Genomic DNA, 54,062 nt, shown 5'->3' with positions numbered 1-54,062 from the left:
GAATATGCAGGAAAATAAGTGTTCTTGATATCAAAATTACAATATTTGTTTTTTGCCTGCGCCGTCGGAGGCCTATTTCTTATGCCTAAATTTCGGTAGTAATTCACTAATTCTTACTTATATTGATTATTTAGTTGTTAATTTTTTTTAATATCATTTTTCATAGCGTACTTTACACTATCTCAATTTTTATTTTTTAATTCTCTACAAATGAATGATGATAAATCATTAGGCTTCCTGCCTAATATCCATGTTAAAATATTTGAATTACCAACAAATCCATGTTCATTGTAATATTTATATGGCTTTTTTACACTTTATCACCCAAAAGTTCATTGGATGATTATCTATATTTTCTTTATGTATATCATCCATATCTGCAAAATCTATAAGTCCATAATCTTTAAAATCCTTTTCTATTGACTCAGCATCATAAAAAAATAGCTTTATACCATTTGGCATTTCATAATAATTTTCAGCAAGTTTTGTACCTCTACCGTACAGTGGTGCTTTTGGGGAAACAGATGCAAAAACCATATATCCACCTGGTTTTAATTGATTATAGCAATCATTAATAAACTTCTTTCTTCCTTTTTCATCTAGTAAATGAATAAGTGCAAAGCTAAATATGCCGTCATATAACTTATTTTCAAAAGGCATTTCTGATACTGATCCATGATAAATTTTATTCTCAAATCCATGATTCCTTGCTATACTAATGGCTGTTTTAGAAATTTCAATTCCTGTAACATTCATATTATTATCAATAAACGGCTTTGCATTTCTCCCATATCCAATACCTGGTATCAAAACATCTTTTATATTATGTTTCGCAAAATAATCCGCTACAGCAACAGCAATAGTAGATGGAGTAAATCCCCACATTGCTTGATTTTCCGAAAACATTGTTTCCCAAAGTTCTGACATATAAACACTTCCTTTAATAATTTTATCTTTAGATTCGTATTTTATTTTGTTATTAATATATAAATAATAAGAATAAAATTATTATAGTCCACTTATTAAGTACTATTCAATTATAGGTATTAATTAAAAACATAGCAAAATCAAAGAAATCATGTTAAAGTCTTAATTGGACTTTAATATGATTTGTTATCTTATATATAAACAGTTTAATAAATATCAAAATAATCATCATTCATTTTTATCTTACCAGCACAGTACTTTAAGTACAAATAACCATCTATTACCACAGACATAATTACCCCCACTGCTCCTAAAGTCATCCATATCATTTTATACATACCTACTTTACCAAAAGCAGAAAAACAGAGAAATGCACCTACAGGCATAGCGACACGTGATATCTCTGCTATATCAGCTGAATTAGCATCTAAATCTGTATCATTTATTTCATGTATAAAATACCAAGATAATGCTATTTTATAATGATATATAGGAAATACTAGCGCTAGAGCTTTCAAATATGAATTTATATCATATCCCACTACCTCGCTCATAAGAGGATAAATCAATCCCATTGACATTGTGCCTACTATAATAAGCATAATCACATTTGTATTTCGACTCAATTCAATTTTTTTAATACACTCTTTAATTTTTTTCATATAGCTTTTATCCTTTCAGTTATTAAAATATTAAAAGTTAGAAGTTTCAATCAAAAGTCCTGTATTTAATTCTTTTAAGTAATTTAATATTACAGGTATTAATCTTGCTCTTAACATAATGTAAGTTAAAACATCCTCATATTTAGTTCTCCTTTAATATATATCATACTTTAATGTACGCATATTGTCCTTTTACCTGTGTTATAGTACTAAAAATCTTATTTATCATAATAATCTAAATTTATAATTATCATTAATATATTACTATGATTAATAAACCTTGTTGTAATTTTCTTTTTGATAAACTGCCCTTTAGGTGAAACTTTTTCAAGAAATAAACAAAGACACCTATAAAGTTTATTTATTAATAACATTCTTTATACGTGTCTTTATAATAATATTCTTTAATTTTACATTAACTTGCGAAAGTAATTTTATTTTTTCCTGTTGTTTTAGATGTATATAATCTGTTATCAGCTACTTCAAGTACTCTTTCTTTTTCTACAGCACTATCAGCAACTCCCATACTTATTGTAACTTTTATATCATTATCCCAGATTAGATTTTCTATTCTTTTTCTTACATCCTCAGCCATATTTATAATAAAATTTTTATCTCTTGGATTTACTATTACAACAAATTCTTCTCCACCATATCTAAATATGCTTCCATTCCTTCCAATGACTTCTTTTGAAACTTGAGCAACTCTTTTTAAAACTTCATCTCCAGTTAAATGACCATAAGTATCATTAATTTTTTTAAAATTATCTATATCAAAAACAAAAATATAAAAATTTTTATTTTTTTCTAGTAGCTTATTAAGCACCTCATCAAAATACCTTCTATTATTAATATTAGTTAAACTATCTGTTATATTTTTATATCGTAACTCTCTGTTTTTCATAATTACAATTACTATGACTATAGTCAATAGTAACATTACAATGCACCCTTTTATATAATTGTATATTTTTTCTTTATTCATCCTTCTTAGAGCAAGTTCATTTTCATACTTTGCAACAGTATATTCCGAATAATTTTTGTTGACTAGTAATGACTCTTCATATTTAACCTGTAAAAGCTTAGCTTCATATTCACTAACTTCTTTATATCTTTTTTCCTCATTGTATATCTTCTGCATTTTTTGTAAAACGTATATTTTCAAATCTTTATCAGTTAAATTATTCAATATTTCAGTATATTTATTTAAAGCATAGTCAACATTGCCCTTAAGATACTCCAAGTAAGCTTCGTATGCAGACTCATACAGATCAATATCTGCATATCTTAATCCTAAATTTCCCGAAAAACAATTTTTACACAATTCAATATACTTTTCTGCTTCACTTAAATCCTCTTTAGATGATTTATCCTTTTCATATTTTTCCATATAATATTCTGACAATGATAAATAGTATATGATATCTGAATTATAATTCTTATTAACATCCACAATATAATTATACTTATTAATTAAATCAGGCACTTCATTAAGTTTATCATCAACAAGATAAATCTCTATAAGTTTATTTAATGCAGTTACTTTTATATCATGCCTTAATACATGATCTTTAATATCCATATCTAATACTTCTATTAATAATTCTTCTGCTCTCTCATTATCTGAAAGCTTTGCATATATTTCTGCTTCATTAAGTCGTGCTCTTGCTTTATATATATCTCCATTTTCAATATTAAATTTATTTAATATTGTCTCTATCTCCATGGATAGCTCTATTACTCTTGCATGATACCCTTTCCCCTTATAAATTGAAGCCAATGTATCTTTAATCGGTACAATCACACGTGCATCAAGTTTACTTTCATTTTTTAATATAGCTTCTGCTTTGTTCATTATATAATCAAAGCTATCATCAAAATTTATATATAATCCTAATTTAGCATTTAGTAACAAACCATACTTATTCCAATCTTTAATTGTCATACTATTTAATTCATTATCTATTTTTTCTAAAATACTATCATCCTTATGTATGTAAGTATAATAATATTCCATTAAATATTCATTATACAATTCAATGAATTTATTAGTAAACCTATTTTGTTTTTCTTGAGACATAACTGAATATTTCATACCTTCTTCTCGGTTTTTTCTAATATAACCATATTCATATGCTATCAAAAAGTAATCTTCTGCAGACAATTCTTTCCCATCATTAATTTTTTCTATATTCTTTGCATTATAACTTATTAAAAGTTCACTGTTAATCTCTTTAGAATATTCAACTTTATTATATAAACTTCGTATAAGAATATTTTTAATGGAATTTCTAATGCAATATGCACCTCCCAAAATCACAGTGCAAAGCAAAATACAGCTAATTAATAATGTATATATTTTTTTCTTATTATTTTTCACTTATTCCTCCATAATTTAGCACATAAAGATTATCCAAAAGGGTTCTTTTTGCAATTAATCATAAAATTATCTATTATCTTTATATTGCATTAATTTGATAAATAATATCAACTTTCTCATAATTCAATCACAATAAACTCTATATCACTTACCAAAATATATTTTTATACAAAATCCGACACATTTTTCACTTGTTATTTTATTTTAATATAATTATATATATATTTCAAATAAAATTTATATTTAACTTAGTATCATTAAAATGTAAAATAATATAATTTTTAACACAAAAAAAGACTATATTTTCATAAGCCTTTACTTTCAAACAAAAAATCAAATCAATTTTATCCGGCAACTGGCAAGCATAGTTCAAATATCTTTAGCCCCTATAGTTTTGCGTCACTGAATTTCTTCAGCTTTGCTATTAAATTGTATAGATTGTAAAGTACATTATATATAAGTACTAATTAATAATAGCACTTCAATTCCCTAAATAGTATTATCATCCATATTTCTATTTGCTTTTAATTTAAATCAAAAATTAACAAAAATACACCCTATTTGTATTCATATTGTAACATATTTTATTCTTATTGTAACATATTTTAAAAAATATTTACTTTTTTCGACATAAATCATATTATACATTGCCATCTAATTATTAATAAACAAAAATGCTGACTAACTACATTATTGTAGATAATCAGCATTTTCAGAAATTCTATTTTTTTATATACATAGAGCAAAAAGTGGCGCACATAAAACAGTAAGAAGTCCAGTCATAACAATTGCTAAGCTACTCATAGCTCCTTCTATTTGACCCATTTCCATAGCTTTTGATGTACCTATAGCATGAGAACATGATCCTATGGCAATTCCTTTTGCTACTGGATTCTTTATTTTACATAAATTACATACTCCTTCAGCAACCATGCTTCCAAATATACCTGTAACTATTATAACAGCAACTGATATTGTTACTATTCCTCCAATTTCTTCTGATACACTCATTCCTATAGCAGTAGTTATTGATTTTGGAATTAAAGTAACATATTCTTGGTGTCCAAGTTTTAATGCACGTGCTAATATAAATACGCATACAAAATTAGCTAATACTCCACAAATAACCCCTATACTAATTGCCTTCCAGTTCTTTTTTAGTAATTCAATCTTTTCATATAATGGGATTGCTAAGCATACTGTAGCTGGTGTAAGCAAATAACTTATATATTTTGCTCCATCATAATATTTGTCATAGTCAATATTAAAGGCTAGTAAAAAAGCAATAGTAATAGCAATTGATATTAATAATGGATTAAATATTGCTAACTTAAATTTTCTTTTTATTAATACCCCTATTCCATATGTTATAAGGCTTATAATTCCACCAAAAAAGATTGAATTTTGTATCAAGTTATCCATTCGTCTTTCCCTCTTTACCCGTTTTTATTTATCTTCATCATCTGTTTTTTTACATTCTTTACATTCACCAATAGAAATAACTTTCTGAGTAGCATGGCCAGTAACTATCATTGTAACTATTGTAGAAACAACAGTAATAATAGCTATTGGTAAAATTACTCCTTTAAGTACTCCCCATGAATTCATAAGTCCTACAGCTGCAGGAATAAACATAACTGGCATAATCTCTATAAGAAATGTTCCTGTTTCTTTTACTGAATCTATCTTTATTATCTTTGTATATAAACATATGAACATTATCACAAGTCCATAAATACAAGCTGGTATTTGTACAGGTATAATATAATTTAAAATTTCACCTATAAATGAAATCGCAAGAATAATACCCATCTGTCCCAAGTATTTCATCTTTTGTCGCTCTCCTTAATTGATATTTTTTCATTAACAAAATATAATTATATCAACACTATTTTATATATTATATATATAACTTACTAAATAATATAATAATTTTATCACTTTGGAGGTTTTTATGAGTTTAAAAGAACCTGAAAAAGGTTTATATGAAGATCCTCGTTTTCCATTTGCAATATTTACTATAAATAAAAAGGAATGTATTCCACCTCATGGCCCTGGAAACCACACCCTTCATTGGCATGAAGATTTACAATTTACACTTGTAACCAAAGGTTCTCTCTCAATGATGGTAAATAGTAAAAATTATAATTTAAAATCTGGCAATGCCATATTTATAAATAGTAGACTTTTACATATGACAAATCACATAAGCGATGATGGAGAATATGTAAGTATTAACTTTCCTACAAAAATGATTTCTATTTTAACTGGAAGCAAGCTTGAGTCTGATTTTGTTCAACCCTTTACTATGAACTACAATCTTCCTGCAATTCTTCTTACTAATGATGATGAATGGCAGAAAAATATAATATCAATGCTCACAGATTTATGTAACTTTTGTAAAGATGAAGAAGTTTACGCAAAAGATTATGAAATTGCTGTAAGACTTCAATCTATATGGTTGTACTTCATTAGAAATGTAAAAAATTATAGCTGTAACTCTAGTAAATCTTTTGTACGAAAACAAGAATATATGCAGTTAATGCTTTCATATATACATGATAATTTTATGGCTAACATTTCTCTATATGATATATCTAACTCTGCACATATAAGCCAAGCTGAATGTTCCAGATTGTTTAGAAAGGTACTTGATATAAGTCCATATGAATATCTTTTAAAATACCGTATAGAACAATCTATTGAAATGTTGAAAGAAACTAATAAATCTATTACTGAAATTGCTATATCTGTTGGATTTAACGACTGTAGCCATTTCATTCAGGTTTTCAAAAAACATACTGGATTTACTCCTAGAGGATACATAAAAAATAATTTAAAATAATTATTTATACATAATAAGGCAGAATGAAAAACTTATTATTAATAGGTTTTTCATTCTTTTTTGCATATAGAATTTTTTAATGCTATTTCTTTTATTTTTTCCATAATTTATTGTAGATTACACTTCATATGAGTATACTTTGATTTTACTATATCAAACCCTATATTTTCATATAAAGGCTTCCCAAAATCTGTAGCTTGCAACTCAACATAAGATAAATTCATATCTTTAGCATCATCAAGCATCACCTTCATAAGCTTTCCTGCTATGGCATGCTTTCTGTATTGTGACTTAGTAAATACATTTAAAACAGTACCTGTCTTTCCCGTAATAAAGCTTGGATTTGCTGGTTTTTCTACAATAAGCAAAAAAACTCATTTTTATTATTTAACTATAAATTCTATCTAATCACATATGCGCTAATTTTATGTTAGATTGAAAACTATTTTTAATAATATTATATAAATAATTATAACTAAACATGACAGAATGATGTCAGCTTTAAAATTGTATAATTATTCCATAGATTGGACATAATCTAAAAAAATAATTTCATAAATATATTTTATATAAGAAAGGATGTTTTAATTATGGAAAATAAATCATTTTGTCAATGCTGTGCTATGCCAATGGAATCAAATGAAGTCTTAGGAACAAATAAAGATGGAAGTAAAAATTCTGATTACTGTATTTACTGTTATAAAGATGGTGAATTCACTGCTCCTAACGTCACTATGGAAGAAGAAATTGAAATTTGCCTTCCTTTCATGAAAGAACAAGGATTTTCTGAAGATCAGGCTAGAAAAATGATGCAAGAAACATTTCCACATTTAAAGAGATGGGCAAAATAGTTATATAAAACAATATTCAGGAATTCTGCACTTTAGATCTGGGTATTTCTTTGTAACTTTTTCACCTATTTCAGGTATAACTTTAAAATAAGTTTCATAATTAGGTACATTCATCTTTTTAGAATATACTATACACTCTGGTAATTCCTTAATTATAGCTTGATAATTCATAAATATCTCCTCCTGTTTCCCACATAAAATAAATTCAATTCTGGATAGCTGCTCAGTACTATTAGATATTTCTGTTTCTATCTCTTTTTTTCTTTTTTCTAAAATATATTTAAAACTAGATCCACTTAAAATTGTCCTTATTTCATCAATAGATAATCCTATCTGACGAAATGACTGAATTTTATGCAATATTGTAAGCTGCTTAGTTGTATAAAATCTGTATCCTGTAAAATCATCTACAAATTCTGGTTTTAACAACCCTACAGAATCATAGTATCTCAATGTTTTAATTGTTGTTTTAGTCATTTTAGAAAATTCACCAATTCGGTACATATGCCTCACATCCTTCCTTGTAGCTTTATCTTATTACCTCCATTTAGGGGAGAGTCAATATAATTATTTATAATATTTCCAACATAAATATTATAACATTTTTTATATATAAATCTTTCTAATTCCTAAAACATACTACACTCTTCTAAATCAAAAATAAGCAGACATAAATATGCCTGCTTACCTTTATTTTTTCATAACAGAAAGTATAGAAACTGTTACAATTATTAATATTGTACCTAACCACTGTACCCAGCTGAATGTTACATTCATAAACATTATAGATAAAAATGCTGCTGATAATGGTTCTATGCATCCAAGTATACTTGCTTCATATGGTTCTATATATTTAAGACTTTCCATATAGGCTGAAAATGCTATAATAGTTCCAAATATCATTACAAAAGCTACTGCTAAAATAGATTTTGGTGTCCAATTGCCTGTACAGTTAAAAGGTGAATTAACAAAGCAAAAAGCTACTCCACCTATTAACATTGCCCACCCTACAGTACATATTGATCCATATTCTTTAATTAATTTTACTGGCTGCAAAGTATATAGTGCAGATGCAAAAGCAGTTACAATTCCCCAAAAAAGAGCTTCTTTAGAAATGGATAAACTATTCATATTTCCTTTTGTAATTATCAAAAATGTTCCGAGCATTGCCATAGTCACACATAATAGTTGCTTTAATGTTGGTAATTTTCTATTATGAATACACATATAAAAAGTAATTATTATAGGTGCTAAATATTGCAATATTGTTGCTGTAGCAGCATTTCCATGATTTATTGCTGCAAAATATGCATACTGCACTCCAAGCATTCCTAAAAGTGAAAATAATATAAGTCGTATAACACTATCTTTTCTCTTCCATATTCTTAATAAATTTTTATCTCTTTTTATTGCTGATACTATCAAAAGAAAAGCTCCTGATAAAAGCATTCTAGTGGTAACAAGCCATTCTGGTGTAAAATTCTCAGCTTGAAACAAGTATTGAGCTGTTGTTCCAGAAACACCCCAAAGCAATGTTCCAAATGTAACTAAAAATATTCCCTTTAACCTTAAAGATTTTTTCATAAGTAATTTTATCTCCCATTTATTAAATTAACCATAACTAATATTATATTTAATACTAACATTTATCAATAAATAAATTACTCATTTTTATGAATATATTAACGTAACTAACACGATAATTGCTGAAACTGAATATTGTATATTTAAAATATAAAAGTATATTATTAATCTAAAACTTTAATATTAGGTTCTATTTTCTGGAGCATTTCCATAGTCACTGCACCATGTCTTAATACTACAGGAGGATTTACTGTACAGTCTACTATTGTAGACCCTATTCCTATATTCTTTTTATCTTCTCCTATTATGTAATCTATTTTCCCATCAAAATCTTCTATACATCCTTCTATATTATCGTGGCTTGGGCCTCCACTTATATTTGCAGATGTGGCTGTAATTATAGTACCTGATAATTCAACAAGCTTTCTTGCCAGTTCATTACTTGTCATTCTTATTCCTATAGAATCTAAATTAGCACTAGTTATATTAGGTATAACATCTTTCTTTTTTAATACTAATGTTAAAGGACCTGGCCAAAACTCATCTATAAGCTTTTGTGCTACTTCGGGAACTTCTTTAACATAGCTATCTATATTCTTTGAGGCAGTAATTACTGTAATAGCCTTATTATCTGGTCGTCCTTTAGCTTTAAATATCTTTTTTACAGCCTCTTCATTTAATGCATCTGCTCCTAATCCATAAAGTGTTTCTGTAGGATATGCTATTACCCCTCCACCTTTTATGCACTCTGCTACTTCTATTAATCTTTCATCACCAAGACTTTGTATGTTATAAACTTCTGTTTTCAAGGTTTACCCCTCTTTCGTAAAATTTCTTTTCATAAATTATAATCTTTATTTTTTCTTTCAATTATAACATAAGCATTAATTTTAAATACTTATGTTATAATAATTTATCTCAAGAAATTCCCACCAAAATTTATTTTTTAATTTTACTATTTTATGCTATATCCATTATCAGAAAGAACATTTATTGCCTTTTTAAAGTTTTCTTTCTTAGTCAAAATATAATCTGTATTAAAAGTTGAAACTGCAAATATACCTATCTTATTCTCTTCTAAGTGATTTTACTGGATCTACAGTAGCAGCCTTCATAGCTGGAAGTATTCCTGCTATTATGCTTATTGTAATGCTTAAAGTTAATCCATATAATAAATACTTTCTATCTATTAAAACTAAATTAATCGAAAAAGACTTATATGTTAACTTATTAATAAATTGTGCTAATCCATATGAAATAATACATCCTAATAGTCCACTAAATAATCCTATTAGTGAAGCTTCAGATAAGAAAATTCTTCTTATATCCTTTCTTCTTGCACCAATTGATTTTAAAATTCCTATTTCCTTTGTTCTTTCCATTACACTTATATATAACACTACAAGTATCATAATTGAAGAAACTATTAAAGAAACAGCTGCAATTCCTGATAATCCATAAGTAATTATATTTATCATCTGGTTAAACATTATTGTCATCTGTTCTTCTGATGAACTTGAATAACCTAATTCCTTAATTGTATTTTTTACTTGATCTACATCTTTATCATTTGAAGCAGTAACGTAAACTATATTAGGATTTAATGTACTTTTATTTTCACTATATATTTTTTCTAAATCTTCATAATTTAAAAATACACATCTAAGCATTGAGTTTAAACTTCCATAGCTATCATATACACCACTTATAATAAAATCGTTTTTCACCTTCTTATCACCTATAAGTAGGCCTAATTTAACCTTTTTCCCTACTATTTCATTAGCATTATATCCAAGCTTATCAAGCGTTCCTCTATTAATTAATACTTCACCACTTTTAGGAAAGTCTCCACTAGTTAATCCTGTTTTTAAAAGGATAGATGATATACTTGCTATACGCATTAAGTTACATCCACCTTTATCACTTTGAATAGAGTTTGCCCCCATAGATATCTGATTATATCCTTTTTCTATTGCTGATACATTATCTAAGGACTTTAGTTTTTCTAAGTCTCCTTCTGTAAATGCTTGCCCATTATTTACTTTAGGCATATTAAATAACTGCTCATTATCATCATTAAAGCTATCATCATTATCATTCATGCTGACTTCTATAACTGATGGGTTAGAATAGCTATTCATAGCATTATTAAAATATGTCTTTATCCCATTTCCAAAAGCAAGCATAAGTATGACACTCATTATTCCTATACTGGTACCAAAGGAAATTAAAATATTTCTAAATATCTTTTCTTTCATATTTATAAGAGATAATTTTATAGCTGATATTAAACTTAAGCTTCTATTTTTTTCTTTAGATTTGCTTGAATACTTTTGTTCAGTATAATCGTTACTTGAATCTAATTTTTCTTTCTTAGTATCACCAACTATTTCACCATCTCTTATTTCTATAAGCCTGTCAGCCGATTTTGCCACCTTTTCAGAATGAGTGACCATTATTACAAGCTTATTCATCTTCACTACTTCTTTTAGAAGATTTAATATTTCATCCGTATTCTTACTATCAAGACTTCCTGTAGGTTCATCTGCTATTATTATGTCTGGATCATTTACAAGAGCCCTAGCTATAGATACTCTTTGCTTCTGACCACCTGATAATGCACTAGGCTTTTTATGTATTTCCTTTCCAAGTCCCAATCTTTCTAATATTTCCTTGCCCTTTTCAATTCTCTCTTTCTTACTTACTCTATTTAAAGTCATTGGAATAACTACATTGTCCAACACCGATAAATGGGGAATTAAATTAAAACTTTGAAATATAAATCCGACCTTATTCTTTCTATATGCATCTATTTCTTTTTTCTTAAACTTCTTTATATCCTTGTTATTTACAATCATCTGTCCAGTAAATTCTGAATCAAGCATCCCCATAATATTTAAAAGTGTTGATTTTCCACTACCAGACTCCCCTATAATTGCTGTAAGTTCTCCTTTTTGAAAAGATATATTTATATTTTTAAGCACATGATTTCTATTTTTACCTACTTTGTAATACTTATTTATATCTTTTAATTCTAAAACTCTCATATCTCTCAACCAAATTTTCCTTTGCCCAATTTTTATTACTACTTTTAAAATGCTTTCCAGAAGGTTTGGAAAAAATATAAAACAAAATATTTGCTAAAATTCCACCTGAAAAATCTATAAGTACATCCTTCACGCTAGATGTTCTGTCTTGAATAAACATCTGTAAGAATTCATCTAAAGTTGCTATTAGTAAAATTATAAATAATGAGTATATTATAATGTTTATATCATTAATCTTAAAATGCTTTAACGCACAACAAATTGCTATAGTGAGTAAAAAGAATTCAAAAGCATGAGCAATCTTTCTAACTAACAAATTTAACTCTTGTAATGAAATATGGTTTAAAATTGTCTTTCCAAATGGAGCTTTTGATATTATCATTACAATATCATTTACAACTCCCCTGCTTCTTACATTGGAAACAGAGGATACCTGACTTGAGTTAAAAAATATAAATAAAACACAAAATACACATGCAAATATAAATATTTTCCTTTTATTCATTTTTACCTCCATTTAAGTATAATAATACATTTATTATACCATTAACTTAATTGCTAAATATGACAAAATAATTAATAACACCATTATTTACCTTAATATTTTTTAAGGTAAATATAATTTTAAAAATATTTTTTATAATCATTGAATAAACACTTAACAATAAACAAAAAGCTTTGAAGCAATTCAATATTACTTCAAAGCTCTTGTATTTAGCCTAATTAAATTTCTTTCTTTATATCATCTATAATTTGTTCAACAGAAATTCCATTTTCCTTTAATAATTCTTCTACAACATATCTATCTGGGAATGATTTTTTAATACCGTAGTTTTTAACTTTCATATCTGAAGGCCCGTAGAAGCTTGCAATCTTTTGACCAAATCCACCTTCTAAGATTCCATCTTCTAAAGTGATTACCATTTTATGATTTTTCTTTAAATCATTTAGTAATTCTTCATCTAATCCAGTTATGAATTTAGGATTGATTAATGTTGCATTTATTCCCTCTTCACTTAACTTGTTTGATACAGCTTCTCCAATTTTATAGAAGTTACCAAGTCCTATTATAGCAACATCTTTACCTTCTTTTGTAACTTCAAATTTATTTAAGATGCTGTAATCTGTTGTATCTTCTTTTCCAGTTGATACGATTGGACCTGCTGGTACACGTACTGCTACGGGATGTTCTGTTTGTTCCATTGCATATTTAACCATAGCTAAATGTTCTTCTATGCTAGTTGGTGCAAGATATACAAGGTTTGGAATATTGCTCATCATTGCAATATCAAAGAAACCTAAATGGCTTTCGTCATTCATTGAATATACTGAAGCACCATAATTAAGAATTGCTGCTGGATTGTTGTTAAGACATAAATCTTGCATCAACTGGTCATATGTTCTTTGAGCAAAGGTACTTAATATACATAATACTGGTTTTGTACCATTCTTAGCCATACCAGAAACCATTGCTACTGCTTGTTCTTCAGCTATCCCAACATCTACATATTGTGTTCCTGCTTCATCTCTCCAAGGTTTTCTAAATCCAAAAGCACCTGGAGTTGCAGCATTTACAACACCTACTGTAGGATCTTTCTTAATTGCATCCATTAAGAATTCAGCAGTTTTTGAAGTGTAAGTTTCTGCTGGCATTTTACGTAAATATTCTCCCTTTTCTCTATCAAAAGGACCACCTGCATGCCACATTTCTTTGTTAATTTCTGCATGCTCATATCCCTTACCTTTTATTGTATGTATATGAACAAGTACTGGATGATCTACATCTTTAACCTTTGATAATGTATCTATAAGAGCTTCTACATTATTACCTTCTCCTACATAATAATACTCAAATCCCATAGCCTTGAAGAAGTTACAAGGTGTAGTTCCATTAGATTCACGTAAATCTCTTAAGTTCTTATAAAGTCCACCATGATTTTCTGCAATAGCCATATCATTATCATTAACTATTACAATCATGTTTGTTCCAATTTCAGCAACAGTATTTAAACCTTCAAATGCTTCTCCACCGCTTAAAGAACCATCTCCAATTACAGCAACTATATTTTCCTTGTCGCCTTTTAAATCTCTACCTTTTGCAAGACCAGATGCAAGACTTATAGATGTTGAAGTGTGACCTATGTTAAACCAGTCATGTTCACTTTCATTTGGATTAGTGTATCCTGAAACTTCATCATAAGCTTCCTTTTCCATGAAAGCTTTTCTTCTTCCTGTAATCATCTTATGAACGTAACTTTGGTGAGAAACATCAAATACGAATTTATCTATTGGTGAATTAAATACATAGTGCATTGCTATAATTAATTCAACAGTACCTAAATTAGGACCAATATGTCCACCATGTGCACTTAGCTTTTCTAATAATGTTTCACGCATTTCTGAGCTTAATGCATTTAATTCATCTAATGATAATTTTTTCAAATCTTCTGGTGAGTTTATATTTTCTAAATACATAATTAAATTCTCCTTATATTATCTTTATATGTTTCTCATAAATTTCTAATAAGTTTTGTGTAAATACTATTAAAACTCTAAGTATAACAATAAGTCAAGGCATATTTTTTCCAAATCCAAATGTAATCTTTTACTACTTTTTTATGAAAACTTATTCTGTATTCCTTACCACAATATAATTTTATAACTAACTTTCACACACAATACTTTAGATAAAATCTTATTACTATCTACTTTCTCATTACTTTCTCTATTATTATCTGTATTTGATTTACCGCCTATACTTGTATTAATTGCTTAATCTGTCATTCTTATATTCTGTGCTTGTAGCATATATGTCAGTAATATTATTAGTCTATAAGATTTTTTAAAATAAATAGTATGTTTCTAATTGCTAATTATTCAATTTTATACATTTTAATTTTCTATCATTATCGATACTTGCTACAAAATCATTATTAACTTGTATAAATGTTCCAATATATTCTATTTCCTTTCCAGTCATTAGATTTTTCACAGAACTTTTAGATTCATTATTAACTATAATTTCACTTTTATCATTAAAATATATATCAGATGCTTTTACTGGTTCTTCTAATGTTTTTGTCTTCCAATTAGAAGTGTTTTCGCTTATTTTTCCGTACAATATACTTACTACTTTATCTTCTTTTAATTGTCCCATATATATTACATCATTTTTATCTATTCCTAGTAATGACATCGGGCTGTCCACATTAAATTTAAGCTCTTCATTTGGACTTGTAATAAAGAATTTTCCATTTGATTTATCTTCATATATTAAACGATCTTCATGGGGTATTGTCTTCATATTCCCTAAATTTTCAGCTCTAATATTCACTTTATTAATATCATTATTTCTATCTATTCTATATACAGAGCCTTTTGAATCCCCCCTCCTTATGTCTACATAATAAACATTTGTAAGAACAGATGTAGCCATGTTTTCAACTTTAATATTTTTTGTATAATCACATATTTCCTGTACAAAAGCTTTAGATGAATCTGCCGGATTATATGTTTCAAGTAGAATTTCTCCATTTTCATTCATTTCTACAAATGCAATTATATTTCTATTTTCTAACCACTTATAATACATAATCTTATTTTGTGAAGGAACTTTATTAATTGCTCCATTCTTAGTATCTTCTATGCATAAGGAATTACCATCCCTATAAGCTATATATTTGCCACTATAAGATAAACTTATATTTTCAGCACTTTCCTTTACCACTGTATTTATATCAGCTACTTCCTTTGGCGCTTCCTTTACTTCAGTAACCTGAAAATCATATGAATCAATTAAGATAAACTTATCTAATGTATATAAAATTCCAAATTCACATATTAAACCAAATATAGTCCAAGCAATAATTAATTTTTTCATGGCAAGCTCTCCTCTATTTTATTTAACAATAACAGCAGTTGGGATTGTTCTTTCACCCATGCTATTTGATGGTGAATTTATAAGTTCTCCTTTATAATACATTGTTGTTGATGTTCCACCATCTAAATTAATTGCATTTACTGCTCCCAGTTTACTCATTATTTCTTGAACTTCTGTATATGATGCTCCTAATCTATTTATCTTTTTCCCATTAAGAACAAGCATAATTATTGCACCATCTTTTCTCTGACCTATTGCTGTTCTTGGTGCAAATCCTCCATCACTTTCTATTTTACTCTTCTTTCCATTTACCATAAGAACTGGTCCAAAGCTTAAAGCTTCCTTTACGCCTAATTTTTTTAGTTCATCAAGGGAATACTTTCCCACAATAAATACACCCTTTTTAGTTATACCAAACATCTCTTTCTTTTCTCCATAACTGCTATCCCACACTACTTCTCCATCACTAATTACAATTCCATCAGGATATGCACCTGTTCCTGTCCATTCAACAGAAGTTTTGTCTACAAAAGCACCTCCATTGATTGCAGCTACAGCCCCATAATGTTCAGCTATTTCAGAAGTTGTTTCACCTTCTACTTCAAGTTTAGAAGTAAGCCCAATCTTAACTCTTTTAGGATCATTTATGATCATGTAATATCCTTGATATCTTGAATTTCCATCTATTGTGTAAATTTTAATAGTATTATCATTCTTTTCTGATACATCTATTGATTTTATATCTGTTGTATCAGCTTCAGCTTCTTCAGTGTCATTTCCTCCGATAATAGAATATATTTCTTCATCCGATAAAAACCATTTTGCAAGAAACTGAAAATGCATCGATGTCATTGCAGAACCTACAAATCTTTTTTTAGCATTTTCAAATGGCCCGTATAAAATTGCAAATGGAAATATACTTGATATAAATACAAATTCAAATATGATGAATGTCATTATAATAAAAATTCTTTTAGGTTTCTTTTTTCTTCTTTTATGTTTACGCGTATTCGTCTTTATCTCCTCATTATTTATCTCATTTTTCACATCGATACTCATTACATCTTCTCTCCATTTTATGTATATAATTAAATATTTTACCATGCTTTTGGTCAAAATAATATTATTTCAGCCTTAAAAATTATTACTGATTGAAATAAAAAAATATCTTTAGCCCTATAAAATAGCCAAAGACATTCTTTACTTATATATTTTCCTTAATCATAAATTTAATACAATACATTAAATGTTAAAATGTTTATTAAATCACCTGTTTCTGCATTTACACCTACACATCTTATAAAGGCCTTATTGAAATGATAATTTTCTATTGTATTTAATATCAAATAATCATAAAATGATAATAAATAACAATACATAATATTTACTAATGATTTATGTGGGGGGACATATTTATGAAAAAAGCTGTATTTTTTGATATTGACGGTACACTTCTTGATAGTGAAAAAGGAGTATCTAAAATGACTTCTGAAGTAAAAGATGCTATTAGAGAACTTCAAAAAAATGATACTTTAGTTTTTATTGCAAGTGGACGTCCATATGCATTTTTAAATGATGATATTTTAAACTTTGGATTTGATGGATATATATTAATGAATGGTTCTTTAATATTATTAAATGATAAACTAGATGTTGATAATTATAAATCTGACACATCTTCAGATTCACTACACATGACACCTTTTTATAAAGAACCTTTTGATAAAAAATATTTAAAAAGTATAATTGAAAAGTTTGATAGTCTTAATATTGAATATATTGTGCAAGATGAAAAATATTCATATATAAAATCAGAATTTAAACATCTTCAATCTCTTTTTACTCACGTTGGAATTCCTAAAAAATATATAAAAAATGATTATAATATTGATGATATTAACGTATATAAAATAGAAATGTACTGTTATGATGATGAAGCTATAGAATTCTGCAAAAGCCTTGAAGATGATAACTTTAAATATACTTACTTTGATGGATTTAATTTATTTGAATTATATTCTCGTAAAAATACAAAAGCTTCTGCAATATTAAAGGTTTTAGAACATTTTGATATTGATGTTAATAACAGTTTTGCTTTTGGTGATAGTCATAATGATATTGAAATGCTTAATACTGTTGGATGTGGTATCGTTATGGACAATGCTATAAATGAAATAAAATCTCATGCTGATAAAGTAACTAAAGCCGTTAATGAAGACGGAGTTGCTTACGGTATTAAAAATTATATTTTAGATTAACTTATAACATTATATTTATTATAAAAAAACTATCTGTGGAAATCCTCTCCTATGGAAATGAGTTTTCACAGATAGTTATAATTTTATATAAAAGCTTTTATATGTTTCTTTATAATAAAACTACAAAAAATTTATAAATTCTATTTATAAGCAGCTTTAAGGATATCAAGAATTTCTTCAGCATTTAATTTTTTATATCCGCTACCTGTTATAATTGTAGATTCAGCTATCTTTGGAAGCATTTCTTCTGTAGCTCCAAGTTCTTTTATGCTTGTAATAATTCCACATTCATTCATGAAATCTTCCATAGCATCTATACCAGCTAAAGCAATTTCTTCTTTAGTCTTTCCAGTATCATCAACTCTCCATACTTCCTTTGCAAAACGAACAAATTTATCTAATCCGAATTTATAAATATAACGATAATATGGAAGAGAAATAGCTGCAAGCCCCATACCATGTGTACAGTCTGTATATGCTCCTAATTGATGTTCAATCATATGAACTTCCCAGTCTTGAGTTTTTCCAAGACCTAAAATTCTACATAATGCTAGTGATGCACTCCACATGATATTACTTCTTGCTTCATAGTTTTCAGGATCTTTAACTGCAACTTTTGCACTATTTATAACAGAACGTAAAACACCTTCTATCATGTAATCAGTTGTATTATCATCTTCACCTGAGAAATATGCTTCCATTAAGTGAGACATTATATCAAATATTCCACTTACCATTTGATATTGTGGTACAGTATATGTGTATTCTGGATTTAATATAGAGAATTTAGGATAAACTGGTTCAGGGAATACTCTTCCGTTCTTAACCTTTGTTTCTTCATTTGTAATAACAGAACCACCATTCATTTCTGAACCTGTACCTGCCATTGTAAGTATTGAACCTACAGCAACAATTTTATTATCTACTGGTTCATTTTTAATCCAGTATTTTTCCCATGCATCTCCTTCACAATATGCTGAAACTGATATTGCTTTTGCACAGTCTATAGTAGATCCTCCACCAACAGCTAATATTAAACCTACATTGTTTTCTTTTACAAGCTTTGCACCTTCCATAACTTTTTCATAAGTTGGGTTTGGCATTATTCCTGAAAGTTCAACTACTTTCTTTCCACTTTCATTTAATACAGCTATTATCTTGTCATATAAACCAGTTCTTTTAATTGCACCTTTACCATATGCAAGCATAATTGTATCGCCATAATTTTTAAGTTCTTCACTTAATTTTTCTAATGCACTTTTTCCAAAATGAATTTTAGTTGGATTATAATAAGTAAAATCTAAATTCATTATTTTTCTCTCCTTTGGACTGTATTTTTATAATTTATATAAAATTATTTTTAAAGCATTAATTTAAGTGCCTTGTTTACCTCAAAGCACTTATATACTACTTAGTAAATAAATATTATATTCAATTTTTTCGTATACTATACACGTCCCATAATATTCACATAATAATGTTATACCCAATTAACTCTTATTTATATTGCATTATTATGAACAGATTAATTATATAAATTATTCTCATTAATCCCTCATAAATATTTTTACTACTTATAAAAATTATATAAATTTACATTTTACCACTAATGATTATACCATCATATTTATACAAGATAAACCATACAAATATAAAACTAGAAAAAATATATTATCAATTATACTTTATTAAATAGAGTATACACTGGCTAATCTACTCAATACATAATCAACTTCAAGATTAGTAGCCACAAGAAGTCCCTCTTCATCTATGTCAAATAACTCATTGTGATGAGAAACTCCTTTATTAGGTTTTTCAATATTTTTTGTTCCTACTTGAGCATATGTTCCTGGAATTAAATTAAGATAATCTGCAAAATCATCTGCGCCTAGTTTCTTTGGATAATCCTTTAATATATTTTCTGGTCCTATAATTTTTTCTGCCACCTTCTTTAAACTGTTGCATACTTTAATATCATTTATAACAGGTGAAGCATAATCTTTAAATTCAACTTCTACCTGTGCATTATACATTTCACCTATATTTTTTGCTATATCCACAATAGATTTATTTACTCTTTCTCTTGATTCCTTTGTAAAGGCACGTGTTGTCCCTTCAAGTTCAGCTTCTCCAGCTACAGCATTATATATAGTACCTGCTTTCATTGTTCCTATTCCAACTACTACAGTATCTATTGGATCAGTATTTCTACTTACTATTCCTTGTACACTTACTACAATCTGGCTTGCAATATATAGTGCATCTATAGCAAGATGCGGTTTTGATACATGAGCACTTTTACCTTTTACTTTTATTTTAAAATAATCACATGATGCGCATATTGGCCCTTCTTTTATAGATACTTTTCCCACTGGTATGTCTGATGCTACATGAATTCCAAAAATACTATTTGCACCTTTAAGATGTCCTTCTTTTATAAATATCTTAGCCCCTTGTCCTATTTCCTCTGCCTGCTGAAAGAATAGTCTTACTTCTCCTCCTAATATTGCTTTCTTTTCATTTAATATTTTAGCAGCTCCAAGAAGACTTGCTGCATGCCCATCATGTCCACATGCATGCATAAATCCATCTCGTTTTGACTTATATTTTTCCTCCTTTAAATCATTCACCTTAAGTCCATCAATATCTGCTCTTAGTACTACAACTTCATCTCCCCTAATTTCTCCTTTTATTATTCCAAGAACCCCAGTTTCACCTACTCTTTTACATGGGATTCCTAATCTATTAAGTTCCGCCTCAATTTTTGCTGCCGTATCATATTCCTTAAGGCTTTCCTCAGGATTTTCATGAAAATGTCTTCTAAGAGACACGATATAGTCTTTTTCTCTTAATACATAATCTTTTATTGCCACTCTTACCACTCCTGCCTTTTGTGATTTTTATAAATAATCCAATCCTATTTCTAAATTACCATAAAGTTTTGTATTCATTATTTCCAAGTTGGAATATATGCTCCCTTATAAGTATCTTCAATAACCTTAGCTACTTCATCAGTTCTAAAATAATCTACAACCTTTTTATAAGTTTCATTATCCTTATCTTCGCTTCTAGCAACTATTACATTAATATATGGATTATCACTTCCTGATTTTGCACTTTCAAGATAAATTGAATCACTATTTGGATTTAATCCTGCATCTATAGCATGACCACCATTTATGATTGCCGCATCAACATCATCTAAAAGTCTTGGTGTCTGTGCTGCTTCAACTTCTATAAACTGAATATTCTTAGGATTTTCAGTTATATCCTGTAATGTTGGAGTATATCCTGCTTTTTCATCGACCTTTATAAGACCTGCACTTTCAAGAACCTTAAGTGCTCTTCCTCCATTAGTTGCATCACTTGGAATTGCTATCTTTGCACCATCACTTATTTCATTTATATCTTTTACTTTTCTAGAATATAGTCCTAATGGTGCTATAAGTGTTTCTCCTATAGCTTCAATTTTTAAATTTTTCTCCTTTACTTCATTATTTAAATATGCATAATGCTGAAATGAATTAAGATCGATTTCTTTATCATTAAGTGCTGTATTTGGCTGAGTATAATCTGCAAATTTTACAAGCTCTAATGTAATTCCTTCATCCTTTAATCTATTTATTACAGGTGTCCACTGCTCATTATTTTCACCTACTACTCCAAGCTTTATTGTTTTATTATCTTTTGATTCTGTATCACCTTTATTTGAGCATCCTGTAATGCTAAATAAAAATACTCCTGTTAATAATAAACTTACTAAACTTTTAACTTTTTTCATAATTAATTCCCCCAATTTTAATTTATATTTTTCATATCATTTTTCTCTTATTTATTATTATATTTCTGCTTTCAGAAATTCTTTTAATCCCCCATTATATTATTGCTTATTTTAATATTTCCCCTTAAATATGCCAATAGCTCTTAATTGCTAGTGAGTTGTCTTTTTTATAATAAAATCTCCAATTCCTTGAATAATATTTACAATAATAAGAAGTATTATTATAGTTACAAAAGTCACATCATTTTGGAATCTCTGATAACCATATCTTATAGCTAAGTCACCAAGACCTCCTCCACCTACAGAACCTGCCATTGCAGTAAGGCCTACAAGACTTATAAATGTTATAGTAGTCGCTCTAATTATATTAGGTATGCTTTCCTTGATATACACTCTAAAGATAATCTCTACTGGACTTGATCCCATTGACTGTGCTGCCTCAATAAGACCATTGTCCAATTCACTAAGTGCACTTTCAATCTGTCTTGTAAAAAATGGTACTGTTCCAATAACTAAAGGTACAAGTGCTCCTTTTGTTCCAACTGCTGTTCCAACTATAACTCTTGTAAGTGGAATTGCTGCTGCAAGCAAAATAATAAATGGTATAGACCTAAAAATGTTTACTACCTTATCAAGAACATTAAATATAATTTTATTTTCAAGTATATTTCCCTTCTTTGTAACTACAAGTATTATTCCTAATATAAGTCCAAATATAAATGATATTGCTCCTGAAATTCCAATCATATAAAATGTATCTACTATAGACTTTCCAAGCTCAGGAATCTTATTCACTACATTAGGCAATAATTTATTTATTAATTCTTCCATCTTTAATCACCCCAACTTCAACATTTTTGCTTTCTAAGTATTTTATTGCATTTTCAATATCTTCTTCATTTCCGCTTATTATTATGATTAAGCCTCCAAGAGGTGCATCTTGAATTATTTCAACATTTCCAAATATAATATTTGCATCTACATTGTATTTTCTAGATATTATTGAAATAAGAGCTTCTGATGTACTTTTTTCAAGATATTTAAGCTTTAAAATCCTTTCATTTTCTTTTATTTCAACTACTGCTGATTTTTCTTCAATAAGATTGTATATATTTTGAAGAGATGATGTAGTTTCTATAAAATTATTTGTTATCTCTTCTTTTGGTGATGAGAAAATTTGAAACACCTCTCCTTTTTCAACTACCTGTCCATTTTCCATTACAGCAACCTTATGGCATATTTCCTTTATTACATTCATTTCATGAGTTATTATTACTATTGTTATTCCAAGCTTTTCATTTACATGTTTTAAAAGTTTAAGTATTGCACTTGTTGTCTGAGGATCCAAAGCACTTGTTGCTTCATCACATAAAAGAACTTCTGGATCTGTTGCAAGTGCTCTTGCGATTGCAACCCTCTGCTTCTGCCCCCCGCTAAGCTGTGATGGATATGCGTTTCCCTTATCTTCAAGTTCAACAAGTTTTAAAAGTTCATTTACCTTATTATTAATTTCACTTTTACTAAGCTTTTTTCCCTTCAGGGGATATGCAATATTATCATGAACAGTTCTCGACTTCATAAGATTAAAATGCTGAAAAATCATTCCTATTTTCTTTCTTACATTTCTAAGTTCTCTTTCTTTCAACTTTGTAAGATCCTGATTATTTAATATAACCTGACCACTTGTAGGTCTTTCTAGTAAATTTATGCATCTTACAAGTGTTGATTTTCCAGCACCACTGAATCCTATTATTCCATATATTTCTCCATTCTCTATCTTTAAATTTACATCTTTTACTGCATGCACAGTTCTATTTTCACTTTCAAATGATTTACATACATCTATCAACTGAATCATGTAACTTCCCCCTTTGCTTTTGCTTATGCTCTTATATAATTGAAATTGAATTAAAATAAGCAATTCAATGTAAAGAATATTGATTGGTTTACTCATATTTAAATTTATATTAATATCCACCATAACTATTATTCACTTAAATTGAAGTCTTACTAAAATCTTGTTCAGAAGTTTTTTGACAAAATAAAAATCACTTCTCAAAATGAGAAGTGATAAAATCATCAAAAATAAAGTTAAAAAAACTCAAAAATACTCTTCTCATTTCTCAGGAATAAAATTCCTGCAGGATTTAGCACCTTAAAAAACTAAATGAAAGATTTTTCAGGTTGCTGTGCTTCATTGGGCCAGTCCCTCAGAGACTCTTAATAAGATTTACTTATTTCATATTCAATTATTGATTTTTATTATACAGTAAAATTTTTTAATGTCAATATTTTTTTAATTATTTTTTAGTTTTATTTCCCTATTTTAATTATAGTCTTGATTATATGTATATTATCACGCTACATTCAGAAATAAAAAATTTAATCTTTCATAAAATTTAAATTATTTATTTAAGTATCCTTTTATATTAGGTATATGACGTATAAATAACAGTATATTGGCTACGATTAGCGCAATTAAAACTATCTTATTTATACCTAATAACCATGACAATATAAGCATAGTAAGACCTAAAGCCAGTGATCTAATAAAAACTTCCTTTGTTACAGACTTTAATAAAAAGTAAACTGCAACTCCACTTAAAGTAGCTATTGGTGTCATTACAAAGAAAGCTCCCATAGTAGTATTAACTCCCTTACCTCCGTTAAACCCTAAAAATGGAGTGTAATCATGACCAATAATTGTAGTTAAAGCGATTAAACATAAATAAATATATCTATATTTTTCATTATCCCAGTTCATGCTTATTAAAAAAACTATAAAAACAGGAATAAGTCCCTTTGCTATATCAAGAACTTGTGTCATAACAGATGCTTTTCTACCAATGATTCTATTCATATTTGTAGAACCTATATTTCCACTACCCTCTTGAGTAATATCAATACCATAAAACTTTTTTGCAATTATGTATCCACAAGGAATTGATCCTGATAAAAAGGCAATCACAAAAGTTACAATAATAATAGCAATACTTAAAATGTTAAAAATATTAATTCCCCCTTATGTAATATTTAGCAAATATATTATATATGAATAATCTATATATTACAAATCTAGGTAAAACACACACTTATTCTATAAATTCTCTTTATAAAATCTAACTCAATTCTTTGTCCCTGCTTTCCTAATTCTTAAAAATCACCAATTAACAATACTAAGAATACATTATTATTGTTATAAATTAATTTGGAGAATAAAATGGGATATTATGTTACAGTAGAATCAAATATTCAGGTATATGTAGAAGATCTTAATGAAAAAGGCAGTGAAACAATCTTATTCCTTCATGGCTGGCCTGGTGACCATAATTTATTTGAATATCAGTTTGATTATTTTTCAAAAATGGGTTATAGATGTATAGGGCTTGATCAGAGAGGATTTGGTTTATCAGACAAACCACTTGAGGGATATGATTACGATAGATTAAGTGATGATGTAAAGTGTGTAATAGATGAACTCAAATTAGAAAATATTACTCTATTAGGCCACTCTACTGGTGGTGCAATTGCTATAAGATATATGGCAAGACATGATGAATGTGGAGTTTCAAAATTAGTACTCTGTGCAGCTGCTGCCCCTAGCCTTATAAGACGTTCTTATTTTCACCATGGCTTAAGAGAAGAAGTAGTAAAAGATATAATCGAGCAGACCTATATAGACAGACCAAAAATGCTTACAGACTTTGCTAGAATGTTTTTTTACAGGCCAACAAGCAAGCCATTCCAAGATTGGTTTTTCAGCTTAGGTCTTAAAGCAGCAGGTTGGTCAACAGCTGCCGTAGCAAATACCTGGCTTGATGAAGAAAGTTTATTTTTAGACATGAAGAAAATATCAGTTCCAACATTAATACTCCATGGAATACATGATAGAGTATGCCTCTTCCCTTTAGCAGAACAACAAAAGAAACTTATCAAAAATTCTAAATTAGTAAAAATGACAAACAGTGGTCATGGACTATTTTATGATGAACGTGAAAAATTTAATAAAGAAGTAAAATGCTTTATTGAAAACTTGTCAGATACTACAAAAAATAAATGAGAATTATTATCTTCGCAGAATATTGCGAAGATAATAATTCTCACTAACATAACTTTTTTAAGGTAATTTGTGTTATAATTATTTTGTTTAAATAATTACATTTAAAAAATGAACTTTATGCTAATGGCGTAATTATATCGTCAAAATAAATAACAGAAGGGAAATGTATTTATGAATCATATGGATAATTTTATTCAACATATTTCAATGAGACTTAGAGCATTACAACTTAATAATTGTATTAATTTAACATCACCTAAACTTAACAGAAGCATTTTAATCGAAAAATGTGAAACTGGATTTAATGTTTATGAAAATGGAGTTAATACAAAAACTTTTAAAAAGGTATTATTTCAAGAACTAACTCCTCTTTTAAGAGTTCTTATAAAAATAGAATTTTCTGCAGATCCTAGAATAAAGGTTTCAACTTTAAAATCAAAAGATGAAAAGCCTGAAGAAAAAACTGAAGCTCCTACATCAAATGATGTTGAAGAAAATTCAGAAGAATAAATTATACTTATCATATAAATAAAAAAGCATTAGAACATTAAATTCTAGTGCTTTTTTATTTATTATCAGATGTATTATTTTAACATCTATTCTTTATTGCTATAAATTTATATACTCAAATATCTTAATACTATTCAGGTTTAATATTTAGAATTACATATTCACAATTTCCTTCAGTTCTAACTGGTAGCCCCCATCCTGCCATACCTGATGAAGTTATAAGATCCAAATTATTAAGCTTTTTATGTCCATACCCAAAAGTATCCTTAACAAATGTTTTTATAAAGAATCCTCCTGGCCATATCTGTCCTGCATGAGTATGTCCTGAAAGCATTAAATCATAACCTGCATTATCAGCTTCATTAAAATCAACTGGCTGATGATCTACTAAAATATTAATTTTATTACTATCCATATTTGTTTCTACTACTAGATCATCTATTGGCTGTCTTGAATTATCTTCACTAAAAGACTTATCTATTCTACCTGTTAATGTAATTTCATCATTTACTGCAATAGAATTATCTGCAAGAATTTTTATTCCTGAATCTGTTATTGCTGTGTCTAATTCATCTTGAGTAAATTTTGGTTTTTTTGCATAAGTTGCTTTCTTTTCATGATTTCCATATACATAGAAAGTTCCATATGTACTCTTTATATTAGCTAATTGATTAAATGCTTCATACATACCCTTACGAGAAGTATTTTCATCAACAATATCTCCACCTAAAATAACCATATCAGGATTTTGAGCCTCAATATCTTCACAATATTTTTCAAGCTGCTTTTCATCCATATTCATTCCAAAGTGAAGATCTGAAATAAATGCAACTTTATATCCTTCACTTCTTATATCTTTGCCTGTATCAATTGTATAATCTGTTTCAACAACTCTATGCATATTATAATATCCATAGCTTGTCAAAATTGTCCCTATAAGAATTGGAATAATTCCACTCCTATAAATCACTTCACAAGTCTTAATTTTCTTTCCTGAAACTTTGCATATTATAAAATACAATATGTCCATAAGAATTGAGAATACTAAAACATAAATTACTTCTACTGACCAAACTCCATATAGAGCTATAGCTGAAATAACTAATGCTACTGCAAGGACTATACTTAATATTTTATTAAATTTTGAACTCTTATTTTTTAATATAAGATTTACTATTCTTCCTATAAAATAGTAGCTATAAGCCACTGCAATTCCAGCAACAAGAATAGCTGCTATAATAAGAAGAACAGTTTTAACGCCTCCACTCACCATGCTAGTTCCTCCTCTTTTGTTAATTATTTTAATATAGTTTGTCTATAATACACATTCTATCACTTAGGGGTATGGTAATGGTAATATAATATTTACATCTAACTTATTTTTATACATTTGTTCCTTATTAAACAAACACAAAATCAATTAATATTTAACTTTATTCTATATAAAAAAGTGGATGCGTCATGCTCCCTTCGGGAATATAAATTATAAATTTTATAAGTCTTAAAGCCTTGATATAAATTAAGTTTAGCATTTTAAAAATCTACAACTTCCTGTACCATAAAAAAACGCCATCAGATAATTTTACTTATCCAACAGCGCTTATTTATAATTAAGGTAATTATATAAAATTGTAGCCTAATTTAACTATTCAATTAAAATTACCCAAATATCTTACAATATTAATATTAAATCAGATATATTAATCTAAATCTGCTCCATTAGTTGCAATTACTTTCTTATACCAGTCAAATGATTTCTTCTTACTTCTCTTTAATGTTCCGTTTCCTTCGTTATCTTTATCTACATAAATAAATCCATAACGTTTCTTCATTTCACCAGTACTTGCAGATACTAAATCTATACATCCCCATGAAGTATATCCCATTAAGTCAACACCATCAATTACTACAGCATCTCTCATGGCTTTTATGTGTTCTCTTAAGTATTCAATACGGTAATCATCATTAACTTGTCCATTTTCATCTACTGTATCAACAGCTCCAAGTCCATTTTCAACAACGAATAATGGTTTTTGGTATCTGTCGTAGATTGAATTTATAGTTATTCTGAATCCAAGTGGATCTATTTGCCATCCCCATTCACTTTCAGTTAAGTAAGGATTCTTTAATGATGCAGCTGCATTTCCTTCTCTTAATTTCTTTAATAATTCTTCATCAGCACTTGTAAGTCTTGATGCATAGTATGAGAATGATACGAAATCAACAGTATTTTCTTTTAGTAACTTCTTATCTTCTTCAGTTATATTAACTTTGATTCCTTCTCTTTCAAATTTCTTAAGAGCATATGAAGGATATTCTCCTCTTGCTTGAACATCGATGAACATATAAGAATCTCTATCTCTTTCGATTGATTCCCATACATCCTTAGGATTACATGTATTTGGATAAGTATTTCCTGCTGCAAGCATACATCCAACCTTGTTTTCTGGATCAATTTCATGAGCAATCTTAGTAGCTAATGCACTAGCAACTAACTCATGATGAGCAGCTATATATTTAACTTCCTCTTCATTTTCTCCTTCTTCAAAGCAGATTCCTGCTCCCATGAATGGTAAGTGAAGTATCATGTTTATTTCATTGAATGTAAGCCAATATTTAACTAATCCCTTGTATCTTGTAAATATTGCACGACATAATCTTTCATAGAATTCTACAAGCTTACGATTTCTCCATCCGCCATATTCAGTTATAAGATGCATTGGACAGTCAAAGTGAGTTATTGTAACAAGTGGTTCAATACTATATTTTCTACATTCTTTGAATATATCTTCGTAGAATTTTAAACCTTCTTCGTTTGGTTCCAATTCATCACCTTTTGGGAAAATTCTACTCCATCCAATTGAAAGACGGTATGTCTTAAATCCCATTTCTGCAAATAAAGCTATATCTTCCTTCCATCTGTGATACATATCTATTGATTCAAGAGCTGGATAATTATGTACATCGTCAAGCTCAAACATTTTCTTTTTACCAGCCATAACTGGGAATCTATCTTCTCCATGTGGAATTACATCTACATTTGCAAGACCTCTTCCACCTTCATTATATCCACCTTCACATTGGTTTGCAGCTGTAGCTCCTCCCCATAAAAATCCTTCTGGGAATCTATTCGTATTTTTATCCATAAATTACACTCCTTATAAATTTTAGTTAAATTAAGTATCTGACATAATAATATCATGTTTTTGGGTTTTGTTGTCGTTTTCAGATGGTTTTGTAACAAGTTCTGTACTTTAGTAATTTGTTTTATAAAAAAACAAGTTGTTTTTTTTACATAATAAGACTGTGCTAAAACCTTATTTCAACACAGTCTTACAATTTATAATTTCTAATCTAATTTTTCTCCATTTGATGCAATAACCTGCTTATACCAGTTAAATGATTCTTTCTTAGATCTTGCAAGTGTTCCGTTACCTTCATTATCTTTATCTACATAGATAAATCCATAACGCTTCTTCATTTCACCAGTTCCAGCTGATATTAAGTCGATACATCCCCAAGGAGTATATCCCATTAAATCAACACCATCTTCATCTACTGCTTTAATCATTTCTTTTATATGAGCCTTTAAGTATTCAATACGATAAGTGTCATGAATCATTCCATCTTCACCAATTTCATCTACTGCACCAAATCCATTTTCAACTATGAATAGTGGAAGATGATACATATCTGTAAACCAGTTTAATGAGTATCTTAATCCTTCTGGGTCAATCTGCCATCCCCACTCAGATGCTTTTACATATTCATTTCTAACTAAATCCTGTGTTTCGTCATATTCAAAATATTCATTTCCTTCTCTATACTTAGCAGCAAATGACATATAATAACTGAATCCTATATAATCAACACATCCTTGTTTTAAATCTTCTGCATCTTGAGCAGTAAAATCTAATTCAATTCCTTTTCTTTGTAGATATTTTGTTATATGTTCTGGATATTCACCATGTACATGTACATCTGTGAAATAATAACGCTTTTGCATTGCTTTTTGAGCCATTAATATATCCTTTGGAGCACAAGTTGCTGGATAAATAGGACACATTGCAATCATACATCCAATCTTGAAATCTGGATTTATTTCATGTCCAATTTTTACTGCTCTTGCACTTGCAACAAGTTCATAGTGTGCAGCCTGATACATTATTGCTTCACGGTCTTCTCCTTCTTTATAGAAAACACCTGAGTTTGTAAATGGAGCAAAATCTGTTTTATAATTTGCTTGATTATTTATTTCATTAAAAGTCATCCAATACTTAACTTTGTCCTTATATCTTTCAAAGCACGCTCTTGCAAATCTTTCAAAGAACTCTATAAGCTTTCTATTGCGGAAACCACCATATTCAGTTACTAGATGATATGGTAGTTCAAAATGTGATAAAGTGATAACTGGTTCAATACCATATTTTAAACATTCATCAAATAAATCATCATAGAATTTTAATCCTTCTTCATTTGGTTCTAATTCATCACCATTTGGGAAAACCCTTGTCCATGCAATTGATGTTCTAAAGCACTTGAATCCCATTTCTGCCAAAAGAGCAATATCTTCTTTATAATGATGATAGAAATCAATAGCTTCATGGTTAGGATAATATTCACCCTCTAAAATTCCATCTGTAATCTTACGTTCTACTCCATTTGCTCCAGCAGTCATTACATCAGCAACACTGATTCCTTTTCCACCTTCTCTATAAGCACCTTCTAATTGGTGAGCTGCTACTGCTCCACCCCAAAGAAAATTTTCTTGTAACTTTGACATTTTAATATCCTCCTATACTATAAACCTCTTTTATATATCGTTTTCAACAATAACAAAAATAAAAGTATCTTAATTTATTATTAAGATACTTAATTCTAATTTTATTCTATTTATGAATATTTTAATAATTATTCTTGTATCATTCAATAGTTTTATAAATATTCTCGAAATATAATAATTTAGTCTACTATCTTTATCTCAAAATCCCTTCCTTGTGCATATTTCTCCAAAAGTTCTTTAGCATTATTTAATTACTTTTCTAATCCTTCATCCCCACTAAATTAGTAAATGCACATAATAATTTCTTTTGAAGCTTCTCTAATCATAGCACGTTCACTGTCACTTGTAGGACTTCCAAATGGCCTATTATCATCTGTTAAAACTGAAAAATCATATCAGTGTTTCCTTATTTCATTCCCAATTCTATTTTTTACTTTAGTAAATTCTTCACTTAAGATTTCTTTTATTGATCTATTTTTCACTTCTATATTTAATAGCATAAGTGTTGGAAATGCTTTAAATAATCTTTTATATTTTTTAATTTTCTTGCGATATTCGTCTACAGAGAATTTAGAATAATTCATAACAACATTTCTAAGTCCTAATGTATCTACTACAGTCTTACCAAAATCTATAATAAAATAAATTGCAAATACTGCTGCTAATGTATATCTCACATTTATGTTAAGTATATCTATAAAGTTCATAATTACAGGATTAATAAACTTTATCAAAATAAATGCTAATACACCCCATAACAATGAATAGCTTAGACATATATATCCGTGAATATTTGCAAAATCATCAGAATAATCCCACCATTTACTATGAAATATTTTTTCTAATAAATATCCTGTTATATACTCAAGTAATGTTACTATTACAATAGTTGCAATAACACTTACTACCATAAAAGTAGTATAATTTTTAATATAAATATTAATCAAATCAAATATAAGTACTGTAAGTACAGCTCCAAATCCATATATAGGACAGAAACATCCTGCAAGAAATCCTCTGTTTACAAGCTTTTTATCTCTAATACTTGCATGAATTGTTTCTAAAACCCAGCCTAAAAATGAGTAAATTACAAATAATAAAAGTAAGTCTACACATTTATTCATACTATCATACTCCAATCTATAGTGATTATCTTTAGTTTCTAAAAAACATAATCACATAATCTGCCGTATAAACTTTCGTGTTGTTAATATTAAATCTAAACTTGAAAGCCATTATATTAAATATATTGAATAATTATAATTCTTTCTAACTAAAAGCCTCTATCTCTGGCATCCAAAGTATGCCGCTACTACTACTCCTTTACCAGTATGTGCACCAACTGTTGGGCATATATCATTTATCACAATATTCTTAACACCATATTTGTTTTTTATTCTTTCCGCTACATATTCAGCCTCTTCAATACAGTCTGCATGAGATATGAAAACTTCATCTAAAGGAAGATTTTTAGTTTTTTCTTCTATATTATCGGCTAATACATTCAATGCTTTTTTTCGTCCTCTTATTTTTCCAATAGGTTCAATTTTACCATTATCATTTAGACGAAGAATAGGCTGTACTTTAAGTACTGTACCAACAACTGCTGAAGATTTTGCAAGTCTTCCACCTCTTACTAGATGATACAAGTCATTAAGTATAAACTGATGAACTATATGCTTTTTATTTTCATTTAACCATTCTGATACTTCATCAATTGACCAGCCTTGCTTTTTTAACTTAACTGCTTTATAAACAAGAAGCCCTTGTCCAACTGTAGCACATAATGAATCGATAACTTTAATATTAGCTTCTTCAAATTCATCCATTATATCCATTGCACATATGGCTGTATTATTATAACTTGAACTTAACCCTGATGATAAGCTTATATGAAGTACATCATAACCATCAGAAACAGCTTTCCTCATTTGCTCCATTACGTATTTAGGATTTACAGCACTTGTTGTAGGCATTTTTCCATTCTGCATATTTTCATAAAATTCTTTTACAGGCATATCATTTACACCTGGAATATACTCTTTTCCATCAATATTATAGTAAAGTGGATAAATCCCAATATTATTTTCTCTAATGTAGTCTAAAGACAAATCTGCTGTTGAATCTGTTGAAATAATAAAATCTCTCATTATATACTACCCCCTTATAAAAAATATAATACTTGTTGATTACCTTTATCCTTGTACTTAATTAAGTTAATTAATTTAATGTTAGACAAATAATCAAATCATAATTATTAATACTATTTTTCAACAAGCATCTTTCTGGAATTATTTGTAATTTAATTATTAATATTATTATAAATGCAAAATGCTTATTAATCTATATATAATGATTGAAGTATCAGAATATGAAACTAAAATTTTAAAATATGTTAACACATACATTTTTAGTTTCTGCAAAAAATATAGATATTAATTTATCTAAAGGAGGCTTCAAAATAATATGCAAAATAAAGACAAACCAAATATTATAGATGCTTATTCACAAACTCAGCAAGGCCCTTTAGTAGGAAGAGGAAATGATGTCCTTGCTAGAGCTGAAAATATAAAAGATAATAACGAAGATTTTACTGATTCATTAGCTACTCCATCAATTGAAGATGTACAACATGGAAAAACTTATGGCAAAAAGGAGTATCACGGAATCTAACACATAAAAAAACATGCATATACGAAAAAACAGCAGATAAATTATATAAAATTAAATCTATCTGCTGTCTATCTTATTTACCATGTATAAAAAATCACTTCATAAGCTGATTTAAATAAATGTTGTTATTTTACTATTTACATTTCAGGAATCCAAACACGCATTTCATTAAGACCTCTATTTCCCCATGTATAATAAGGCACTAATGTAATACTGCATTTTTCATATTCAGGTTTCTTTCTTGAATAAAGCTCATCTGTAGATTTCATTCTATATCCTTCTGCTTTTATTTCTTGTATGCCTCCCAGTTTTGTGTTCTTAAATACACTCAATTTTAATTCTGAATCACATGATATTCTTAAATCTAATACACTTCCACCATTATCTACACCTTCAGCACAATAAACAAGTGGCCCATATGAAACAGCAACCTTTCCACTATCAGCACTTACTTTAGGATTTGCATAATTAAATTCTGGCTTCATATCAAGAATAAGTGATATTTCATCATTATCTGAAAAGCTTTCTGATATATATACATACCCATTTTCAGGTTTATAATGTATTCCTATTCCATTATAAAGTATCATAGTATTCTCACTCCATGATGGTATTCTTAATGCTAAAGTCATGTTCATAACTGAATTTTCAGGTTTCATCTTATATTTAACTACATTATCATAAGGGTAATCTGTTTCCACTTCAATCTTTCCATTCATATTTTCACCCAAGTCTAATATGCCACCTATATATAAATGTGAATATACTATATTTTCTTCCACACTCCATGCATAATTTCCTATAGAACCTATTAACCTTGCAACATTTGGAGGACAGCATGCACATGCAAACCACTGTGGTCTTTCAGGTAATACATGACGTTCTGTTGCGATTTCCCCGCTTATTCCTGGTATCACTTCTAGTGGATTTACATAGAAAAATCTCTTTCCATCAAGCTGCATCCCTGCAAGTACACAGTTATACAATGCTCTTTCTATAGTATCTGCATATATATTATTCTTTTCAATATCAAGCATCTTTTTTCCAAAGAATATAAGACCTATTGATGCACATGTTTCTGAATATGCTGTATCATTTGGAAGATGATAATCTGCTGAAAAGGCTTCTCCATTTACTACAGATCCAATTCCACCTGTAATATACATTCTGCAATTTATAATATTATTCCATAATGTCTTACATGCTTCCTTTAATTCTTCATCACCAGTTTCTTGAGCTAAATCTGCCATTCCTGTATAAAGATAAACAGCCCTTACTGCATGACCTACAGCTTTTTTCTGATTACGGACTGGTTCATGAAATTGTCCATATTCCTTATCTCGGCCATCTCCTCCCCATAAATTCCAATCACGATTTTCATTTTCCTTCATAAAATAATCACTATCTATACCTCTTGCATTTATAAAATATGCTGCAAGCTCTTTGTACTTTTCATTATTAGTACATCTATAAAGTTTCATAAGAGCAAGTTCAATTTCAGGATGACCTGGATACCCTTCTGCTTCCTTAGTTATAAAATGATCATAAATATTATCTGCTGCCTTACACATAATCTCTAATAACTTCGTTTTATGAAGACATTCCGCATAAGCAACAGCCGCTTCTATCATATGCCCTGCACAATAAAGTTCATGTGCTTCATGGAGATCTGTCCACTTTTTATCTGGCATCTTAACTGTAAAATAAGTATCAAGATACCCATCAGGATATTGTGCCTTTCCTATTAAATCAATAACCTCATCACATCTCTTTTCCATATCCTTATCTGGATATTTTGCTAATGAATATGCAGCTGCTTCAAGCCATTTTGCTACATCACTATCCTGAAATACCATTCCATAAAACTCATCTGTAGATTTGCCATTTTGTATAACATCTGCTGCAGCCTTAAAATTATCAATGGCATGGCTTTTCTCTATTCCTGGCACCTCATCCTTTAGCACCTTTTCTTGATATGGAATAACAACCTTGTTAACCAGCCTCTCATAATTATCCCAAAATGAATCATTTATATTAAAATCCAATACTAAATTCCTCATAATACCACTCCTTGTTTCCAACCCATATATATTATAATCTCACATAAATGTATTAAAAGGTATATTTTTTTATATAAAAAACACAACAAAATATACCAATTTTTTCTCCTATATATTGAATCATAAAACATTTAATATTAGGTGTATATTATATAAAATAACGTCAATAATGATAATGTATACCTGATTTCTATACAATATTAAAGAAACAGCATTTAATACTCGTTTTCTTTCTCACCTTAATGCTGTTTCTTATTAAAATCTATATTTCAAAAAATCTTAGATAATTTACACACAAAAAATTATTTAAGATTTTTTTTTATACTTTTTTTCATAGGTGAAAAGTTCTTAGGCATACTTACTATGCTATTTTCAAGAAGCGATAAGTTTTTAGTCATATAACTATATTCTTTAGAAATTAAGAAATTTTTAGTTATAGTCATTATGCTTTTCTTTAAAGGTGTATATATTTATTTTTAAAGGGGGTGTTTATTGTGGAGATTAATGAATTGGTAAACCTTATGGTTAATAACTGCTTTCCTGTTGTATTAAGTGCTTACTTATTAATACGGTTAGAAAAACAGCTAAGTAACCTTACAGGTTCAATTAATAAGCTTAATGCCATAATCTGTGCCAAGCTTGGAGTGGTTATAGACAGCAGCACAGAAAATAATTCTTCAAATATTTTATAAAAATTTACTTACTTTTTTCTTTCCCTATATATATTAATTGAAAACACAAAAGGAGGTGCTTTTAATGGCTGTAAAAAAATTGCCTACTTCAATAAGTCTTGCTATTTCAGTACAAAACGGTGTTGATTCAAATGGTGATCCAAAGTACTCTAAGAAATCTTTTTCTGGAGTAAAAGCAGTGTAGATACTGCTAATATTTTAGCTGTTGGTAACGCTATATCTGCCATACTAGAAAATGAATCAAACGGATGCTACTTAAGTGAAACTTCATTAATGATAACTGAAGAATAGTATAGAAATGATTGATTTAACATTCTGAAAGGAGGATATTCCTATGGAGTATATTTTAACAATGACTTTTTTAACATCAACTGGTGCTAAAAGTTCCATGACTGTAAGTGGTGTAAAACCTGATATTACTAAAGAAGAGATTGCTACTCTCATGGATACAATTATTGAAAACAACATTTTCCAAACTAAGTCTGGTGATTTCACTGGTAAATCGGGAGCTAATGTTACTGAAAGAAAATTTACTAAATATGAATTAGCATAATAAAACCAAAGTCCACTTTATTTTAAGGTGGGCTTTGGTTTTTCTATATATTTTAATTTAAAATCATTATCATAATTTTTAAATAATCTTAATTATTCATAAAAAGTAAATCAGTAGTTAGATTTGCTTCTATACAAATCTAACTACTGCTTAAGATTGAAGTGACATTTATACCCACTGCTATTATACCATTCCTTTTTGCAAAAATAAACCATTAAAATTAATATTTGTAATTTTATTTTTTGAATTGCTTTTCTTCGCTTATATGATTATGTCCCCATATACATATAGCATTAAGTACTGGCATAAGTGACTTTCCTCTTTCAGAAAGACTATATTCCACTTTAGGAGGCACTTCATTATATTGAGTTCTTATTATAAGATCATCCTTTTCAAGTTCCTTAAGCTGATTACTAAGCATTTTATGTGTTATCTTGCCAAGTTTTCTTTTTAATTCTCCATAACGAAAATTTTCTCTTCTAGAAAGTAAAAATAATATATGCATCTTCCATTTACCACTTATAAGAGACATCGTATATAGAAATAATTCATCATTTATTTCCACATCAGAATCTTTTTTTATATATTTACTTTTTTCCTCTTCATCTATAATTTCAGCACCATATTTTTTAAAATCATAATTTTTTTCTCATCACTTATATTATTTTTATCTACATCTATACTTGTATTCATCCAATACTCTCCTTTGAGACAGTATCACACCCAAAAGTGCGTACTTATTTAATTATGTGAGTAATTATATAATACTATTATCACAAAAACAATAAACAAAGAGGTGTTAGTTAATTTTCCTTTTTATCTGATTTACATTTGCCTTGTCTTCTACATCCATTACAGCTTCCACATCCGCAACTTCCTTTATCAATAAATGCAGTTTTAAACGCAAATACTGTACATATAGCAACTATAATCAATACTATTATGGTACTTATATTCATTATTCCAATAACAATTTTCACATCCATTCAAGTTATTATATTAATTAAATAATCTTTTTGTTAATAAGTTAATTCATTCTATGCCGATTAATAATATACTATAATAAAACTCTAACCCATGTATTTAATACAAAAGCTACAAGCCATGCAATTGAACACTGCATAAATACTACAAGACAGGCATATCTTTTTCCGAGTTCCCTTTTTACTACTGCGATTGCTGCAACACATGGTGTGTATAAAAGTGAAAATACCAAAAATACAAATGCTGATATTCCTGTAAACATTGTAGCTAAAGCTGCTGTATTTCCTCCAAGAAGAACTGTAAGTGTACTTACAACACTTTCCTTTGCAGTAAATCCTGTAATAAGTGCTGTTGCTATCTTCCAGTTTCCAAGTCCTATTGGTCTAAGTACTGGTACTATAAAGTTTCCAAGTAAAGCTAGAAGACTATTTGAAGAATCCTCTACAACATTAAATCTCACGTCAAAAGTCTGTAAGAACCAGATTATAATTGAAGCTATAAATATTACTGAAAATGCTCTGGTAATAAAGTCCTTTGCTTTATCATAAATAAGCTTTCCTACATTCTTTGCACTTGGCATACGATAGTTTGGAAGCTCCATTACAAAAGGTACTGGTTCCCCCCTTAAGAAGAATGTTTTAAGTATAAATGCATAAAAAATTCCTACTAATATTCCTATTAAATAAAGACCAATCATTACAATTGCTGCATGTTCAGGAAAAAATGCTTCTGTAAATAGTGCATATATAGGTAGCTTGGCAGAGCAACTCATAAATGGTGTAAGGAATATAGTCATCTTTCTATCCCTTTCAGATGGTAATGTCCTTGTTGACATTATAGCTGGAACAGAACATCCAAAGCCTATAAGCATAGGTACAAAACTTCTTCCTGATAACCCAAGCTTTCTTAAAAGTGTGTCCATTATAAATGCTACTCTTGCTATATATCCTGTATCTTCAAGTATTGAAAGGAAGAAAAATAAAATTACGATTACTGGCATAAAACTAAGTACACTTCCAATACCACTTAAAATACCATCAGTAACAAGTGAATGAACAACAGGATTTACGTCCCATATAGTAAGCCCTTTATCTATAAGCTCGGTAAAATACCCTATTATAACTTCCATTAAATCAGAAAAGAATGATCCTATAGGACCAAAAGTAAGATAAAATATAAGAGCCATAATTCCAATAAATGAAGGAATACCTGTCCACTTTCCTGTTAAAATAGTGTCCATCTTTGCACTTCTTTTATGCTCTTTACTTTCAATAGGCTTAATTACCCATGCATTACATAGTTCCTCTATAAAAGTAAAACGCATATCTGCAAGTGAAGCTTCTCTATCCATCTTTGTTTTATTTTCCATATGCCTTACTATTTCTTCAATATTATTAAGCTCTTTTTCCTCAATTTTAAGAGCTTCCTGCACAGGCTTATCTCCCTCAACAATCTTTGTAGCTGCAAACCTTAAAGGTATTCCTGCTGTTTTAGCATGATCTTCTACAAGATGTGATACTGCATGAATACACCTATGAACTGCTCCTCCATAAATTCCATCTGCATTACAGAAATCCATTCTTCCTGGACATTCCTTGTTTCTGGCTATATTTATAGCATGTTCAACAAGCTCATTAATACCTTGATTCTTTACTGCTGAAATAGGTACAACTGGTATTCCCAATGCTTTTTCAAGACCATTAATATTGATTGTTCCTCCATTCGCTGTAACTTCATCCATCATATTAAGAGCTATAACCATTGGTACATTAAGCTCAATAAGTTGCATTGTAAGTAATAAATTTCTTTCTATATTTGTGGCATCTAATATGTTAATAATTCCATCTGGTTTTTCATTTAATATAAATTCTCTTGTTACAATTTCTTCACTTGTATAAGGAGAAAGTGAATATATTCCTGGAAGATCTGTAACAGTAGCTTCAGGATGATTCCTTATTAAACCATCCTTTCTGTCAACAGTAACTCCTGGAAAGTTTCCAACATGCTGATTTGAACCAGTAAGCTGATTAAATAATGTTGTCTTACCACAGTTTTGATTACCAACAAGAGCAAACGTTAACTTTGCATTATCAGGAAGCGAATCTCCAGATTTTTTTGGTTTGTACTCCACATCCTCACCAATTCCAGAATGTGCAATTTCTTTTCCCTTATTATTTATTCTTATATGCTTATGCATCTTATGTACATTTTCAATCTTAATTTTTGCTGCATCATCTTTACGTATAGTCAGATTATATCCTCTAACCATAAGTTCCATTGGGTCTCCCATTGGAGCTACTTTTATTAACGTAACTTCAGTACCTGGAGTAAGTCCCATATCAAGTATGTGTCTTCTAAGGGAATGGTCACTACATTCTACTGAATATATAATGGCCTCTTTTCCTATTTCAAGTTCATCAAGTGTCATTCACCTATCTCCTCCCAAATTAATTTTATTACACAAATTTCTGTATATGTAATTGATATACATTTTCTCCTATTAAAGAATATCACTTTTAACAAAATAACTCAACCACTGGTCAGCGGAACTTTCTTTGTGAGAATTTTATATTTGGCGTGAATCGCTTAAGTGAGAGTCCAAATCTACGATTTGGTTCCTCGAACTTACACCTCTGAACGTATGTGAAGAGTGTGTTTCCTATTATATCTATACGTTAATTTCTGCTCATATATGATAATAAAAATCATTTATTATATTTTATACTGACTTCATTTTTTTCATAAAGAAAGCCACAAGCAATCTTCTAACTACTTGTAGCCTAATTTTTTAATTTACAACTTAAATAACAGTTTCTTTAATTAAGAGTCCACACCTTTATTTCAGCTTCTCCTTTTCCTTCTGAAAATAGGCTTATTCCACCACTTGTTTTATCTGTAAATATTCTAGCTGTAAATACTTCTTCTCCATCATTCACAAAAATTTCAACCGAAGATGTATCTACAAATATACGAAGCTTTAATGTATCTTTATTATATGAACACTTTCTTTTAAGTCCATACTCCTCAGCAAATACCTTTCCAGATTTACTTCTATCTAAAACAAGCTTTTTATCTTCCATATCATAATAGAATACAGTTTCTTCATTCTTTCCTTTTCTAAACTTTACTCCTATATTCTTTCCTCCAAAGTTTTTAAAATCACATTCTATTTCAAATACAGTTTCATTGAAATCTTCCACATCTATTTCTTCATTATCAAGGCTATACTTCTTAAATAATTCAGATTTTCTTAATTTCACAAGCTCCCTTACTGGCTTTTGAATAAGTCTATCACCATTTAATTCAATTTCTCTAGGTATAGTAAGACAATGTGCCCATCCATTACCATCAGTAGGATAAGCTATTTCAGGCAATCCCATCCATCCAATTATTACAGTTCTACCATCTGGACATTTAGTAGTCTGTGGTGCATAAAAATCAAATCCTCTATCTAATTCATGAAACTTTTCATGATTAAAATTACAGTCATTAAAATTAATCATATCTCCGACCATATAGCCTGACTGAAATATATTTCTGTATTTATCGCCTTCTGGCTCTAATCCTTGAGGTGAAAATATTAATACAGCTTTATTATTATCAAAATTTACATAATCTGGACATTCCCACATGTATCCATTGCCTGTAAATCTAGTTTTAAGCTCATCTTTATATGTCCATTTAAGCAAATCACCTGACTCATAAACTGCTATAGTTCCAATATTATCAGCTTTTCTTTCTGCACCTATAAAGCAATAGTACTTGTTACCTTCCTTAAACACCTTAGGGTCTCTAAAATTATCAGTAAATATTTCAGGTAATTCCTCAATTACAGCCTTTTTATCCTTTATTATTTCTCCATATTCATTCATTACAGCATGACATTGGTAAGGGTATCTTATCCAGTCTTCATTTCTTGTATTTCCCGTATAAAATAAATGAAGTTTATTATCTTCAACTATTCCTGTTCCTGAAAACGCCCCATGGCTTTCATAATATTCAGTAGGTATTATTCCAACTCCACAATCCTTCCAGTTTACTAAGTCCTTTGAAGATACATGATACCAATGTTTCATTCCATGTACAGGTCCAAGAGGGAACCACTGATAAAACAAGTGATATTCTCCATTGTAATATGAAAATCCATTAGGATCATTTAAAAGTCCTGTTACAGGTTGAATATGAAATTTTTGTCTATATGGGCATCTATTAACCTGTTCTTTAAGTTCTTTTATTTCTGATTCAGTCGCGTCAAGTATATTTCTATATCTTTCTTCTCTAGTCCATTCTCTCATACTATTCATTTCTCCTTATAAGGAAATAGAAGGCATTAGAAATCTAATCCTTCTCCTTCCATTTAATATATTTTTATATTTGTTTAAACTGCCTCTTGTACTTCTTTCTTATTTAAGAATTTTGAAAGCATAATAGTTGATACAGCTGCAACAATTATTGATATAGTCATTCCTATAATATAGTTAAACATTGAATCTGGTCTTATAGATATAATTCCTGGAAGTCCTGCTGCCCCTGGTGCTAGTGCAAGAACTTTTGTAAGCATTATATATCCACATGCTACTGCTGATCCAATCATTGCACCATAGAATGGATAACGTAATTTTAAGTTTATACCAAAAATTGCTGGTTCAGTAATTCCAAGGATTGCTGATATACCAGAAGCAGAAGCAACTCCTTTCATCTTATCATCTTTCTTAAGTAACATTATTACTGCTAATGCAGCTGCACCTTGAGCTACATTTGACATAGCTGCTACAGGGAATATAAATGAACCTCCTGTTGTTGCAATGTCTGCAAGAAGCTGAGTTTCAACTGCTGTAAAGCTGTGGTGCATTCCTGTAATAACTATTGGTGCATATAAGAATCCAAAGATTGCTCCACCTATTGGTCCTAAAGTATTAATCAACCATAATAATCCAGTTGTTATTCCATTACCTGCTATTCTCATAATTGGCCCTATAGCAACAAATGTTAAAAGCCCTGTGATAAATACAGTAAATAATGGAGTTAATAAGTTGTCCAACACTGATGGTACTATTTTGTGTAATACTTTTTCTGTTTTAGCAAGTACAAATGATGATGCTAAAACTGGAAGAACAGTTCCGTGATAACCTACTTTAGCTATTGAAAATCCTAATATAGTCCAATATGGTACAGTTCCTTCTAAAACTGCTGATGGATAGCTGTATCCATTTAATAAATCACCATGTATCATAAGTGCACCAATACATGCTCCTAAATATGGATTACCACCAAAAGCCTTTGTAGCTGAAAATCCTAAGAAAATTGGTAAAAATGCAAATCCTGTATTGGCAAATGTATTAATCATTTCTGCTAAATCTTTGTATTGTGGATATGCTTCAATAAGCGATTTTCCTTCTATGAATAATCCTTGTGAAGTAAGGATATTGTTAATCCCCATTAGAAGCCCTGCTGCAACAAGTATTGGAAGTACTGGTACAAACACATCTGCTAACGATTTAATTAATCTTTGTACTGGATTTAACTTCTTTTCTGCCTCTGATTTTAATTCTTCCTTTGAAGCTTCACTTATATCTGCAATTTTAACAAGCTCTTTGTACACTTCATTTACAATCCCTGAACCTAATATTATTTGAAATTCTCCTGCATTATTAAAATTTCCTTTTACTATAGGCATTGATTCAATTGCTTTTATATCGATTTTACTATCATCTTTAAGAACAAGTCTTAATCTTGTAGCACAATGAGCTGCACTCACAATATTTTCTTTTCCACCTATGTGCATTAAAATTTCTTTACTAATTTCTTTGTAGTTTTTACTCATACATCTCTCTCCTTTATATACAAAATAAACTTTGTATATAATAATTTCATATGTGAAACGTTTCATTTTTAACTATGTTTAAATACTAATACGTTTTCACAATATAGTCAAGCCCTTTTATAAAAAATTTACCAATTTCAAATTAACAAAAAAAGATTTCACCAAAAATATTGTGAAATCTTATCTGCATAAAATATTTTTCTATTTAGTTGTTTGCCCTTTAATAAATGTCACTGGAAGTATTATATTCTTATCAACTTTTTTCTTTTCAATTATGTTTATTAAAGAAGATACAGCCACCTGTGCAATTTGTTCAATAGGTTGTCTTATAGTAGATAAAGTTAATTCATCACGAGCAGATGATCTGCTTCCATCAAATCCAATTACTTGTACATCATCTGGTACCCTCACATTAACTTTTTTTAGTTTATTTATAAAATCAAAAGCATATCTGTCAGTAATAGCAAATACTCCATCTATACTTATATTATTCTTAAAGTTCTTCTCTATAAACTTATCAATTAGTAATTCATATTCAGAAGATGCTCCCAAAACTTCGCATATATCATAATCTATATTATTCTCAGTACAATACTTTATAAATCCTTCTTTTCTATTTCTAGTATCATTATCTATCTTTGAGCCTCTTCCTATATAAGCAAGTTTTCTACATCCAGCTTCTACAAGCTTCTCTGCCGCAAGTCGTCCACCTTCAAAGTTGTCACTTGATATATAAGTAATATCTTTAGAAAAATACCTATCAATACTTATGAATGGTATGTTATCTGATACATATTCATCTATATTACTATAAGTTATTGCTATGATTCCATCCATCTTATTTTGTTTGGCCATAGATATGTATTCTATTTCACTTTCCTTGTTTTCTTCTGAATTGCATAAAATCATCTTCATTCCAACTTTTCTAAGAGATTTTTCAATATTATAAACAAGTTCTGAAAAAAATGGATGCCATATTGTAGGTACAATTACTGCAACAGTATTGGTTTTATTCAATTTGAAACCTCTTGCATAAGTATTGGGCTCATACTTAAGCTTTTCAATAGCTGCTTCAACAAGTGCCTTAGTTTGAGGCTTAACAGCTATGTTGTTTATAACCTTAGAAACAGTTCCAACTGCTACTCCTGCTTCCCTTGCCACATCTTTAATAGTTGCCATATTCTCAACTCCAATGTACATATATTATAATTTATAAGTTTATCATATTATGTTGTCTAATTAAATCATCAAAACGTTTTATATATAAAATTTCATAGTAATTTGATTAATTAATATTTTAAAATTTTACACACAAAAAAGACACTTTCAGTTTTCATCACTAAAGTGTCTTTCTAAATATTATTCAGTTTTATCATAATATTAAATTTTATACTCCTATTCAACTACTATATTTTACACTGGACTCACCTCATTCTTCTTTATTTTTCACTTTTATTCCACAACTTATTTTCCTCCTTATTCTCTACTGGTTGTTAATTCACATTTTTCATAGTTTTAGATTAAAATTTTATTGTTATACTTGAGTGGTTAATTTATATTAGTAGCTTTTATTAAACTATAAAACTTCTTAAGGCGTTTTCTTTCTACATTAATCCTTAAACAAGTTCACAATTAATTTTTACCTTGTAAACTATATGTGAAATTCAATATCCCATTGGTATCATCCCATTTCACTAATTTATAGTTTTCGCGTTGACATCTTAGTTTTCTTTTGGACTCACCACTTTCATTTCACTATTATTGACCTTTTTCAAACCCATTGTAACCTTCTCAATTTCTCATTCATGCTGAAACTTCAAATCTCTTTATATAAAAATCTTACGCTTCAGCCAACTTAATTATCCATCGGTATCATCCCATTTCATTATTTTATAGTTTTGCGTTGACAACTTAATTTTCTTTTGGACTCACCACTTTCACTATAATATAGTTTTTAAGTTGAACTTACTATCCCATTGGTATCATCCCATTTCGATATTTTATAGTTTCGCGTTGACATCTTAACTTTCTTTTGGACTCACCACTTTCACTATAATGTAGCTTTTAGTTTAAACTTCATATCCCATTGTTATCATCCCACTTCATTATTTTGTAGTTTTGGGTTGACAGCTTAGTTTTCTTTCGGACTCACCACTTTCATTTTATTTAACTTTAAGTTGATGTTCCTATCCCATTGGTACCATCTCATTTCGATACTTTATAGTTTCGCGTTGACAACTTAATTTGCTTTTGGACTCACCACTTTCATTTTATTTTAGTTTTGAGTTGATGTTCCTATCCCATTGGTACCATCTCGTTTCCATATTTTTAGATTTGCATTGTTTCTTATTTTTCTTTTGGAATTCCACTCTCATTTTACTTCAAGTGTTTGTTTACCTATCCCATCGGAACCATCTCATCTCACATATTTTCTTGATAAAGAATTATGTTTATTTCTTTATCTTGTAATCATTATACCCCCGTAGTTTTTAAATTAACAGACTTTTCTGAAAATTTTGTTTGTGGTATAATTAAATAGTTGAGTCATTTTATTTCTAATTATTTTTTTCCTTTTTTAAAGTGTTACAAATTATTAAGATGTTATAATAATTGTAAATATGAATCAACTTGGGAGGAAAAAATGTCTAGCTTAACAAATAAAACAAATGATGTGTTAAATACTTTAGTTCCTAAAGCTATAATAAATGTTGATGAAAATTATATAAAAGATGAGATATTAAAGTCTGCTAAAAAAGCTCTTATTAACAGCCAAGAAAATTCTAATTTAGCATTACTTCCAAAACTTTTAGTAAATGATTATTCTAAAGGAAATAAAGTTCTAAATGAGTTAATATCTGAATTAAATAAGTGTAATGAATTTTATATGTCTGTTGCATTCATAACTAGTAGCGGAATTACTCCACTTATAGAAACTTTAAAATCACTTGAAAAACGAAATATTAAAGGTAAAATTTTAACTACTGATTACCTTAATTTTAGCGAACCAAAAGCTTTAAAGAAACTTCTTCAGTTTTCTAATATAGAATTAAAGCTTTATAACAAAGAAAATTTTCACACTAAAGGATATATATTTAAATTAGATAATCACTATAAAATGATTGTCGGTAGTTCAAATTTAACACAAACGGCACTTACAAAAAATAAAGAGTGGAACTTAAAAATTTCATCTTTTGAAGAAGGCTATTTAACTGAAAATGTACTTACGGAATTTAATACTCTTTGGAATGAAGCTGAAGAATTAACTTTAGAATGGCTTGAAACTTATGAATCAATTTACAAAAAACAAAGAGAATTTACTAGAAAGACTAAAGTTCCAAGTATCGCACAATACAAGCTTAAACCTAATAAAATGCAGATTGCTGCTATACAAAACTTAAAAAAGCTACGTGAAAATGGACAAAATAAAGGATTGCTTATATCTGCTACTGGTACTGGTAAAACATATTTATCTGCATTTGAAATAAGAGAATATAATCCAAAGCGTGCACTTTTTCTTGTACACAGAGAACAAATAGCTAAGCAAGCATTGAATAGCTTTAAAAATGTTTTTGGAGATACTAAATCTATGGGTATTCTTTCTGGTAATAGCAAGAATATAGATAAAGATTTTATTTTTTCTACTGTTCAAACCTTATCAAAAGATGATGTATTAACTTCTTTTTCTAAAGATACATTTGATTATATTGTAATTGATGAAGTACATAAAGCTGGTGCAAAAACATATCAAAAGATTGTGAATTACTTTACACCAAAATTTCTTCTAGGAATGACTGCCACTCCTGAGAGAAGTGATGATTTTGATATTTTTAAAATGTTTGATTATAACATTGCATATGAAATACGTTTAAAACAAGCATTAGAAGAAGATTTATTGTGTCCATTCCACTACTTTGGAATATCCGATATTGAAATAGATGGTGTTACTTTAAATGAAGAATCTGACTTTAGATACTTAGTAAGTGAAGATAGAGTTGATCATATAATTGAAAAAATTAATCTTTATGGATACTGTGGTGATAGAGTTAAAGGCCTTATCTTCTGTAGTAATAAAAATGAAGCTTATGAATTATCAAATCTCTTTAATAAACGTGGATTTAATACAGTTGCTCTATGCGGTGATAATTCTCAAAGTGAAAGAGAAAATGCAATAAGAAGATTAGAACAAGATGAACTAGATAATCATTTAGATTATATTTTTACAGTAGACATTTTTAATGAAGGTGTTGATATACCTGCTGTAAATCAAGTAATAATGCTACGCCCTACTAAATCTGCAATAATCTTTGTTCAACAATTAGGTAGAGGACTAAGAAAAAATGATGATAAAGAATATGTAGTTATTCTTGATTTTATAGGTAATTATAAAAATAATTTCTTAATACCTATTGCATTATCTGGTGATAGAACCTTTAATAAAGACACTGTAAGAAGATACGTAATGGAGGGTTCAAGAGTTATTCCTGGATGTTCTACTATAAACTTTGATGAAATATCTAAAAAGAGAATTTTTGAATCTATTGATACTGCTAATTTTAATGATATTAAGTTAATAAAAGAAAGTTACAATAATCTAAAAAAGAAAATAGGTAAAATACCATCTTTAATGGATTTTGATACTTATAATTCTATAGATCCTATTAGAATTTTTGACAATAAAAGCTTAGGTTCTTATTATAAGTTCTTAAAAAAATATGATAAGGAATATACTGTTGATTTAGATTCATCTCAAGAATTATTTATAGAATTTATATCTAAAAAATTTGCTTCAGGAAAAAGACCACATGAACTCTTACTTTTAAAATCTATACTTGATGGAAATGATAAATTAATATCTAATTTAAGAATTAATTTATTTAATAAATATGGTATAAGCTTTAAACCTACTACTGAAAGAAACGTTGTTAATATTCTTACTAATGAATTTCCTACAGGTACAGGAAAGAAAACATATGCTGAATGCATATTTATAGAAAAATATGACGATGATTATATTGTTTCTGAAAAATTCAAACAACACTTAGAAAATGTATACTTCAAAAAAATTGTATCTGAACTAATAAATTTTGGCCTTTATAGATATGAGCTTAATTATAGTGATAGATATATGAATACTAACTTTAAATTATATCAAAAATATACTTATGAAGATGTATGCAGGATACTTGAATGGGAAAAAGGCGAAGTTGCTTTAAACATTGGTGGTTACAAATACGATAAAACAACTAAGACTTACCCTATTTTCATAAACTATCACAAAAGTGATGATATTGCTGATACTATAAACTATGAAGATAGATTTCTTTCAAACAATGAGTTAATTGCAATATCAAAATCAGGCAGAACTTCAACTTCTGATGATATTGTTCAGGCATACAATGCTGAAAAAGATGGAGTTGAAATGAGCTTATTTGTAAGAAAAAATAAAGATGATAAAATTTCAAAAGAATTCTATTTTCTTGGTAGTATAAAAGCTACTGGTGATCCTTTAGAAATTACTATGAAAAATACTAATAAGTCTGCTGTTGAAATTACGTATCAGTTAAAGACACCTATTAGAGATGATATTTATGAATATATAATCTCTTAAATTACTTTGAATTTTTTTATAAATTCTACTTATTCATAATTTACTTTATTATAAAAACTATAAAAGAGAATATAGTTAAATCTGTTTAAACACATCTAACTACATTCTCTTTTTTACTTGTTCTTATTTTTAATAGCATCCACCACTAAAATATCAGCTGGTACCCATTTCTGTTCATCAAGTTTATCATATGTAATCCACTTGGCATCATTATGTGCATTTAAATGTAAGCTTCCACCAGAAATAGTACACTCAAAACAATGCATTGTAAGATGGAAATTAGAATAATCATAATCAACTGTTGTTAAGAATTCTAATTCATTTATTTCAAGTTCAAGCTCTTCTTTAATTTCTCTATGAAGTGCCTCTTCTCTTGTTTCACCTTGCTCAACTTTTCCACCTGGAAATTCCCACATATCTATAAATTCCCCATATCCTCTACGTGTAATAAATATCTTATCATCTTTTTTTATTACAGCTGCAACTACTTCTACTACTTTCATTGGTGTCTCCTTTTATTTAATTAAGTTATTTTTTATATCAATTATTATAGTAAAATAATTACGTACCATCAATATTATAACTTTATCTATTAATTTAACCCTTTCGCAACATGTTGCGAAGAAAAGCATTCTCAATTACCCCATCAAAAAATTAATTCTATAATTATTAGTTTACCAAAAGAAAAATGGCTGTAGACATCTATTACTGCCTACAGCCATATGAATTACTTATAAAACAATATGTATTTTAATATTATCTTTCATCAACTTTAAATTGATCTACTTCACCAATCATTTCTTTTGTTGCTTTTTTAAGGCTTTGTGCAATTCCAGTCATTTCTTCAATAGATGCATTCATTTCTTCTGATGATGCTGATATCTCTTCTGCTGAAGCTGATACTTCTAATGCCACTGCTGATATACTTTCTACTTTAGATAATATATTGTCTTTTTCTCTATTTAGGTTTTGTGCTGATTTTTCAACTGTATTTATCTTTGGCAGTACATCTTCAATAGATTCCATAATACTATTAAATGACTCCATTGATTTCTTAATAACTTCTTCCTGTTTAGATAACTCCTTATCCATTATTGAAGATTCTCTTACAATATCATTTGCTTCTTCAGAGATTCCAAATATTAGAGCACTTATCTTTTCAGATGATAATTGCGATTGTTCTGCAAGTTTTCTTATTTCTTCCGCTACAACAGCAAATCCTTTTCCTGATTCTCCAGCTCTTGCTGCTTCAATTGCTGCATTTAGAGCTAGAAGATTTGTTTGTTCTGCAATTCCATTAATAACATTAGTTATTTCATTAATTTCAATAACATTCTTTCCAAGTCCATCTATCTTTTCATTAAATACCTTAAATGTATTTGCAACATTTTCAATTGACTCAGTTAAAAGATTCATTTCATTACTACTGTTGTCTGCTTTTTCATTAATATTTTTAGAAGTTCTATCTACTTCTCTTATTTCATTTACTACTTGAACAATATCATTTCCAAATTCATTTAATACTTCTGAAATTCCTAGTAAGTCTTCTGATTGAGTACTTGTACCTTTAGCTATATCATTTATTGCTTGTGCAACACTCTTAGAAACAGAGTTTATTTCTGTAGCTGCTGTAGATAAATTTTCTGACTCACCATCAATATTTAGTGAATTACTTTTTACGCCATTTATCATATTACCTAATGATTCTGACATTGACTTCATAGCTCTTGTCATGCCACCAATTTCATCTTTATTATTTAAATATTTATCAGATACTTCTATTCTTAAATCTCCACCAGCCAATGTTTCAAGTAATTTAGATGATTCATTAATTCCTTCAGAAATACGTCCTGCTAATTTATATGTTGCAATCATTCCAATTGCTATGAAAACTAATGATGATAAAATTATCTTAACTTTTAATTTTTGAATATGCTTAAGTGCTTCACTTAAAGGCATATCAATAACTACTTTCCAACCAGTGTTCGGCATTGTTGTATAAGACATAAAGTTATTTTCTTTATTAAATTCATATAAAATAACTCCAGATTCTCTTTGTTCTGTCATTTGAACAGCTTCTGCAATATCACTGTATGTATTATCAGTCTTAGCAATATCTACTGCACTTTTCATACCTAATACTAACTCTTTATCTGGATGGGCAATAGGTACACCTGCTTTATTCATTATGTATGCTATACCACTTTCACCATATTTAACTTCACTAACTACTTTACTTAAGTCATTTCCATCTTTAACTTTAGTTAAAACTCCTACAACTTTATTATTTTCTTTTATAGGAACTGCATAAATTACAACTATTTCTCCATTTTTTAAACTTACAATAGGATCAGTCACATAAGTTTCACCTGACATAGCTTTTTTAAAGTATTCCCTATCACCATAATCATGTGTTTCTCCATCTCCATTAGTAGCTATACCGTTTTCATTAATAATATTAAGTCTTGTACATCCAATTCTATTTGTTTCTTCTTTTAATACTTGTACCTTTTGTTCCATTGGGATATCAGAACTTTTTATATCATTTCTTGCAGCTATAGCCTCTAGTTCTCTGATTTCTTCGCTCAGCGTACCTTTAACAGTATTTGCTGTCTGCTTTGATATCTCCAACATTGAATGTTTTACACTTTCCAGCATAGCTTCTTTTCCATCCTATATGCAAGACTACTTAAACTCACACTTACAGTTACAATCACTAACCCCATTAGCAACGTTAATTTTTGCTTTATACTTTTCATATTTACCCTCCATGCTTGTCCAAAAACTGTGTATTTAGCTTTCAAACCATATTTTTGTATAAATTCTAATTACATCCCCTATTTTCCATATTATAATATATATAGATTTTTTCAATATATTTTTAAAACCAACATTATTTATCGTATAAAAACATTATTTTACATTTACTTTTTTGTCGTTTTTACTCCTTTAACTCATTTTTTATATTTATAAGCATAAAAAGAAACGGCTATAAGTATTAAAAAATTACTTATAGCTGTTTACAAATATCAAATAATATGGTTTTTAATTAAAATTATCTTTTTACAATAATTCCTGAGAATTATAAGATTTACTGCTTAGAAAATAATAAAACCTATAAGAAAATCTTTAAATCTCCCAGGTGCTAGTACAATCTTACAAGCTTAAATTTTTACTGATATTTAAACTTAATCAATATCTCTTTAATTTCACCTTGTGAGTTTTTTCTTATTTTAAAATCTTTTACGTCCTTAAAATTATTTTCTAACTGATAGTTAAGTTCAGTTATAGTTGCCTTTGCATTCTTAGTTACTCCACCATCTTCTACTACAATAAACCTAGATTTTTTACATGCTGTCTCATTTCTCTTATCATCAATTACAACATAGTATTCAGTTGCTTCTTCAAGTACAGGATATTCTTTGTTTAAGGTTAATGTATCACAAAGATTATCATCAATGCATTTTACTCTCATCATATATTTTACCTCCAGATATTAATATGAAATTCATAATAAACTCTGTATTTCAAAGTATGTTTATGCTTTATTATTTTCATCAATTATGAACCCTTTAATATCTATATTATATACCATTTTTTTACACAAAGTTAGTATTTGCATTATTTTTACTATTATAGCATAAAAAACATTTTCATTTAACTCTATATTTATAAGTAATCCTTTTATTTTTTTAAATTATTAAAAAATCAATATTTTTACAATATGTCAGTACATATTTTTATATATGTTTAGTTTTATTTAATCTAAATACAGATAAAACTCTATAACTAAACTTATTTTAAGAACTCTATCATTTCATTTAATGCTTTTTCAGAATCTTCTCCAGCAATTCCATGGTCTAATTCTTCATAAATGCCTAATTTACATGAATGTATAGCTTCTCTATATCTATAAGCTGCTTTAACATCAACCACTTGATCCTTAAGTCCATGAATTACAAGCATATTACCTTTATAATTTTTAGTAACTTCATATATTGGAAGTAATTTTGCTATTCTAAAATATTTACCGTTACTGAAAACTTATAAAAATCTATAAAAAATTATAAAATCTTATGTTTCATTCCTTTTTCAATGTA

General features: G+C 28.6%; 46 protein-coding genes, 1 pseudogene and 2 riboswitches. Of the genes and pseudogenes, 10 read left to right on the top strand and 37 right to left on the bottom strand.

Going from position 1 to position 54,062, the window contains the following annotated elements:
• Nucleotides 1-297: 297 nt before the first annotated feature.
• From HF850_RS08955 to HF850_RS08935, 5 genes are all read right to left on the bottom strand, one after another.
• Entirely contained in the window at nucleotides 298-927 is a 630-nt protein-coding gene (locus HF850_RS08955; protein WP_169105096.1) for a class I SAM-dependent methyltransferase, read from the bottom strand.
• 206 nt (nucleotides 928-1,133) lie between these two features.
• Nucleotides 1,134-1,589 carry a hypothetical protein gene (locus tag HF850_RS08950; RefSeq protein ID WP_169105095.1) on the bottom strand — a complete coding sequence of 152 codons (456 nt, stop codon included), beginning with the start codon at nucleotides 1,587-1,589 and terminating at the stop codon, nucleotides 1,134-1,136.
• A 415-nt stretch (nucleotides 1,590-2,004) separates the two neighbouring features.
• Nucleotides 2,005-3,969 carry a GGDEF domain-containing protein gene (locus tag HF850_RS16145; RefSeq protein ID WP_169105094.1) on the bottom strand — a complete coding sequence of 655 codons (1,965 nt, stop codon included), beginning with the start codon at nucleotides 3,967-3,969 and terminating at the stop codon, nucleotides 2,005-2,007.
• A 347-nt stretch (nucleotides 3,970-4,316) separates the two neighbouring features.
• Nucleotides 4,317-4,402: riboswitch (cyclic di-GMP riboswitch) on the bottom strand.
• Between the two features lie 296 nt (nucleotides 4,403-4,698).
• The gene (locus tag HF850_RS08940; RefSeq protein WP_169105093.1) at nucleotides 4,699-5,391 is read right to left on the bottom strand and encodes an LrgB family protein; all 693 of its coding nucleotides are present in this window, start codon (nucleotides 5,389-5,391) and stop codon (nucleotides 4,699-4,701) included.
• 24 nt (nucleotides 5,392-5,415) lie between these two features.
• Complete coding sequence (locus HF850_RS08935) at nucleotides 5,416-5,799, bottom strand: CidA/LrgA family protein (protein WP_169105092.1); 384 nt, start codon at nucleotides 5,797-5,799, stop codon at nucleotides 5,416-5,418.
• Nucleotides 5,800-5,923: 124 nt separating this feature from the next.
• Between HF850_RS08935 and HF850_RS08930 the strand changes: the two genes are divergently transcribed.
• Nucleotides 5,924-6,814: an AraC family transcriptional regulator gene (locus HF850_RS08930; RefSeq protein ID WP_169105091.1), complete on the top strand. Its 891-nt coding sequence runs from the start codon at nucleotides 5,924-5,926 to the stop codon at nucleotides 6,812-6,814.
• A 107-nt stretch (nucleotides 6,815-6,921) separates the two neighbouring features.
• Here the strand turns inward: HF850_RS08930 and HF850_RS08925 are convergent, their stop codons facing one another.
• Nucleotides 6,922-7,182: a GNAT family N-acetyltransferase gene (locus HF850_RS08925; RefSeq protein ID WP_169105090.1), complete on the bottom strand. Its 261-nt coding sequence runs from the start codon at nucleotides 7,180-7,182 to the stop codon at nucleotides 6,922-6,924.
• A gap of 222 nt (nucleotides 7,183-7,404) precedes the next feature.
• Here HF850_RS08925 and HF850_RS08920 point away from each other — a divergent pair, with 222 nt between their 5' ends.
• Nucleotides 7,405-7,665 carry a zinc ribbon domain-containing protein gene (locus tag HF850_RS08920; protein ID WP_169105089.1) on the top strand — a complete coding sequence of 87 codons (261 nt, stop codon included), beginning with the start codon at nucleotides 7,405-7,407 and terminating at the stop codon, nucleotides 7,663-7,665.
• Here the strand turns inward: HF850_RS08920 and HF850_RS08915 are convergent, their stop codons facing one another.
• The 9 genes and pseudogenes from HF850_RS08915 to HF850_RS08875 form a co-directional block, all read right to left on the bottom strand.
• Entirely contained in the window at nucleotides 7,666-8,169 is a 504-nt protein-coding gene (locus tag HF850_RS08915) for a helix-turn-helix domain-containing protein (RefSeq protein WP_169105088.1), read from the bottom strand.
• 186 nt (nucleotides 8,170-8,355) lie between these two features.
• Nucleotides 8,356-9,249 carry an EamA family transporter gene (locus HF850_RS08910; RefSeq protein ID WP_169105087.1) on the bottom strand — a complete coding sequence of 298 codons (894 nt, stop codon included), beginning with the start codon at nucleotides 9,247-9,249 and terminating at the stop codon, nucleotides 8,356-8,358.
• A 164-nt stretch (nucleotides 9,250-9,413) separates the two neighbouring features.
• The gene (locus tag HF850_RS08905) at nucleotides 9,414-10,058 is read right to left on the bottom strand and encodes an L-threonylcarbamoyladenylate synthase (protein WP_169105086.1); all 645 of its coding nucleotides are present in this window, start codon (nucleotides 10,056-10,058) and stop codon (nucleotides 9,414-9,416) included.
• A gap of 146 nt (nucleotides 10,059-10,204) precedes the next feature.
• Nucleotides 10,205-10,336, bottom strand: a pseudogene (locus tag HF850_RS08900) (ACT domain-containing protein); the annotation flags it as partial.
• Complete coding sequence (locus tag HF850_RS08895; protein WP_169105085.1) at nucleotides 10,317-12,296, bottom strand: ABC transporter ATP-binding protein/permease; 1,980 nt, start codon at nucleotides 12,294-12,296, stop codon at nucleotides 10,317-10,319. The gene HF850_RS08895 and the pseudogene HF850_RS08900, both read right to left, overlap by 20 nt.
• Nucleotides 12,265-12,801 carry a VanZ family protein gene (locus tag HF850_RS08890; RefSeq protein ID WP_169105084.1) on the bottom strand — a complete coding sequence of 179 codons (537 nt, stop codon included), beginning with the start codon at nucleotides 12,799-12,801 and terminating at the stop codon, nucleotides 12,265-12,267. Before HF850_RS08890 ends, HF850_RS08895 begins: the two co-directional genes overlap by 32 nt.
• Nucleotides 12,802-13,019: 218 nt before the next feature.
• On the bottom strand, nucleotides 13,020-14,771 hold the full coding sequence (locus HF850_RS08885) for a 1-deoxy-D-xylulose-5-phosphate synthase (protein WP_169105083.1): 1,752 nt from the start codon (nucleotides 14,769-14,771) through the stop codon (nucleotides 13,020-13,022).
• Nucleotides 14,772-15,165: 394 nt separating this feature from the next.
• Nucleotides 15,166-16,176, bottom strand: coding sequence for a dipeptidyl-peptidase IV (locus HF850_RS08880; protein WP_169105082.1), 1,011 nt, complete (start codon nucleotides 16,174-16,176; stop codon nucleotides 15,166-15,168).
• An 18-nt stretch (nucleotides 16,177-16,194) separates the two neighbouring features.
• Nucleotides 16,195-17,235 carry a phosphodiester glycosidase family protein gene (locus HF850_RS08875; protein ID WP_169105081.1) on the bottom strand — a complete coding sequence of 347 codons (1,041 nt, stop codon included), beginning with the start codon at nucleotides 17,233-17,235 and terminating at the stop codon, nucleotides 16,195-16,197.
• Between the two features lie 356 nt (nucleotides 17,236-17,591).
• Between HF850_RS08875 and HF850_RS08870 the strand changes: the two genes are divergently transcribed.
• Nucleotides 17,592-18,434, top strand: a complete 843-nt coding sequence (locus HF850_RS08870) for an HAD family hydrolase (RefSeq protein WP_169105080.1) — start codon at nucleotides 17,592-17,594, stop codon at nucleotides 18,432-18,434.
• Nucleotides 18,435-18,574: 140 nt separating this feature from the next.
• Here the strand turns inward: HF850_RS08870 and HF850_RS08865 are convergent, their stop codons facing one another.
• From HF850_RS08865 to HF850_RS08840, 6 genes are all read right to left on the bottom strand, one after another.
• Nucleotides 18,575-19,744: an iron-containing alcohol dehydrogenase gene (locus HF850_RS08865; protein WP_169105079.1), complete on the bottom strand. Its 1,170-nt coding sequence runs from the start codon at nucleotides 19,742-19,744 to the stop codon at nucleotides 18,575-18,577.
• Nucleotides 19,745-20,122: 378 nt separating this feature from the next.
• Nucleotides 20,123-21,307, bottom strand: a complete 1,185-nt coding sequence (locus tag HF850_RS08860; RefSeq protein ID WP_169105078.1) for an amidohydrolase — start codon at nucleotides 21,305-21,307, stop codon at nucleotides 20,123-20,125.
• Nucleotides 21,308-21,384: 77 nt separating this feature from the next.
• On the bottom strand, nucleotides 21,385-22,215 hold the full coding sequence (locus HF850_RS08855) for a MetQ/NlpA family ABC transporter substrate-binding protein (protein ID WP_169105077.1): 831 nt from the start codon (nucleotides 22,213-22,215) through the stop codon (nucleotides 21,385-21,387).
• 150 nt (nucleotides 22,216-22,365) lie between these two features.
• Complete coding sequence (locus tag HF850_RS08850; RefSeq protein WP_169105076.1) at nucleotides 22,366-23,046, bottom strand: methionine ABC transporter permease; 681 nt, start codon at nucleotides 23,044-23,046, stop codon at nucleotides 22,366-22,368.
• A complete protein-coding gene (locus HF850_RS08845; protein ID WP_169105075.1) occupies nucleotides 23,027-24,073 on the bottom strand; it encodes an ATP-binding cassette domain-containing protein in 1,047 nt (348 codons plus the stop codon). The genes HF850_RS08850 and HF850_RS08845 overlap by 20 nt, the downstream gene beginning before the upstream one ends.
• A 255-nt stretch (nucleotides 24,074-24,328) precedes the next feature.
• A riboswitch (SAM riboswitch) is annotated at nucleotides 24,329-24,445 on the bottom strand.
• A gap of 174 nt (nucleotides 24,446-24,619) precedes the next feature.
• Nucleotides 24,620-25,183 carry a glycerol-3-phosphate acyltransferase gene (locus tag HF850_RS08840; RefSeq protein ID WP_347564420.1) on the bottom strand — a complete coding sequence of 188 codons (564 nt, stop codon included), beginning with the start codon at nucleotides 25,181-25,183 and terminating at the stop codon, nucleotides 24,620-24,622.
• A gap of 252 nt (nucleotides 25,184-25,435) precedes the next feature.
• On the opposite strand from HF850_RS08840, the gene HF850_RS08835 reads away from it, so the two are divergent.
• Together HF850_RS08835 and HF850_RS08830 are read left to right on the top strand one after the other, a co-directional pair.
• The gene (locus HF850_RS08835) at nucleotides 25,436-26,275 is read left to right on the top strand and encodes an alpha/beta hydrolase (RefSeq protein WP_169105074.1); all 840 of its coding nucleotides are present in this window, start codon (nucleotides 25,436-25,438) and stop codon (nucleotides 26,273-26,275) included.
• Nucleotides 26,276-26,455: 180 nt separating this feature from the next.
• Complete coding sequence (locus HF850_RS08830; protein ID WP_169105073.1) at nucleotides 26,456-26,785, top strand: hypothetical protein; 330 nt, start codon at nucleotides 26,456-26,458, stop codon at nucleotides 26,783-26,785.
• Nucleotides 26,786-26,915: 130 nt separating this feature from the next.
• Here HF850_RS08830 and HF850_RS08825 read toward each other — a convergent pair whose 3' ends face one another.
• The 5 genes from HF850_RS08825 to HF850_RS08805 form a co-directional block, all read right to left on the bottom strand.
• Nucleotides 26,916-28,058, bottom strand: a complete 1,143-nt coding sequence (locus HF850_RS08825) for a metallophosphoesterase (RefSeq protein WP_169105072.1) — start codon at nucleotides 28,056-28,058, stop codon at nucleotides 26,916-26,918.
• A 427-nt stretch (nucleotides 28,059-28,485) separates the two neighbouring features.
• Nucleotides 28,486-29,931: a 6-phospho-beta-glucosidase gene (locus tag HF850_RS08820; protein WP_169105071.1), complete on the bottom strand. Its 1,446-nt coding sequence runs from the start codon at nucleotides 29,929-29,931 to the stop codon at nucleotides 28,486-28,488.
• 203 nt (nucleotides 29,932-30,134) lie between these two features.
• Entirely contained in the window at nucleotides 30,135-31,568 is a 1,434-nt protein-coding gene (locus HF850_RS08815) for a 6-phospho-beta-glucosidase (RefSeq protein WP_169105070.1), read from the bottom strand.
• A gap of 395 nt (nucleotides 31,569-31,963) precedes the next feature.
• Nucleotides 31,964-32,692, bottom strand: a complete 729-nt coding sequence (locus HF850_RS08810; protein ID WP_169105069.1) for a putative ABC transporter permease — start codon at nucleotides 32,690-32,692, stop codon at nucleotides 31,964-31,966.
• 159 nt (nucleotides 32,693-32,851) lie between these two features.
• Nucleotides 32,852-33,718, bottom strand: a complete 867-nt coding sequence (locus HF850_RS08805) for a DegV family protein (protein WP_169105068.1) — start codon at nucleotides 33,716-33,718, stop codon at nucleotides 32,852-32,854.
• A gap of 316 nt (nucleotides 33,719-34,034) precedes the next feature.
• On the opposite strand from HF850_RS08805, the gene HF850_RS08800 reads away from it, so the two are divergent.
• On the top strand, nucleotides 34,035-34,241 hold the full coding sequence (locus HF850_RS08800) for a hypothetical protein (protein ID WP_169105067.1): 207 nt from the start codon (nucleotides 34,035-34,037) through the stop codon (nucleotides 34,239-34,241).
• Nucleotides 34,242-34,378: 137 nt separating this feature from the next.
• Here the strand turns inward: HF850_RS08800 and HF850_RS08795 are convergent, their stop codons facing one another.
• Nucleotides 34,379-36,301, bottom strand: coding sequence for a beta-L-arabinofuranosidase domain-containing protein (locus tag HF850_RS08795; RefSeq protein WP_169105066.1), 1,923 nt, complete (start codon nucleotides 36,299-36,301; stop codon nucleotides 34,379-34,381).
• Between the two features lie 494 nt (nucleotides 36,302-36,795).
• On the opposite strand from HF850_RS08795, the gene HF850_RS08790 reads away from it, so the two are divergent.
• The 3 genes from HF850_RS08790 to HF850_RS08780 all read left to right on the top strand — a co-directional run bounded on the left by HF850_RS08790 (nucleotide 36,796) and on the right by HF850_RS08780 (nucleotide 37,546).
• Nucleotides 36,796-36,993, top strand: a complete 198-nt coding sequence (locus HF850_RS08790) for a YvrJ family protein (protein ID WP_169105065.1) — start codon at nucleotides 36,796-36,798, stop codon at nucleotides 36,991-36,993.
• A gap of 64 nt (nucleotides 36,994-37,057) precedes the next feature.
• On the top strand, nucleotides 37,058-37,177 hold the full coding sequence (locus HF850_RS08785; RefSeq protein ID WP_169105064.1) for a DUF1659 domain-containing protein: 120 nt from the start codon (nucleotides 37,058-37,060) through the stop codon (nucleotides 37,175-37,177).
• Between the two features lie 150 nt (nucleotides 37,178-37,327).
• Nucleotides 37,328-37,546: a DUF2922 domain-containing protein gene (locus HF850_RS08780; protein WP_169105063.1), complete on the top strand. Its 219-nt coding sequence runs from the start codon at nucleotides 37,328-37,330 to the stop codon at nucleotides 37,544-37,546.
• Between the two features lie 235 nt (nucleotides 37,547-37,781).
• Here HF850_RS08780 and HF850_RS08775 read toward each other — a convergent pair whose 3' ends face one another.
• From HF850_RS08775 to HF850_RS08750, 6 genes are all read right to left on the bottom strand, one after another.
• Nucleotides 37,782-38,078, bottom strand: a complete 297-nt coding sequence (locus HF850_RS08775) for a helix-turn-helix domain-containing protein (protein WP_169105098.1) — start codon at nucleotides 38,076-38,078, stop codon at nucleotides 37,782-37,784.
• Between the two features lie 271 nt (nucleotides 38,079-38,349).
• On the bottom strand, nucleotides 38,350-38,526 hold the full coding sequence (locus HF850_RS08770) for a hypothetical protein (protein ID WP_206151634.1): 177 nt from the start codon (nucleotides 38,524-38,526) through the stop codon (nucleotides 38,350-38,352).
• Nucleotides 38,527-38,603: 77 nt separating this feature from the next.
• On the bottom strand, nucleotides 38,604-40,958 hold the full coding sequence (gene feoB / locus HF850_RS08765; protein WP_169105061.1) for a ferrous iron transport protein B: 2,355 nt from the start codon (nucleotides 40,956-40,958) through the stop codon (nucleotides 38,604-38,606).
• A gap of 388 nt (nucleotides 40,959-41,346) precedes the next feature.
• A complete protein-coding gene (locus tag HF850_RS08760; protein WP_169105060.1) occupies nucleotides 41,347-42,825 on the bottom strand; it encodes a sucrose-6-phosphate hydrolase in 1,479 nt (492 codons plus the stop codon).
• An 83-nt stretch (nucleotides 42,826-42,908) separates the two neighbouring features.
• Nucleotides 42,909-44,354, bottom strand: a complete 1,446-nt coding sequence (locus tag HF850_RS08755) for a sucrose-specific PTS transporter subunit IIBC (protein ID WP_169105059.1) — start codon at nucleotides 44,352-44,354, stop codon at nucleotides 42,909-42,911.
• Between the two features lie 201 nt (nucleotides 44,355-44,555).
• Entirely contained in the window at nucleotides 44,556-45,533 is a 978-nt protein-coding gene (locus HF850_RS08750) for a LacI family DNA-binding transcriptional regulator (RefSeq protein WP_169105058.1), read from the bottom strand.
• A gap of 1,462 nt (nucleotides 45,534-46,995) precedes the next feature.
• Between HF850_RS08750 and HF850_RS08745 the strand changes: the two genes are divergently transcribed.
• Nucleotides 46,996-49,962, top strand: coding sequence for a DEAD/DEAH box helicase (locus HF850_RS08745; RefSeq protein WP_169105057.1), 2,967 nt, complete (start codon nucleotides 46,996-46,998; stop codon nucleotides 49,960-49,962).
• Nucleotides 49,963-50,075: 113 nt separating this feature from the next.
• Here the strand turns inward: HF850_RS08745 and HF850_RS08740 are convergent, their stop codons facing one another.
• From HF850_RS08740 to HF850_RS08725, 4 genes are all read right to left on the bottom strand, one after another.
• Nucleotides 50,076-50,465: a (deoxy)nucleoside triphosphate pyrophosphohydrolase gene (locus HF850_RS08740; protein ID WP_169105056.1), complete on the bottom strand. Its 390-nt coding sequence runs from the start codon at nucleotides 50,463-50,465 to the stop codon at nucleotides 50,076-50,078.
• 253 nt (nucleotides 50,466-50,718) lie between these two features.
• Nucleotides 50,719-52,596, bottom strand: coding sequence for a methyl-accepting chemotaxis protein (locus HF850_RS08735; protein ID WP_169105055.1), 1,878 nt, complete (start codon nucleotides 52,594-52,596; stop codon nucleotides 50,719-50,721).
• A 538-nt stretch (nucleotides 52,597-53,134) separates the two neighbouring features.
• Entirely contained in the window at nucleotides 53,135-53,437 is a 303-nt protein-coding gene (locus HF850_RS08730; protein ID WP_169105097.1) for a hypothetical protein, read from the bottom strand.
• A 320-nt stretch (nucleotides 53,438-53,757) separates the two neighbouring features.
• A complete protein-coding gene (locus tag HF850_RS08725; protein ID WP_169105054.1) occupies nucleotides 53,758-53,928 on the bottom strand; it encodes a hypothetical protein in 171 nt (56 codons plus the stop codon).
• Between the last annotated feature and the right edge of the window lie 134 nt (nucleotides 53,929-54,062).

The sequence above is a fragment of the Clostridium sp. SM-530-WT-3G genome, assembly GCF_012843905.1.
Taxonomy (GTDB): domain Bacteria; phylum Bacillota; class Clostridia; order Clostridiales; family Clostridiaceae; genus Clostridium.
Note: the sequence above shows the minus strand (reverse complement) of the source record. Positions and strands in the feature narration are given on the sequence as shown.

Coding starts and splice junctions, on each gene's coding strand:
- HF850_RS08795 (WP_169105066.1), bottom strand. CDS start 36,301: ATGAGGAATTTAGTATTGGATTTTAATATAAATGATTCATTTTGGGAT.
- HF850_RS08890 (WP_169105084.1), bottom strand. CDS start 12,801: ATGAATAAAAGGAAAATATTTATATTTGCATGTGTATTTTGTGTTTTA.
- feoB (WP_169105061.1), bottom strand. CDS start 40,958: ATGACACTTGATGAACTTGAAATAGGAAAAGAGGCCATTATATATTCA.
- HF850_RS08835 (WP_169105074.1), top strand. CDS start 25,436: ATGGGATATTATGTTACAGTAGAATCAAATATTCAGGTATATGTAGAA.
- HF850_RS08910 (WP_169105087.1), bottom strand. CDS start 9,249: ATGAAAAAATCTTTAAGGTTAAAGGGAATATTTTTAGTTACATTTGGA.
- HF850_RS08820 (WP_169105071.1), bottom strand. CDS start 29,931: ATGGATAAAAATACGAATAGATTCCCAGAAGGATTTTTATGGGGAGGA.
- HF850_RS08880 (WP_169105082.1), bottom strand. CDS start 16,176: ATGAAAAAATTAATTATTGCTTGGACTATATTTGGTTTAATATGTGAA.
- HF850_RS08810 (WP_169105069.1), bottom strand. CDS start 32,692: ATGAATAAATGTGTAGACTTACTTTTATTATTTGTAATTTACTCATTT.
- HF850_RS08830 (WP_169105073.1), top strand. CDS start 26,456: ATGGATAATTTTATTCAACATATTTCAATGAGACTTAGAGCATTACAA.
- HF850_RS08805 (WP_169105068.1), bottom strand. CDS start 33,718: ATGAGAGATTTTATTATTTCAACAGATTCAACAGCAGATTTGTCTTTA.
- HF850_RS08800 (WP_169105067.1), top strand. CDS start 34,035: ATGCAAAATAAAGACAAACCAAATATTATAGATGCTTATTCACAAACT.
- HF850_RS08955 (WP_169105096.1), bottom strand. CDS start 927: ATGTCAGAACTTTGGGAAACAATGTTTTCGGAAAATCAAGCAATGTGG.
- HF850_RS08950 (WP_169105095.1), bottom strand. CDS start 1,589: ATGAAAAAAATTAAAGAGTGTATTAAAAAAATTGAATTGAGTCGAAAT.
- HF850_RS08735 (WP_169105055.1), bottom strand. CDS start 52,596: ATGTTGGAGATATCAAAGCAGACAGCAAATACTGTTAAAGGTACGCTG.
- HF850_RS08755 (WP_169105059.1), bottom strand. CDS start 44,354: ATGAGTAAAAACTACAAAGAAATTAGTAAAGAAATTTTAATGCACATA.
- HF850_RS08785 (WP_169105064.1), top strand. CDS start 37,058: ATGGCTGTAAAAAAATTGCCTACTTCAATAAGTCTTGCTATTTCAGTA.
- HF850_RS08930 (WP_169105091.1), top strand. CDS start 5,924: ATGAGTTTAAAAGAACCTGAAAAAGGTTTATATGAAGATCCTCGTTTT.
- HF850_RS08935 (WP_169105092.1), bottom strand. CDS start 5,799: ATGAAATACTTGGGACAGATGGGTATTATTCTTGCGATTTCATTTATA.
- HF850_RS08940 (WP_169105093.1), bottom strand. CDS start 5,391: ATGGATAACTTGATACAAAATTCAATCTTTTTTGGTGGAATTATAAGC.
- HF850_RS08825 (WP_169105072.1), bottom strand. CDS start 28,058: ATGGTGAGTGGAGGCGTTAAAACTGTTCTTCTTATTATAGCAGCTATT.
- HF850_RS08855 (WP_169105077.1), bottom strand. CDS start 22,215: ATGAAAAAAGTTAAAAGTTTAGTAAGTTTATTATTAACAGGAGTATTT.
- HF850_RS08780 (WP_169105063.1), top strand. CDS start 37,328: ATGGAGTATATTTTAACAATGACTTTTTTAACATCAACTGGTGCTAAA.
- HF850_RS08895 (WP_169105085.1), bottom strand. CDS start 12,296: ATGAGAGTTTTAGAATTAAAAGATATAAATAAGTATTACAAAGTAGGT.
- HF850_RS08815 (WP_169105070.1), bottom strand. CDS start 31,568: ATGTCAAAGTTACAAGAAAATTTTCTTTGGGGTGGAGCAGTAGCAGCT.
- HF850_RS08725 (WP_169105054.1), bottom strand. CDS start 53,928: ATGCTTGTAATTCATGGACTTAAGGATCAAGTGGTTGATGTTAAAGCA.
- HF850_RS08845 (WP_169105075.1), bottom strand. CDS start 24,073: ATGATTCAGTTGATAGATGTATGTAAATCATTTGAAAGTGAAAATAGA.
- HF850_RS08740 (WP_169105056.1), bottom strand. CDS start 50,465: ATGAAAGTAGTAGAAGTAGTTGCAGCTGTAATAAAAAAAGATGATAAG.
- HF850_RS08750 (WP_169105058.1), bottom strand. CDS start 45,533: ATGGCAACTATTAAAGATGTGGCAAGGGAAGCAGGAGTAGCAGTTGGA.
- HF850_RS08775 (WP_169105098.1), bottom strand. CDS start 38,078: ATGTCTCTTATAAGTGGTAAATGGAAGATGCATATATTATTTTTACTT.
- HF850_RS08865 (WP_169105079.1), bottom strand. CDS start 19,744: ATGAATTTAGATTTTACTTATTATAATCCAACTAAAATTCATTTTGGA.
- HF850_RS08875 (WP_169105081.1), bottom strand. CDS start 17,235: ATGAGTATCGATGTGAAAAATGAGATAAATAATGAGGAGATAAAGACG.
- HF850_RS08915 (WP_169105088.1), bottom strand. CDS start 8,169: ATGTACCGAATTGGTGAATTTTCTAAAATGACTAAAACAACAATTAAA.
- HF850_RS08760 (WP_169105060.1), bottom strand. CDS start 42,825: ATGAGAGAATGGACTAGAGAAGAAAGATATAGAAATATACTTGACGCG.
- HF850_RS08885 (WP_169105083.1), bottom strand. CDS start 14,771: ATGTATTTAGAAAATATAAACTCACCAGAAGATTTGAAAAAATTATCA.
- HF850_RS08920 (WP_169105089.1), top strand. CDS start 7,405: ATGGAAAATAAATCATTTTGTCAATGCTGTGCTATGCCAATGGAATCA.
- HF850_RS08870 (WP_169105080.1), top strand. CDS start 17,592: ATGAAAAAAGCTGTATTTTTTGATATTGACGGTACACTTCTTGATAGT.
- HF850_RS08745 (WP_169105057.1), top strand. CDS start 46,996: ATGTCTAGCTTAACAAATAAAACAAATGATGTGTTAAATACTTTAGTT.
- HF850_RS08730 (WP_169105097.1), bottom strand. CDS start 53,437: ATGAGAGTAAAATGCATTGATGATAATCTTTGTGATACATTAACCTTA.
- HF850_RS08850 (WP_169105076.1), bottom strand. CDS start 23,046: ATGGAAGAATTAATAAATAAATTATTGCCTAATGTAGTGAATAAGATT.